This window comes from Neochlamydia sp. AcF65 (genome assembly GCF_018342435.1).
In the GTDB taxonomy this organism is placed as follows: Bacteria; Chlamydiota; Chlamydiia; order Chlamydiales; family Parachlamydiaceae; genus Neochlamydia.
Genome location: NZ_JAEMUE010000041.1, coordinates 1 through 57,671, shown reverse-complemented (window position 1 = coordinate 57,671; position 57,671 = coordinate 1). Strand labels below are relative to the sequence as shown.

Here is a 57,671-nt window from a genome sequence, read left to right as displayed (position 1 = left end):
GGTAAATCCATCCTAGATTGTTATAATTTGTTGCTACCTCGGCATGATTTTCACCGAAAAGATTAAGGTTAATAGCAAGTGCTTTCTCAACATACTCAGCCGCTTTGTCTAAGTTGCCTTCATCTTTGTAGATTGCTCCTAGGTTGTTATAATCTGTTGCTACCACGGAATGGTTTTCCCCAAAAAGCTTAAGGTCCATAGCAAGAGCTTTTTTGCTATATTTTACTGCTTTGTCTAAGTTGCCTTGCTTTTTGTAGATTTGTCCTAGGTTGTTATAATCTGTTGCTACCACGGAATGGTTTTCACCAAAAAGCTTAAGATCAATCGCAAGTGCTTTGTGGCTATATTTTAGCGCTTTACCTAACTTACCTTCATCTTTGTAGATTGCTCCTAGGTTATTATAATCTGTTGCTACCTCGGAATGGCTTTCACCAAAAAACTTAAGGTCAATACCAAGGGCTTTCTCAGTATACTCAATTGCTTTGCTTAAATTGCCTTGCTTTTTGTAGATTATTCCTAGATTGCCGTAACAAGCTGCCACGGTGGGATGGTTTTCACCAAAAAGCTTATGATTAATGGCGAGCGCTTTGCTACTATGCTCTTCCGCTTGCCCTAAATTGCCTTGTTCTTGATAGATTTGTCCTAAATTGTTGTAATCTGTTGCCACGGTGGGATGATTATCATCAAATAGCTTAAAGTCAATAGTAAGTGCCTTTTGGCTATATTCTAACGCTTTGTCTAAATTGCCTTGTTCTTTGTAGATTAGTCCTAGATTGCTGTAATTTGCTGCCACGGTGGAATGGTTTTCACCGAAAAGATTAAGGTTAATAGCAAGGGCTTTGCGACTATATTCTATCGCTTTGTCTAAGTTGCCTTGTTTTTTGTAGATCATTCCTAAATTGTTGTAACAAGTTGCCACGGCGGGATGATTTTCCTCAAAAAGCTTAAGGTTAATAGCAAGAGCTTTTTGACTGTATTCTGCTGCTTTGCCTAAGTGGCCTTGCTCTTGGTAGATTGCTCCTAGATTGCTGTAATTTGCTGCCACGGTGGAATGGTTTTCACCGAAAAGATTAAGGTTAATAGCAAGTGCTTTGTGACTATATTCTATCGCTTTGTCTAAGTTGCCTTGTTTTTGGTAGATTTGTCCTAGATTGTTGTAACGAATTGCCACGGAGAGATGATTTTCCCCGAAAAGCTTAAGGTTAATAGCAAGGGCTTTTTGACTGTATTCTGCTGCTTTGCCTAAGTGGCCTTGCTCTTGGTAGATTGCTCCTAGATTGCTGTAATTTGCTGCCACGGTGGAATGGTTTTCCCCAAAAAGCTTAAAGTCCATAGCAAGAGCTTTTTTGCTATATTTTACTGCTTTGTCTAAGTTGCCTTGCTTTTGGTAGATTTGTCCTAGATTGTTATAATCGATTGCCACGGTGGGATGGTTTTCACCACAAGCCCTAATATCGATAAGTAGGGCTTTTTTGCTATATTCTAGCGCTTTGGCTAAATTACCCTGATCTTGGTAGATTGCTCCTAGATTGCTGTAAATTCTTGCCACGGTGGGATGATTTTCACCAAAAAGCTTAAGGTCAATAGCAAGGGCTTTTTGACTGTATTCTGCTGCTTTGTCTAATTTGCCTTGGCCTTGGTAAATTTGTCCTAGGTTGTTGTAATTTCTTGCCACGGTGGGATGATTTTCCCCAAAAAGTGTAAGGTCAATAGCAAGGGCTTTTTGACTGTATTCTGCTGCTTTGTCTAAATTGCCTTCATCTTTGTAGATTGCTCCTAGGTTATTGTAATCTGTTGCCACGGTGGAATGATTTTCACCAAAAAGCTTAAGGTTAATAGCAAGGGCCTTCTCAGCATACTCAGCCGCTTTGCCTAAGTGGCCTTGTTCTTGGTAGATTGCTCCTAAATTGCTGTAACGAATTGCCACGGTGGGATGATTTTCACCAAAAAGCTTAAGGTCAATAGCAAGGGCTTTTTGACTGTATTCTGCTGCTTTGTCTAATTTGCCTCGGCCTTGATAAATTTGTCCCAGATTGCTGTAGCGAATTGCTCTGGTGTAGTGGTTTTCCCCAAAAAGCTTAAAGTCAATATCAAGGGCTTTCTCAGCATACTCAATCGCTTTGTCTAAGTTGCCTTGATCTTTGTAGATTATTCCTAGATTGCCGTAACAAGCTGCCACGGTGGAATGATTTTCCCCAAAAAGCTTAAAGTCAATATCAAAGGCTTTCTCAGCATACTTAACCGCTTTGCCTAAGTGGCCTTGTTCTTGGTAGATTAATGCTAGGTTGCTATAATTTGCTGCCATGCTAGGATGATTTTCACCAAAAAGCTTAAGGTCAATAGCAATCGTTTTAGTGCTATAATCTAATGCCTTACTTAAATCGCCTTGCTTATGATAAATGTTTCCGAGGGCCCTTAAAGCTGCTGGGTTTTGTGGGTTTGCTTTTATTGCTAAAAGATAACATTTTTCTGCTTTTTTTTGTTGAAAAAGCCTTTGCAGTATATTTCCCCGCATCTCTAGTGAGTTATCCTCCAAATCAGACGATTTAAGTTCATCTTCATTGCCTGCTAAAAATTCTTCAATGGCTTGGTAAAAAGGAATAAAGATCCGGTAGATCTTTTTTATCTTTTTTAAACTTTTATGATCTAAAGCAAACTGCTGCTTAATAAGATTTGGATCTTCAAATCCAAAAGGCTTAAGGAGAGGATTCATCATTTCTTTTTGCGCTCGATAATGAGAATAAGTTTTAAGACGCATAAATAAGGCTAAGCTCATCCAATCCTTTAACTTTTCAGGGGCTCCTTGTGTTATAATCCCTAGCTCACTTAACTTGTCAATCCTAGTAAAAGTGTCGGAAACTGTTAATTTTTTAAGAAGTGCTAGCCGGTCAATAGCTAAATGAGGAAACCGATAAAAATCATTTTTAACTTGAAAAAGCATACCATGCTTGTCTAAATCACCCATTCTCGGATTAAAAGTTTCCATATCAGCTAACACAAGGTGCTCTCTAGCTAAATAGTGACGCAAATCAAAGTTTTCTTGATAGGTCATATCAAGCACCTCTCGAATTTTCTCATCATAAGCTTTAGTTAATTCCCCATTGCCTAGTAGATGAGTATGGTTTAGCAATTCCATAGGAAGATGAGGTTCTTCCTCATGCCACCACTGGCCTTTTTCATCTTTACCCACATATTGGGCCATCTGTTCAGGAGTTTGGATAAGCTCAAATGTTTTGCCATTACCTAAAGGAGTTTTACAGCCTTTTCCTTCTACTCCTGCTCCATCAAAGGCAAAGCCCCGTGGCGTCACGCTATCAAAAAAGCCGATGGCTTTTAAGCAAGGAATATTCAAAGCTGGAAGAATAGTTTCTCCTAAGTTGATGACTTGTAAGTGAAGTAGATTGGTTAGATTCCTAAAATATTTCTTATTTATAGGATTGGCTTCTTGTATAAGGATACCAAATTCTAAGTCAGAATAAGGGGTCATTTCTTCTCTAGCTAAAGAGCCAAAGCCTATCATGGCATATTCACAAGGCGCAGGATCTAATTGATGCAAAGCGTGTATTGTAAGCTGCTCAAAGAAAATTTTTATTTGGTGGGCTATCTCACCATACAGCTCTCTTACCTCTTGAGAAGAAGGGCTCTCTGGCAGAGCTTGAACTTCCTTCTCTATTTCTTCTCTAAATTTTTTTAATGTATGGCGATTGCTTTCAAACTGTTTCTTCATTACCCCAGAATCAAGCGATTTTCCTTTACATTCTCTAGCAAGTAAGTTTTGAACTTGGCCGAGTCTATCTCTAATAATTTCTTTTCTTTCTTCAGGAGCTAAGTGTAAGGCATAATTGTAAAGACCTGCCGCTTGTAAAAGGGTCTCTGATGTTTCTTTCCTTAAATAAATGTCGCCTAGTTTTTCTATGCAAAAGCTTTCTTGAAGGAGATTTTTTTCTCGAACAGCAATTTTTAAAGCTTGCGTATAGGCTTCTTCAGCATTCTCTAGCCTAGCATTTGCTAATACATTCCTACCCTGATTAATTGGAGAGATCGTCTCTTGTAACCAATTTGCAAGTTTGTACAGATAAAGTGGCATTTTCTGAGGTTGATACTTTGTTAAAAGTTTGATGTTACTTGGCATGTATTTTCTAAACACTTTTGCGCAGCTTCTAGCATCAAGTATGCTTCTTAATTCATTATCGCTCAAGCTGCTGAAAGAAAGAAAAATTTGTTTGAAAATTTTTAAGGGCAGGGTAGTTAAAGAAGAAGATGCTATTCTTCTTTTCTTACGGGATTTATTAGCAGGCGTAGTTTGTGGTAAAGCTCTTTTAATTCCGCTTGTTTTCACTGTTATTTTAGCCTTTTTATGAGGATAAAAAGAATTACCTTCGTGTGAAAAAAAGCTATGAGGAACTTTTGACTTTAAAAGAAGAGATTGAGTTTGCTTTAAGGGTCGTGCATAAACAAAGTGGCCTCCTAGATCTACAATAAAAATGTATTCTTTAAGTCTTTCTTTTAGAGAGATAGTTTTCCATTCCTGCGATCTGTCCTCTTCTGCTAAGCCTGCTTCTGAAAAAATTAACCTATCATGAATCCCGCAAATCAGCTGTTCTTCATTCACCGTTATCAGTCTGATAGGAATAGATAAAGCTGAAGCTAACAAATCTCCTTCACCAATGCCGCTTACCCACGCTCCTTTCTCTCTTATTTCTTCAGATCTTTGGCTGTCTGTATGCTTTACAAGGCTTGAAAGTACTTGTTTTAAATAAGAAATTTTGTCTGCCTGCTCTTCTAGCAAAGGGATTTTTCTAGAAAGATAGGTATAACTTTCTAGAAAAGCGCTAAAAAAGCAGTCACCGTCGCTTGAAACACCTTTTAATGTAAATCCTTCCTCTTTTAGGTAAGCAGCCGCAGCATTTACTTTTGCTACTAACGAATCGCTAATAATAGTGGTGGGATCTTGCCACAAGAATATAGCTATTTGCTTTGGTGTCCACTGGTCTGCATATGGATCAAGTAGATCTGCTTGATCCATTTCAAGCGAATTTTCTTTCAGAGCAGTAATTCTAGAGCCTACCGAATCAAATTTATTCCATAGATTGCTGCTTTGAATGAGCTGTTTCCAAGCTCTACATACAAGCTTTGCTTGGTTTAAATCTGACAGGTTTAACTCTGCAAATATTTTTAGGCTAATTTCTGCATAAACAGAAGTATTTCTTCTAAGGCTAATAGATTCTTCCTCTGTATTTTTAAATGCAGGGAAGATAAGAGGATGAACATGCGAATTTTCTGATAGCATACGCCTAAGGCCTTTCTACCGGGTTGTGGTTAAATTTAGACATTTGACACTAGTATCTGTAAATTTTTTTATTGCTTTATAAGCTAAGTTACTTAAAGTTTAAATAGAAAACATTTCCTTTTTTAGCTTGTATAAAATATTTTCAATAAACAGATTGAAAAATTTTGGCTTTAGTACCTTGCTTTGTTGCATAATAAGAGCTTACATAAGCCATCGTAAGTGGGGGATAGGGGTAGTGGTGATAGTTATAATTCTTTTTCAATGGCAATGGATAAACCTTACTTAAGCCTCTTTCTTTTGCATGCTAGGCAAAAGTGCAATCGAGCTTTTATCTTTTTACCATTAGTTTATAAAAAGAAGGAAGCTTTATCATTATAAGCCTGCTTGGTCGCTATTGTTTTTGCTTGCTTATGTTTTTTTCTAAAGCTATTGTAAGTCCATAAAGCTTACTTGCTAGGTGGGTATCTTTACAGCGGCCTACGGATTAAGCCTAAGATTTGTTTAAATGGCAATGAGCGGCCCTTTAAGCGATGCTTTATCTATAAAGCTTAAGCTGCTTTCAAGCAAATGATTTTCTCAATATATTATCTTAACCTTATCCTTTAAGAGTTACTATTTGAGGCTTTAGCTTTATGCTTGACTAGGCAAACTTCAAAAGTCTATTTTTGCTTCCTCATCTGATGATGATGTATTTAAAGCTTAGCTATAGAAGCTGTTAGAAAAATAAAGCGGCCCTTTATTGGTATAATCTTAGCTTGCACGCTTTTTTTTGCTTGCTACGCAAAAAGTGCATTTCAGGCCTTATCCTTTCCTTGTTAACACTAGAAAAATGAAGCAAGCTCTATCCCTATTAAATCGCCTTGATTTTTATCGCCTTTGCTTGCTTATCCTTCCTTTTGTAAAGAGGTTTCATGCCCTACTTAAAGCCTACTCGCTAGATAGTGTCCTTGGCGGAAACTCCTGCAGTTTAAGGAAGGTTTGTTTAATGGCTTTGAAGAGTAATAGGCGGCCCTTTACTGGTATAATCTTTGCTTGAATGTCTTTTTTTTGCTTGCTAGGCAAAAAGTGCAATTCAGTCCTTATCCTTTCCTTGTTAACATTAAAAAAATGAAGCAAGCTTTATCCCTATTAAATCATCTTGATCTTTATTGTCTTTGCTTGCTTATCCTTCCTTTTTGTAAAGGGTTTTTATGCCCTACTTAGAGCCTGCTTGCTAGGTGGTGTCCTTGCCAGGAACTCCTTAAGTTTAAGGAAGGTTTATCTAATGGCTTTGAAGAGTAATGAGCAGCCTTTTAAATAATGCTTTATCTATAAAAGCTGCCTTTAAGCAAATGATTTTCTCAATAGATTATCCTAAGCTTATCCCTTAAGAGTTACTATTCGAGACTTTAGCTTTATGATTGCCTAAGCAAACTTCAAAAGTCTAATTTTTGCTTCTTCATCTGATGATGACGTGCTCAAAGCTTAGCTATAGAAGCTGTTAGGAAAGCGAGCTTGGAGGCAAGGGAGCTTTATCAATAAGGTAGCCCTCAAGATATAAAAAAAGTTATACTTCTACATCAAAAGGTTTTCTTAAACTTTTTCTTTTTAATTGTTTTGGGAGATGAAAAAACATACGCTAAATCTTTACCCACTAGATAGGCCTTTGATTTCCTTTAACTTAATTGTTATCTTATCTCTTGTTTTCTATTCAAAATTCTGTATTCTATTTCTTACTCTTCATCCATTTATTTATAAAGAATTTAGATACTATGAAAATTTCATTGAACTGGTTATGCGAATATATCTCAATCGATCTGCCTCCTTTAGAAATTGCTAAGGCTTTGACCTCTGCAGGCCTCGAAGTGGAAAAAATAGAAACGCTAGGGGAGGGCTTTGAAGGGGTAGTCGTTGCTGAGGTCCTTACCGTCGAAAAGCATCCTGAAGCAGATAAGCTGTGTGTAGCCCAAGTAACAGATGGCCAAGAGACCTATCAGGTGGTGTGTGGGGCCTCAAATTGCCGTCCTGGCATTAAAACAGCTTTAGCTCGCGTAGGTGCTAGTTTAACAGATGCTAATGGCAAAAGATTTAAGATTAAAAAGTCAAAGTTAAGAGGTATCGAATCTTCTGGCATGTTATGTGCTGCTGATGAGCTGGGTTTAGGCGATCAGGAACACGAGGGAATTATCGAGCTAGAGAGCCACACGCAAGTGGGTACTGATCTAGCGATATTAATGGCGGATACCTTATTTGAGATTGGCCTTACCCCTAATCTAGGACATTGCAGTAGTGTGATAGGGGTAGCAAGGGAATTAGCAGCCGTCTTAGAATTGCCTCTTATTTTACCTGAAATCTCCTTTTCTGAAGAGCCATCTTTACATACAGCAGAGTTAATAAAAGTTGCTGTGCAAGATAATGAAAAATGCATGCGCTATGCTTGTCGGGTGATAATGGATGTTAAAGTAGGCCCGTCGCCCGATTGGTTGAAAAAGCGTTTGAAAGCTAGTGGCATTCGTTCCATTAACAATATCGTTGATATTACCAATTACGTATTTTTAGAATGCGGACAGCCTTTACATGCTTTTGACTATGACAGAATCAGCGAACATACCATTATCGTTCGCACGGCTAAAGAGGGGGAATTTTTTACTACTCTTGATGAAAAAAATCGCCTGTTAAGCGCAGAAGATTTACTGATCGCTGATAAAGAAAAAGGGATTGCACTTGCTGGTATCATGGGGGGGAGAAATTCTGAAGTCACTCTTTCTACCCAGCATATCTTGCTGGAAGCAGCTTATTTTGAAAGAAAATCCATTCGTAAAACAAGCAAACGTCTTGGCCTTCAAACAGATTCCTCCAAACGTTTTGAAAGAGGTGCCGACCCTCATGCTGTATTATGGGCTTTAAATCGTGCAGCCATGCTGATTCAACAGTTAACTTTAGGAAAAGTTGCTCAAGAGCCTCTCGATATTAAAGAGCAGGTGTTTGCTGAAAAGTTAGTTAGCTGCCGTTTAAGCAAAATAAATGGCCTTTTAGGCACGCATCTAACTGTAAGTGAGGTGGAAGCTATATTTAAACGCCTAAGCTTTATTTATACTTGGGACGGACAGGACAACTTTTGCGTGACAGTTCCTATTTATCGCGTGGATGTGCTAAGCGAAGTGGATCTTATCGAAGAAGTTGCCCGTATTTACGGGTATGATAATATTGGCCGCTCTCAGCCTATGTATAAGAATGCCACTATTCCTCATGCTCCTTTATTTCTTTTTGAAAGAGCCATTAAAGAGCGTTTGATAGGGGAAGGATTGCAAGAGTTTATCACTTGTGATCTGATTGGTGCTTCAATTTTAGATACTCTTAACTTACAAACAAATGCTTTAGAAACAATTAAAGTTTTAAATCCTATCTCCGTGGAACAGTCGACCTTAAGAACTTCATTGCTACCAGGCCTTTTACAACTGGTCAAATACAATGTTGCCCATCAAAATCATGATATAGCCGGATTTGAAATCGGTCGCATTCATTATAAAGAAGGAGAACAATATAAAGATCAATCGGTCATAGGCATCGTTTTAGCTGGAAAAGCTTCTTCTCAAACTTGGACGACTAAGGAAAGAGAATTTGATTTTTATGATTTGAAAGGGATGATCGAAAACATGCTTAAGGAATTACGTGTGTTTAATGTTTCTTTTAAGCCAAATGATTTAAAAACTTTTCATTCAGGCCGCCAGGTAGCTATTTTTGTTGATTCTTTAGAAATCGGCTCAATGGGAGAAATTCATCCTTCCATCTGCAGACATCTAGATGTCCAGCAAAGGATTTACTTTGCTGAGTTAAATGTATATGATCTATTTAGTGTGCGCCAAGAAGAGTATGTGATGAAGGATATTCCTATCTATCCAGGTTCGCAAAGAGACTGGACAGTGACCGTAAAGGAGGAAATTTCCTTTCAGCACATTTTAGATCTTGTTCCTATATCGTCAAAGCTTCTTAAAAGTGTAAAGTTGCTAGATATTTATCGTAGTGAAAAATTAGGAGCCGGCTTAAAAAATATGACTTTTCGCTTTCTCTATCGAGATGACCAAAAGACTTTATCCCAGGAAGAAGTTGACAATGAGCATGCTTGTGTCTTGCAAGAAACAATTATAAAATTATAAAAATTAATGTGTAGAGGTGAATTTATGCGTAGTAAATATGTTTCTCTCCTAGGCCTTTCATGGGTGGCTATAGCTTTAGCGGGATGCCATCAAGTAGAAAAATCTTCTTTTTCACCTGACGTAGTTAATGAAACTTATGTGCATCGCTATGGCGTACCCGTGAGCCCTAAAGATTGGAGTGATAGCGGCCATCATGGGCAAATTCTCTCTTCTTTAGCCAATGGGGTAGTCGTTACCAAAACTTATAATTCCGGTGTTCTGGATGGAGATACAACCTATTCTTATCCTCATAGCTCTGCTATCGAAAAAGTAGAAACTTATGCCAATGGCGTTTTGCAAAAAACCTCCATTTTTTATCTTTCTGGTGCCCCTCAGGAAGAAATATTTTATCACACACCGCAAAACCGCACTGTCCTTACCTGGTACGAGGGGGGAGGCCCTAAATCTAAGGAAGAGTTTCAAGGTAATCTTCTTTTCCAAGGTTCTTACTATGGGCCCGATAATCAACTTGAATCTCAAGTGGTGAACTATCATGGTAAACGTATACGTCGTGATAATTATGGCCTTCTTATTTCTGTAGATACCATCGAGAAAGGACAGCAAACTTTGCGTACGACATATCATCAAAACGGCACTCCTAAAGAAGTTATTCCCTACGCGAATGGTAGGATACATGGTCAGCTTAGAACCTATATGCCAGCTGGCGAACCTTGCACCAAGGAAGATTGGAACAATGGAGTACAGTCTGGCACCACAATAGAATATGCCAATGGTGAAAAAATAGCCGAGGTCCCTTATGTGGAGGGGCGTAAACATGGCGTTGAGCGTCGTTATCGCGATGGTAAAACTGTGGTTCAAGAAACTAGCTGGGTTAAAGGGCAAAAACATGGTCCCTGCACAAGCTATATTGGCAATACTACTAAGACAGATTGGTATTGGCAGGATAAGCAGGTTACTAAAAGTCACTATGAACTCCTAAATGGACAAGGCTCCAAAAAAGCTATATGGAGAAATGTTCATTAATTTTTTAAGGTGACGGGGGCAAGGACTCAATCCTTCTTTTTAGCATCAAGGATAGAGTCCTTTGCCTCTCTCAATAAAACCTTAAGGATTTGATATCTACCTTACATTTGCTCGACTAGTTGCCACCTGATTTTTTCTACAGTTACTTCCGAAATTGCCTAGCTAGCATCGATCACTTGCTCATTACTTATTACTTTTCTTATCTTAGCTTTAGTACTTTCTAACCTCAAAGCTTTGCTTAGATTTTTTTCAGCTTACAATAATCTTTTTTACACATAGCTCTACGACTCTTTGCCTAGGTAGAGAAAGCGCAATAGATGAGAAAATGCTCTTCTGGCTATTAAGTGAATGCCCATAAATTAATCTGTAGGAAATAGGCTCAACGTATTACAAAGAAGTTAAATGCCAGCTGGATTTTGAAAAGAAAGGCAAACGTTTTTAAAATTTTAAGCTTTTTAAAAAAGCAGCCTATGCTTAAGTTTTAAGTTAAGCCTAGCTGTTTTATATAAGCATTTATTTCCTTTATAGTGCTGTGCATTTCTTTTGGAAGGTTGAGCTCTCGCGCTATGTTCCCAAGGTTTTTTAAATGTGCGGCCCAAAGCTTTTGAAGAGATTCAAGATCTGCTTCATCAAAACTTAAAAGCTCAAGCCTTCTCTTCCGATTTTTAAATGTGTTAGTTATGGCGTCTTTTAGAATTTTGAAATTGATGAGTTTTGCGTCGCGTATTAGCAAGAGTAGGTCATGATAATCCTTCATGCGGCTATTAGCCGTTCCTTTGGAGATCACCGTCTCGAGCTTTTCAGCAAAAATTGTTTCCGGAGGATAAACCATTAAGGATACTTCTTCTTCAAATAAAGGATGACCTTTATACTGAAAAAGATAAATATCTTGGCTAAAGGGCTTTACTATATCTCCTATGCCGACATCGATATGAATTTTATCTTGCATACGGCCAAATGTTGCTTTTAAATGCACTCGATAGCCCGAATAATCCATATGCGGCTGCTCTAAAATATCTATACCAGCATACTTGAAAGAGAATCCATCTTTTAGCTCTATGGCAGCAATCTGCTCAATGGCTTGTTTTGCTTCTTCTTGGCCGGCCTTCATGTTGGTAAGTAAAAAATCAAGATCGGTGGTTTCCCTTCCTATATGCAAGAAATAGGCAAGAAGAGATCCTCCTTTAAAAATAAAATTTGGGGCATATGTTGAATGTGATAGCCGCACTAAAAAGCGCTCAAGGAGAAGCTTCTTCCAGCATTCATTAAAATGTATGCCTTTTTCTATGGAAATAACCTGGAGGCGGTCTTTTAATGCTTGTTCGTTCATGTGGTAGCTGTAATAAGGTAAGGATCAATATTAAATCTAAGCTTTTTTGCATAGGTCTGAAGTCTTTTTAAATCTATTCTATTTCCTTTTTTAAAGAGTGCCATTTTGAGTGCTTTAATAGCAGTTTCTCGGCTTAAAAGTCTAAAAGCATCTATAATGGTGCGTTCGCGATCAAATATAGGAAGTCGAATACCTCCTAGCTCTAGTTCTGTTTTTCCAAGTTCCATATTCCTAAATCTTACGATTTTTATAGACCCTTCCCTGGTAATCGATGTGCTATGGGAGATGGCAATCCAGTGTTTTCGCGGGATTTCCTCTGCCATCTCATAGATAGCTAAAGCAGAGATTAGACAAATTACTCCCCCTGGTACAGAATTTACAGTCTCGATAAGATCTTCCCACTGAAAAATTTCTGGTGAACCTTGATAGTTGCTGCTTTGATAAATACCACGGCTGAGGCGTTTAATCTGTTTTTTTTTTATATAGTAAGCAAGACGAGCAGGGGATATTCCTAGCTTTTTGATTTGATCTACGGTGAAGAAGGGGCTAGTAAGAAGTGAATGAATGCTGTGAAGGGTAGTCAATTTTTTCATTGTTAATCTCTTTATAAGAAATTTAACAGAAAAACCCAATAATATCAATTGGGTTTTTCTGTTAAATAATGTAAAAGAAAATCTGCAGTAAAGATCGAAGGGTTAGTAAGAGAAGTGTTAATAGTTGATAAATATTTTTTTGATTTTTGTTTAGCAAATATTTTATCCATTTTCTTTTGTTTGCTTTTCTTGTTAAAAATAACTCTGTTCTTCTCACCCAGATCTGTAATTACGAAAGATAGGTGAGAACTTCTTTAGGTCATTAAATTAATTCACTTAACTTAAAGACTCACCTTACGCCTAGATGAGTTGGATAAATTATTCTAAAGATATATTTTTTCTTTAAAAAGAGGAGAAAAAAATGAAACTTGATATTCTTGATATTCATACAGGTTATCTTATCAGCCTTATTCTTTTTGCCGGCCTCCCCCTTACAACCTTAAGCTCTTTTGATGATTAAAGCTTTGACTTTGATTCATCAATAATAGCAGCTCGGAAAAACTTCTTTCATTATAATCGGGATGGGCGCGCAAAGCGGCAGCCTCTAGCTTAACTTCCCGTCTTATTGATTCGCTCCGGTTATAAAAAAGATAACTATTCCTAAAAGATCGAGGTTTTTTTGGACAAAAGCTAATATGTAAGGGTTCGTCTTTGAAATGCTGTTGATGATGTCTTTTCCACAATGTCTCTTCATCTCCTATTCTTTTCCAGCGTTTACATACTTGCTGAGCATTCACAAGCTCTTTGGGGGAGAGAAAAGAAAAAATATGCACAATCAATTCTTCTGGTATCGTTTTTATTGAGGGAGGGGCCTCAGTAATAAGACGCCAAGGGCGCAGATCTATACAATTAAAAGGATTAAAGCTAAAAAAAAAGCATCCCATTATAATGAATCCTTGATTAATAGAGTTAAAAACATTTTCCACGCAAATAGTCTTTTTAAGTTACTCACCTTACGCCTAGATGAGTTGGATAAATTATTCTAAAGATGTATTTTTTCTTTAAAAAGAGGAGAAAAAAATGAAACTTGATATTCTTGATATTTATAAGATTATCTTATCAGCCTTATTCTCTTTGCCCGTCTCCTCTCAAAGCCTTAAGCTCTTTTAATGATTAAAGCTTTGACTTTGATTCATCCATAACAGCCTCTCAGAAAAAATTGGATTATATGAGGGAGAGGCGCGCAAAGCGGCAATCTCTAGCTTAACTTTCCGGTCTATTAATTCGAACCGGCTGTAAACAAGATAACTATTTCTAAAAGACCGGAGTACTTTTGGATAAAAGCTAATATGTAAGGGTTTGTCTTTGAACTGCTGTTGATGATGTCTTTTCCACAATGCCTCTTCATTTCCTATTCTTTTCCAGTGTTTACATACTTGCTGAGCATTCACAAGCTCTTTGGGGGAAAGAAAAGAAAAAATATGCACAATCAATTCTTCTGGGATCGTTTTTATTGAGGGAGGGGCCTCAGTAATAAGACACCAAGGGCGCAGATCTATGCAATTAAAAGGATTAAAGTTAAAAAAAAAGCATCCCATTATAATGAATCCTTATTAATAGAGTTAAAAACATTCTCAACGCAAATAGCCTTTTTAAGTTACTCACCTTACGCCTAGATGAGTTGGATAAATTATTCTAAGGATATATTTCTTTCTTTAAAAGGAGGAGAAAAAAAATGAAACTTGAAATTCATACAGATTATCTTATCAGCCTTATTCTTTTTGCCGGCCTCCCCTTAAAACCTTAAGCTCTTTTAATGATTCAAGCTTTGACTTTGATTCATCCATAACAGCCTCTCGGAAAAAATTGGATTATATGAGGGAGAGGCGCGCAAAGCGGCAATCTCTAGCTTAACTTCCCGTCTTATTGATTCGCTCCGACTATAAACAAGATAACTATTCCTAAAAGACCGAACTACTCTTGGATAAAAGCTAATATATAAAGGTTTGCCTTTGAAATGCTGTTGATGATGTCTTTTCCACAGGGTCTCTTCATCTCCTATTTTTTTCCAGTGTTTACATACTTGCTGAGCATTCACAAGCTCTTTGGGGGAAAGAAAAGAAAAAATATGCACAATCAATTCTTCTGGGATCGTTTTTATTGAGGGAGGGGCCTCAGTAATAAGACGCCAAGAGTGCAGATTTATACAATTAAAAGGATTAAAATTAAAAAAAAAGCATCCCATTATAATGAATCCTTAATTAATAGGGTTAAAAACTTTCTCAATTTAAATAGTCTTTTTTTAAGTTACAAACTTTAGCAAATAACAACATTATCTATCTACTATAATTATTGATGTCTACATGATAAGCGATCAAGGGATATATAAGGCTTTAGAGGGGATTTTATGGAGCATCTACACCGCCAAAAACACTCCCAAATACCTATCTTTTCTATTTGCTAAGCTTTTTGATTTATATTTACTTCTTAATATCAACGGCTTAATTAGCCCACACGGGTAGCCGCTTACGAAATCTTATTATCTCTTTCATTAGAACCTTCTCCATTTAGGCCTAGCAGCCTGCCAATGAATTTAATATAAAGTTATATAAAAACACCAATCTAAACTTATAAAAATTATATAATTAATAATTAAAGTTAATTATTTATATTAATATTTAATTATTAATAAAATCATTTGGTATAATAAATGTTTATAAGGCATTTGAAAAATATGTTTAATAATCAAAAGGAAGAAAGCTTATGCAGTTCGATCCTTATTCAGATTCTCAAGGATTTACAGACTCGCTATTAAGACATTTTTCTGAAGTCGGAAGTAATATGGGTAAAGGAAATCTGGCGCAGAAAGTTAATCAAGCGCAAGTGATCTTAATTGGCGAAACTCATAATCAAGCTACTGAAAAGATTCATCAGCTTGTAACTACCCTTCTTGTTACACATATAACAGACAAAGCAACCATCCTAGTAGAAGGGCAAGCTTTTAATCGAAGCGCAAAAGTATTAAGCTCCCATTTAGAAGAACATGTGGATAAAGTTGACTTTTCATCCTGGGATTCTCCGGAAACATGGAAATTTCTAGATATATTCTTGGGGGAAGTAACAGACCACGGTAATAAAGAAATTGCTAAAGCAATTAAAATATATTTAGACAATCCTGATAATGTAGGCGCTATGTGCGAGCGTATGCACACCACCATGCAGGATTTAACCCAGGTAACCGATAAATTAGCCAATTACATAGAAGAATGGCCTTCAACAAGGCTAGACAAAGAAGATTTTAAAACTATATTGAAAGAGAGTGCTAGTAATTTAAAAACCATTCTTCAACCTTTAGAGGTTTTACAAGAAAAAGATGAGCAAGCCACGATTACTGCATCAGAGATTGCTATCCTTCCCCTTAAATTGCTCAGTCAAACTCTTATATTTATGCAAGCACTGGGGCAGACAGCAAATGACTTAATTGCAATGAGTCATCCATCACGAAATCAGGCTATGGTAGAAAATATTAGCATTGCATTAAAATCTTATGAAAAAGTCATAGTCATCGCAGGTAGAGCGCACTTAAGCTCTTCCTCTTCACCAGGCTCGTTAGGAGAAAATATACACATTGCACAAGGGATTCAAATTCTGGGTAATAAACTGCTTTCCGAAGCTTCTAAGAACAGAGATTTTAATTACCTAATCCTTGAAACTCGCGAAGCAGCAGACGATCTTCCAGAAATTCAGGCTCTTCCTGAAGAAATGAAGGAGCCATTAGGAAGCATAATAAAGGGCAAAGAAAAAAAAACAGAAAGAGCCCGCACGGCCTTAGATGCTCAACAAAAAAATCAAGAGAGAAGTGGAAAACAAATAAGGAGAGGAGTTAAAAATGAGCTAGGCTTCCAAGCGATTGAGAGTAATATTTACCAAATTGGCAAAATAACCGACCTTTCTGAGCTTAGAGAAAAATTTAATGATATTTACGCATTAATTTTAGAAAATGCTTCCACGAATTCCCAACAAGCCACTACACAACTTAACAACTTAATAATTGAAATTTTAAATGCATTAATTGGATTGAATTATAAAGAATTGCAAGCAAGCCAGCAACATCCTCTGCAACGCATAGCAAAAAGTTTTAAAAATATTTTTAATTAGTAAACTGAATAATATAAAAAAAGCTAGTCATGCATGTGGCTTGTACGTTCCATAGCTTGACAAATCCGAATTACCTACTCACCTTACCCACAAAGGAGTTGAAAAAATTATTCTAAGGGTATATTTTTTATTTGAAAAGGAAATAAAAAAAATGAAACTAGATCTTCTTGATAATTATACCGATCATCTTATTAGCCAAAACCACAAGCAACAGCCATATAGGGTTATCCAATCTTTCAGATGGCCAGCTTAGCCATGATAAAATCACCCGTTTTCTTAACAATAATCTAGGGGGCTTAAAAAAACTATGGCAGTATGTTAAAAAGCAAGTGCGCCATCTAGAACAAGGTAAAGGAGGTGTGTTGATTATTGACGATACAGTAGAAGAAAACCCCTATACGGATGAAAACGAAATCGTCTGCTAGCATTTTTCTTACACCCCAGTAAGATCATCTAAAAGGTATTAATCCATTTTCTAGCTTTAGTAGTTATGGAGATTATACCTTTCCCATCGGCTTTGAAGTGATTAAGAGAGATATGCACTTTTACAACGTGAAAACAAAGAAAGAATAAAGGCAATCATGCATTACTAAAAACCCACATTATAGAGCTCTTATTCAGCAAGCAGTTACGACTCCAAGTTGAAGCTGAGTACGTGCTAGCGGATAATTGGTTTGGCGCCAAAGATAATATGGAATTTATCCATTATGAACTTAAAAAAAATATTTACATTTGGCATAAAGTCTAATCGATTAATTGCTTTATCTGAGGAAGAAAGGAGAAAAGGCCAGTATTACAAATACGTTTAATTCCAAAGATGGAGATAAAAGGATAGTCTGGCACGAAGAACCTATCCCGATAATATTGAGAAATTTAAATCTGTAGTGTATACTCTTCTTTTTTAAGAAGGAGAAGATGTATGCCAGGAAGATTTGAAGGACTTACAGATACTCAATGGAAAATCTTACAACCGCTTTTGCCGCAGAATCCTCCAAAAAATTTAAAGGGAAAGCCGCATACTCCCTGGAGAAAGATTTGTAATAGCTTATTTTGGATTTTGATTACCGGCTCACGTTGGTGTGATCTCCCTAAAGGACCGAATTGGGGATCAAGATCTGCTACTCATCGGTGGCTAGGTAAATGGCAAGAAGATGGAACTTTAGATAGCTTGCTATCGGCATTAAAGGAATGCGCAGATGTAGCGGGAATGATTAATTGGGAAAGACTAGCCATCGATGGTTTTTTTTTCAGGGGGGAAAGGGAGGCGGTGAGTTAATAGACTATGGTTACAAGGGTAAAGGCATGACTACCCATCTTCTGGTAGACGGCAATGGCAGTCCATTAAGCTTTGAAGTAACCAGCGCTAAAGGAGATGAAAGGAAACAGGTGGAAAAGCTGATTGATCCGCATATGGATAAGCTGCAAAGGCTTTATGAATTCTGCCAAGTCATACCTATTTTAGAAGCTGATAAAGGATACGACTCAGAGGAACTTAGAGAGAAGTTGCTAAAAAGGAAAATATATCCCTTTATACCTAGGCGAAGAATAGGGGCTATCAAGAAAGCTGAGGTAATTGTCTGCCAGCTCAAGAAATGGAGGTGGCAAGTTGAAAGAGCCATATCTTGGCTACAACGAAAGTTTAGAAGAATCGTTGTGCGCTGGGAAAGACAAGTGAAATATTGGAAAGGGTTGTTAAATTTTAGTCTTATAATGTTTTGGATAGGCAGATTATCGGGATAGGCTCAAAAAGCTAGCTTTTCCTATAGTTTTAATCACAAAGATTTTCAAGAACGAAGACGGCTCTACAGGCATTCTCCCTATTGTGGCTAACGACTTAAAATCATGATTATGACCCTATCTATGACGTCTACCACAAACGGTGACGCATAGAAAGATTATCACAAATCGATAAAGCAGAATGCTAGCCTTGAGAAGTCACCCATCAAAATTGTTTGCTCCCAAAAGAAGTCACTCATCAAAATTGTTTGCTCCCAAAGAAATCATATTTTTGTCTCTCTTATTGCTTACTGCAAGCTTGAATTTCTAAAAATTAAAACCCTTCTCGATCACTTTGCTTTAAAATATAAACTAATCTTTAAAGCCAATCAGATGGCCTATCAAAAACTACAAAATTTACAAGGAAATTCTATGTCTGTGTAAGGTGAGTTAGAGAGCGCAAATTCATAAAGCTTTTTTTTTACAGGCTTTGTCTTCTCTATCAAAGGCTTAGAAAAGCTTTTTCTAAAACCATGAGCATTTGCCTTGTTAGAGGCCGTTCATGCACCCAAACCAAATATTTTTAAATAGTACCTGTCTTTGGCATCTATTTTGCTTATCATCTTACAACACTCAACAAGGAGAGGGGGTTACTATGAAGAAGAATGATACAAAAGATCAATTGGCTAAAAAAATTGCTTATTTGGAATTTGTAGAAGATCAATTAAGTACAGAGTTGGCTTATATCGATAAACTTCTTAAATCTGTTGGTTTTCCTCGAGGATTATCATCAGTTAAAGAAGTTGCCAGAGATATCTTACAAGATCATTCTCAGGAATGATAAAGAATTTTTTAAATTCTTAGGGAAAAAACTGAGAAATGTGCTAAGAAAATGCTATGAAGCGTTTACCTGATTTTGATCGATTCTTTAAATAAATTTAACATACAAATGTTTTAGTAGAGGATGTCTTTTTTTGCTATACCTTAAAGGATTAAAATGAAAAACGCTGAGTTACATAAAAAGCTAGCCCATCTGGAATCAATGAATGATGTTTTAATAACTGAAATTGAAAACATTCATGAACTTATGAAAATGATTGGGTTTGCAAATGGTATTACTACACTTAAGACCACAGCAGAGGGTATGATTTATAGCGGATATAGGAATGTTTCCGATTATTACAATTAACGATTCATAAAAAATATATCAGGTATGAAAGCAAGAAGGAAAAAAATGAACAAAAAACAATTAGAGCAAAAAATTGCTCTTCTTGAGTCTATTAATGATCAGCTAAGTACAGAAGTCACTTATATTGATCAATTAATGAAGCTTATTGGTTTTGCAGGGGGAGTAGATACAGTTAAAGCTACCGCTACTGAAATTATAAAAAAAGGCTATACTATTACTAATTTCCCTGAAGATAAAGCTTAGCTAGGAGAAAATTTTTCTAAAAAGGTCTTTCTTTGTAATAGAGCGTCCTTAACTGTAACAGAAATAAAGAAAATATTCTTTAAAAGCCCTAAAGCTTGATGTTATGTCATACAGTGATAGGGTTAAAGTTACGGTAAGGACTTAAGACCCAAACCAAAATATCAGGTTTAGCAACTCATCAAAAAGTTATCAAAAATTAAGCTTAAATGTTCTTAAAACGAGCTGAAACATTAAAACATGTATTTCGGACTCTGTTAGGATGAGGGGATATTTGAAAGAGCTTTTATATTCAAAAATTTTTATGAGAAAGGTGGAGAAGCAATTTCTCAAGATAGGACCACAAAAGCCTTAGCATAAGAAACAGATTGGGCGAGCTTATCAAAAAAATTGGTGTAGATTTTGCCTTTCAGAAGCCTGCATATAGACAATTAAGAGTATGTAATGAGCTTGAAGAAACAAGAAGCTTTCATTTTGCTGAGACAGATATGTTTTGCGTGGCGCAAGAGGCAATCTTTAAAATTTTTTCAAAAAAAGCCTTAAAAACGTGAGAAGCTTAAGATGGCTTTAAGAAGGAATGGTATTAATAAAAGACCAGCTACAAGCTCTTACAAAGCCAGGGAAGAAAAAGAAGCGCATGGCGAAATTGAAACTGAACATCTAGGCATTTAATATCTCATAGTTAGTTGCTTAAGTAGGAACTATTAAAAACGTGGAAGGCGTTTATCAATAGTAAACAATCGATACTTATCTTAAGGTAGTTTCTATCAAGCCCTACAATAGAAAAAATGCGTGAGCAACAAGGGATATGTTTAAATGATCAGTCATCGCTTGGCTTGAAGAACAAGATATTTGTGTTCTAAGATGACCGATCGTGGTGCAGAGTACTGAGGAGTAAGAAAGCATCATGGGTATAAACTTTATCTGCCCATGGAAGATATTAGTTATTTTCGCCTTAAGGTCAGACATCCTCAAACCAAGAAAAACGGAATCTAAATAAGTGTACTTGCGAGAATCTAGGCGTCTAGCGATATCCTCTATAAGCAATGTCGCTTTTATAAGTTATTATCTGTGAGATAGATATAAGATTTTTTTTCTTTTAGATAGATGGCATGCCTTTTGCATTAAGGAAAGTATATCACATCTTTAATGAGGGAGGTAGTTATGACTAAAGCAGAATTAATTAAAAAGATTGCCGTGTTAGAATCAGTGAATGATCAAATGTATTCTGAACTCTGTGAAGTAGATCGTCTGATGCGTCTTGTAGGTTTTGAAGGGGGACTGGAAACCGTTAAGCTAACTGCCCAAGAACTCTATCAAAGCGAGCATGTTGGTGAAGAAGGGGAAGAAAACCTATAAACCAGGGGAATGAAATTAAAAATATTTATCCCATAGGAAGGTAGTAGATGAAAGTTCAAGATAGTTTATATGTCTGGATTGAGGGGAATGAAGATAAAAAAGAGAGAAGAGCTCTTAAGTCATTACAAAAACGCCATATAAAAAGAATGGGCCCTTCTCTTCACATTAATCTTTTTACCTGCCTGCTCCTTAAAGAGCCTGCTAATTCACCAAAATGAGAAAGGATGACTACTTCAGCTTTTAAAAAAAGAGAAATAAAAACAATGGCTGGTGCTTTTTCATGTCATATAGAGAGAAGGGCTTTGCTCCAAGTTAAAAAGAGAAAAGAGCCTTACAAAGCACATGCCTCTAACTTAATTTGGTAGCTTGAATATAGGGACTATCTTAGCGGCTAAATTGCCTAGTTCATACGGCTGGCTAAGAGTAGCGCTTAAGGCCAAGATAAGTTTTTAATTTTCCCAAAAGCTTTTGTGTATAGATATGACGGGTTGGCTTCAGGCCCTCACCCACAAACATTTGCTAGCACTAGTTGTAGGAAATGTGATTGCTTATGGATGAAGAGCTTATCAAAATGGCGTTACTCTAAAAGTGCTAGTTGGTCAGAAGATTCATTGCTTAGCGAGTGATCAAGGATCAACTATTCCTCAAATTAAGGGAAAGATCAAACAGTATTGCTTAAGCTCATTGGCTCCGTAATAGCCAAGGGCCAGCAAAACAGCACCATACATCTTTGAGGGGTGCACGGTGTCTTGGAACCCTATATGCTAACTTGCAAGCTGCTTTTAAAGATAAACACCCTCTAGAAAAAGGCCAAATTAGCCAGTGTGCTTAGACGGGGGGGGTACCCTAAGGGGTGTTGTCTACAAGAAGGATGACAAGCGCTGCCGTGCTGGATTAGCACTCATAAGTTGCGGAAGTTTTTCCACAAACTTTTAAAGCAGATCAAACATTTTCGTGTCTACTTGAGAGATCTTGCTATTTCTATAGCCCATGATGCCGCCGAAGAATCTTTAAGAAATCCTGTCATTGTATGTAAGGTATATCTAGATAGCCAGTCAACCTAGGCAAAAGATGGAAGAAAGTTCTACCTAGTTCTAACGCAAATCTTTATCGGCAAAGTAAATTTATGTTAGATCTTCTGGCAAACGTGATCCCTGCAGTACGTACCAAGCAACCCATATTTTCTAAAAAGCCTTTTATATTCCATGAACGCTTAAAAGAACTGCTCTTTAGTTTTCGTGTGGATAAATTTAGCTATAAATATTAGCCCTTAAAGATTAGGGAAGTAAAACAATCTTAAGAAAATAACCCCCTAAAAAGGGGAAATTGGCTAAAAAGACGAATGCTTTTTTTAAATAAGGGACTTTAAATTGGCTGGCTATTTTTATAATGCTTTAAAAGTGAAAGAGATAAATAAAATTTTTCTCTTTTTAAACGAATGGCATGCCTTTTGCATTAAGGAAAGTATATCACATCTTTAATGAGGGAGGTAGTTATGACTAAAGCAGAATTAATTAAAAAGATTGCCGTATTAGAATCCGTAAATGATCAAATGTATTCAGAACTTTATGAAGTCGATCGTCTGATGCGTCTAGTAGGTTTTGAAGGAGGATTGGAGACGGTTAAGCTAACCGCTCAAGAGATCTATCAAAGCGGGCATGTTGGAGAAGAAGGGGAAGAAAGCCTATAAACCGGTGCCATGCCATTAAAGGTATTCATTCACTGGGGAAGAGCAAATAAGGGCTTAAAATGATTTACATCCAGGGGTCAATCCATAGGAAAAGAAAAAGGAGATAAGGCTCCTTTAAGCCCCTAATTGAATCCTAAGTTAAAGGTATGCATAGACTTCCCTACTTTTTTTGCCTGCTTAGCTCCTTAAAGAGCCTATTAATTCACCCAAAGGAGAGAGGGTGGCTACTTTAGCTTTTAAAAAAAGGAAATAAAAAAAAGGCTGGTGTTTTCTCTTGTCGTATGGAGTAAAGAAGGGCTTTGCTAGCGTCAGCACAGGGAAAACGTTACAAAGTAAGTACCTTACTTAATTTAATAGATAAGTTAAATCCTGTAAGGTTAATTGAGCAAAGGATCCTTCTTCTTCAAAAAGAGTCTCTATCATTGACTTTTTTTGCTCTTTTAAGCGCATGATTTTTTCCTCGATAGTTTCTATAGTCACATACCGCTTAGCAAATACAGGCGTGTTTCTTCCAATGCGATGAGCTCGGTTAATGGCCTGCTTTTCAGCAGCTTCGTTCCACCACGGATCAAAAATCATGACATGATCGGCTCGGGTTAGATTTAAACCCGTTCCCCCTGCTTTTAAACTAATAAGAAATAAAGGAATATCGGCATTCTCTTGAAACTGGTTAACAACCTTTTCACGATCTTTAGTAAGGCCATCTAAATAAACAAAGCTCCACTGCCTTGCTTTAAATTCACGAGCCATAAGATGCAGCATGGAAGTAAATTGGCTGTAAATCAATACTTTATCTTTTTCTGCCAGCGCGTTGCTCACATCCTGCAAAAAAGCCTCCATTTTTCCGCTCGTGCATTCTAGCTGTTCATCTTCATTTAATTGAGAGGAAATTAAAAGAGGATGACAGCAGATTTGCCTTAATCTTAAAATAGCTTCAAATACCTCCAAGCGATGCTTTGACAATCCCTCCATATTTATTTTGGTAAACAAATGGCTTTTAATTCCTGCTAAATAGCTATCATAAATTTTTCTTTGAGAGGGAGTCATCTCTACCCATACGGTTTGTTCAATACAGGCGGGAAGATCTTTGGCTACTTCTGCTTTCTTTCGGCGTAATACAAAAGGATGAATTTTTTTCTTGATGTTTTGTAAGTAGCGGCTATCTGATTGGCTTGCTTTTAAACCAGCACAAAAGTCTTTCTCCTCGCCTAAAAGTTCGGGCATGAGGAAATGAAAGTGGGACCATATTTCTCCTAAATGATTTTCGATAGGCGTGCCGGTTAAGAGTAGGCGAAAGTCTCCTTGTAATTGATAAGCTGCCTTTGCTACTTGAGTAAGGGAGTTTTTAATCGCTTGAGCTTCATCTAAGATAAGGGCAGCAAATTCAATAGGAGCTAATAATGCTAGGTCAAGGCGCATCGTAGCATAGGATGTTAAAATAATAGTATCACTAGCTAAATCCTCTTCTGTCAGTGCTCTTAATGGGCCATGATGTAAGATAATCTTTTTGTGGGGGAGAAAACGCTCGATCTCTCGTTGCCAATTAAATATCAAGGAGGTAGGCATGACAATCAATACAGGCTTAAAATGCTCTAACTGAGACAAAAAAGCTAAAACCTGCACGGTTTTGCCTAGGCCCATATCGTCGGATAAAATTCCATTAAAGCCATAATGCTTTAAAAAGTTTAACCAGTTGAGGCCTTGTTGCTGATAAGGACGTAAGGAACCTTGAAATAAAGGGCTAGGATCTATAGAAGGAAGTTCAGCCAAGGTTTGCAGCTCAGTTTTTAATTTGCTTGTCGCTGCATCTAAAGAAAGATGAGAGGAAGCTTGAAAGAAGTTCTCTAAAACTCCTACTTGATGTTTTTTTAGCTTTATACCTTCCGTAACAATTTCCCCTTCTTTAAAAAGAGTAGGAACTCCTTCAAGTTCCCATTTTTCGGGAAGTAAGCCTATAGCTTCTTCGCCAATTTGAACAAAACGCTCACTTTTATTAAAAGCTCCTGCTACTTCTTGAAGAGGAGCTTGGTAAGTATCAAAATGAAAGGTTCCGCGCGTGATGATCTCTTTTCCCTTCATAGAAATATCTAAATGGCTGTGAGTCAAAAGATAAACTTTTTTTCTCTGGTAATCTTTAATATGCCATCCAATCTCTAATAAAAATGTTAATGACTTAGCTATTTGATCAAGAGGGCAATAGTAGTGAGAGTGGCCGACTAATTTTTGGATAAACCCTGTCTCTAAAAGATCTTTCTCCCAATTCTTTTCAGCCCCAACGTCGCGCTTGTGAGCGTTAATATTTTTATCATGAAAGGGCCATTGCTTATCCTCACCATAATCCATCCACAGGTCTGCAAAAGCCCCAGAGCGATCTTTAAGGATCAGCAGAGGCAACGGTTGCTGAGCCTGCTGATCCTGTTCCTGTTTACTGTCTGTATAGACAATCCGCGCAAGAGATTCTACATCTGCATCTGCTGCTCTTCTGCTTTCAAGTAAGTAGCTTAAAGAAAACTCAAGAGGTTCGTAATAAATCTGCTTAAGTTCTTTCCAGGTAACCTCCGTATGGATAAGCTTAAGAATATTTCCTTTGATGAACCAATGGTTGGACCCTCGGCAAATAAAATCGCAAGCTGATAGATTAAACTCTTGGTCTAGATACTTTAGCATTCCATGCGCCCTCTGATCATGAATGCGATAATAAAATTCTACGGGCGTAAAGAAATCGCAGATAAGTTTCTTTCCATTATAAAAAAGCTTTCCTGAAGCTGCCAATAGCTTGAGAGCTTGAATGGATTGGGTATAGGGAATTTTAAGATACCCATCCACTAGCTTAGCATCTCTTAAGCTAAGAATGCGCTGAGGATCTTTATCTTTGAGAGTTGCCCATTGGCTCCAGCGGGTGGTCGTTACAGGGGAGTTAAAAGAGTGAAGAACTGTGTTAGATCCTTCATGGCGTACTTCTACAATCGCTACGGCTAACAATCCTTCTTTCTCTGATGCTGCTTTATCAATGCTATAAGCTATTTCTGGCATAAATATTTTACTAATTGTTTATATCATAAAGAAAAGATATACTAAATTTTTTTACAGATAAATCATAACAGGTTTTATGAATAAACTTAAAATGTGGAATGAGCATTCAAGCTGGAGCGAGGCTGAACAGGCTTGGGATGAACGTGCTAGCAAAGCAGCAAAAGAACATCCTATTAAGAGGTTAAAGCAATTGCCTGCTATGCCTGGAATAACCAAAGAGACCTCTAAAAACCTTAAATGGAAAAGCTTAAAGTGGATGATCACCCAAGATCATCAAGGTGCTATACGTAAAGGCTTTTTTAAACATCCTTTAAAATATGGATGGGCCTTTTTAAAATCTATTTTAAAGCCTAAGCCCTATAAAAAAGAAGGCGATTTTTTTTATTATGGCCTTCAGGATGAAGAACAGTTTAAAATGCTGTTAAAACAGCCTAACACTTTACTAGTTTTAGGGTTTTCTTATTGCCATAAACCTTTTGAATGCCCATCTGGTCGTTTCACCGATCAATGTATACATGATCCTGCCCATGCTGTCTGCCAACAATGTTTTATTGGGAAAGCGGTCCATGCCTCTAAAAAAGAGACGATTATTCCTTTATTTATTCCTACTATTCATTATATAGGAGGAAAAATCTTTGAAATCGTCCATCATTATCCTGAGAAACAAGTTATTTTTATGATTACGGCTTGCGAAATGACGTTAGAGATGTTTGGAGATTGGGGCAATATGGTAGGCCTTAAGGGCATTGGTATACGCCTAGATGGCCGCATCTGCAATACCATGAAAGCTTTTGAACTGTCAGAAAAAGGTATTAAACCTGGCTTGACAGTCGTACTAGAAGAAACGCAAAAGCGTATGCTAAGCCTTATTAGATATTGCCTGGAAAATAAAGGGAAAATCTAGACATTTCCCTTCATTCCTAGCTTATGAATAAAATATATATAAACAAGTTCAAGCCTTCAAGCGTTTATACTTATTTAAAGCCTATTTGGGAGTGTTAGAAGCTATATTTATATATTTATGCTTTTTCCTAAAAGGCTTATGCGGTCTATCTTCTTGAAAAGGACGTACTCGTTCCGCCTGTTGACACTGCTCTTGGCAACACCCTAAATACTTTTTTGAACATTCATTACAACATATAAATAAATCGTTACAATCCATATTGGCACAATTTAAATAGGTATCACAAGGTTGGTTACAATGATGGCAGGTGGCGATAGTCTTTGTCTCTTCCTTGCTGATAGGTACAGTCAAGCGATCATCAAAGACGAAAAGTTTGCCTAACCAATAATCGCTACCTTCTTGTAAACCATAATTGATGATGCCTCCTTCTAATTGATAAACTTTATCAAAACCTTGTTTAATAAGGATGGAAGAATAAAGTTCGCAGCGAATTCCTCCGGTGCAGTACATCATCACGGGAGTTTTTTGAGGATCTATTTTTGCTTTAAGATCTTCGACGTAATGTTTGAAATCTTTAAAGGTTTCACAAGGAGGAAGTTCTGCTCCTTCAAAGTGGCCAACTTTCCACTCATAATCATTCCTTACATCAATGAGAATATGGTCGTCTTTTTTTTCCAGCATCTCTTTCCATCGTTGAGGGGAGACATGTTCACCGCGCTTACTCAAATCTATTCTTTCATCCACAGCTACCAGTTGCTTGCGATATTTGACAGTACAGCGCGGAAAAGCGTGTTCATGGTACTCATGAAGCTTAAAATGCATGTCCTTAAATTCTGGCCTAGCATGCATCCAATCCATATAAGCTTGGCCATCTTCCCGAGAGGCTGACATTTGGCCGTTAATTCCATTTTCTGAAATATATATACGGCAAGTGACATCGCGTCCCTCAAAGAACTGTTTATGGGCGGTTACTTCTGCGTGTGGATCAGGTAAATGGGGAAAATGGTAATAGGCTAAGACAAGATAAGGTAGGGAGTGTGACATATTAAAATTAAGGAAAAGGGGGTTAATATTTTAGTTTACTAATCCAAGAGGACCACTTTTGCTCGAGGTTAGGATTGTCTAGGCAATATTTATAAAAATTTTTCATAAACTCCAGCCTTTCAAAATGGTAAGGGTATCTCCAGTCGTTTACTTCAAAAGGCACTGTTAAATCTTTGCCTCCAATCAGGGCATGGCGTTGAAGAATATCTTTGAAAGAAACCTTTGAAGCATTGCGGATCATGTCGTACATAGCAATCAAGGCTGTGCTTCGCCCTCTACCCGCAGCACAATGAAAGTGGAGCCAGTAACCAGGATTTTCGTGGGTCAAATGATAAGCCTTTATAAGTTCGATGAAACGATCGACTTGCTCATCGCCAGGTTTAACATGATCGGTCAACGGAAGGCGTACATGGTGAATTCCCATTTTGCAGATTAAATCATTCTCTGTATAAACTTCTTTAACATGCACAGTAGAGGAAGGATTAAAAGTATATTTGTCATGAAGATGCACCTGCTTATTTCTTAACAGCTTTTGCAATCTTTCATTTTCATCCCACTGAATTTCTTCAAAAGTTTTTTCTTTATTATGCCAGTTTCTCTCGCCATACCAGCTCACTGCCATGCCATTGATAAAACCATGGGATTCTTCACGTAAATCAATAACCATAATGCGGTTATAAGGAATAGTCTTTAAAATTTGAAGAAGGCCATTTGCCGAAAACTGTCCGCTTGCCGAAGCATTTAAATTGAGAAGACCCTCGACTGAGGGAAGAGAAGGATTGCTGTGCTTAGCTAGATAACAGGGCGTAGTCATCCGAAAATTTTTGGGAAGATCTTCTAAATTCTCCATATTAAGGATTAAAGGGATTTCTTTTATGGGCATTAACCTATCCTCATTAGCACTTAAGGTGAAGGAAAGTAGGAAACAAGTAAGATGAATAAGCGTAAATATACGTTCTGATATCATTAAAATGGCCACCAAACGGTTGAAAAGATAATAATGAAAGCTTTTGTAAAACTCAACATATATCTTTTGAATTTAAAGATTGGATTAAAGGAATTTAAAAATCATAAAAAGCCTTTCGCTGCTTTGTCTATATAGCTAAGCTAGCCATAAGAAGCCTGTTTTTTCAGCTTTATAAGATGGCGGGATGATTAGGTGCCTTTACTTAAGCAAAATTTAAGGATACACTCCTTCATTGCCATTTAAGCTGTGAAGTCCTAAGGCATTAAAAAAGTTAATGCTTAAATTTTATGAAGTTTTTAATCAAAAATTAAAAAAAATGCATAACAAAGGTGATAAGTAATCTCTCCACCCTGATAAGAGGCTTTTTTGTGTTTTTAAGAGAAGGGAAAACTTTTTACGAAGAAAGCTTTTAAAGATTAAATAAAATCTTAAAATTTTTAATGATATTTACTTCTCATTTTGAAAAAAAACACTCCCGCTTACTGTGAATTTTTTGGCAAAAAAGCCCGTAAGTTGTCCTCAGCAAAAGAAAATGTAGAAGAGAAGCCCTTAAGATAAGCAGCCCTCATTCTCTTAAAGTAGACAAGTCCAAAGCTCTAAGCGAACAATACCTTCTAATTATGAAGGCTACCTATACTTTTAAGAGCTAAAGCTTTTATCCATTAAAGAAATTTAAGTTTTTTAATGCTCTTGCTTTATAAAAAAATTCTCTTGTAATCTTTTTTTTGAACCTCGCTCAAAAATAACAGCATAGGATAAGATACATTTGAAGATGCCATACATTTTAAGGAGAATTGCATGTCAGAACATTTAAAGCATTTAGATGATGATAACTTTGGAACCACTATAGCAACAGGCGTGACTTTGGTAGATTTCTTTGCTGATTGGTGTGGTCCTTGTAAGATGATAGCCCCTATAATTGAAGAATTAGCAGGAGAGCTGGCCGAACAAGCTACTATCGCTAAGGTAGATATTGAAAAAGCTCAAAAAGTTACAGCTCAATATGGTGTAACTTCTATCCCTACACTTATCGTTTTTAAAGAAGGCAAGGAAATTAAACGCTTTGTAGGAGTAAAATCTAAACAAGATCTTAAAGAGGCTATTACGGTGAGCCTTTAAATTTTAAAAGAGGGTAGGTGTAGCTCATCTATTCGTTTAGGTAGAAAAGAGTAAAGCAGACCACTTTAGTGGGGGCCCTTTTGCCCTGTAAGGCAAAAAGGCTCGCGCTCTAGCCTAATTAATTTTTTTTGTCTTTTGCTTGCTTAAAATGATTTTGCCTCCAAGCTTCATAGACAGCTATTCCTACGGAAGTGGCTAGATTTAAGCAACGCACTCCCTCAATCATAGGAATGCGTACAAAGCGCTCTGGCCATTTTTGGAAAAAGATAGGCGGTAATCCTGCTGTTTCAGAACCGAAAATAAGATAATCATTAGCTTGATAGTTCACTTCCGTATGTAAACGGGTGGCCTTACTAGAGAAAAAAGTAAAAGAGTGGCAAGAACTTTCTAGCAGCTCCTCTAGGTTTTCAACAAGTTGAACATTGACGCCTTCCCAATAATCTAAACCCGATCTTTTGAGCCATCGATCACTTATACTAAACCCCAAGGGGGGAATTAAAACAAGGTCGTTGCCAGTTACTGCGCATGTGCGTACAATATTGCCAGTATTTTGAGGGATGCAGGGTTGATAAAGAACTACTTTCACAGGATATAAATATAGAGGGTAGAAGATGTAAAAAGGCTGCATATTTACTGCTATGCAGCCTTTTTATTTTATAAATTTATTTTTTTGAGTCGGTTGCTTCGCTTTCTTCAAGTAAAAGCATTTCTTCCTCAGTGGCCTCAGGGATATCTTTCAAATTTTTTGTATCTCCTTTAGCTTTTACTACCTCAACTTCAAAAATAATAGCTGAATTGGGGGGTAGCTGGCCTGTTTTACCAAATCCTAGATCTGGATGGACAAATAAACGTCGTTTTTCGCCTTCCTTCATTCCATTGATTCCTTTGCTAAAACCTGCGGTTGTCTGGTCTAAGGGAATGGTGACCGGTCCTCCTGTGGCTTCAGAACTATCGAAAACAGTTCCATCAATATATTTGGCCGTATAGTTAATACTAGGAGTTCCATGCTCATCTACAGCCGTGCCAGTGCCTTCTTGTAGGATTATGTATTGCAGTTTTCCTGGCACAATTGTTTGTACATTAGTTTCTTGAGCATTTTTTGCCATAAAAGCTTCCGCAGCTTTCAAATTATCCTCTGATAACTTGGCAAAAGCCTGCTCTTGCACTTTAAACATAAGAGCTTCATATTCTTGATCGCTCATGGGTCCAGCCTTACCTTCTGCTCCATCACGCATGCCTTTGATAATGCTATCTAAATCAAAGGCTACCCCAGGGCTTTTTAAGTTTTTGCCGATGAAGTGACCAAAAGCTTCAGATAGCTTTTTCATGTCGACTTCAGTAGTAGAACTGGCGTGGCTATTGGCATTAGGAAGAGAGTTTTTCGCTGAATGAGACGTTGTATCTTCATGAGCAACTAAAGTTCCTAGTATAAGAGCGGTACTAATACCAGCCAAAGTTAAAAGTTTTGTTTTATTTAGCATAGCGCGATCAAACCTCCATTCTTTTTGAATATACAACACGTTAGGTTAATTACCTAAATTATGTCCACGAAAATCCAGGTTCTTCGATGGTTAATTTAAGATCTTTTAATTGCTCAGAGGAAACGTTTGCAGGACATTCAAGCATTAAATCGCTAGCTTTTTGAGTTTTAGGGAAAGCGATCACATCACGAATGTTTTCTGTTTGGCTTAGGATCATAACAATGCGGTCTAATCCTAGAGCGATTCCTAAATGAGGAGGAGTTCCATAGCTAAGAGCCTCAAGAAAAAATCCAAATTTAATTTTTAGCTCTTCGGCGGATAATTTGAGAAGCTCAAATATTTTCTTTTGCAAGTCACTATTATGAATGCGCTGAGAGCCTCCTCCAATTTCATAGCCGTTAAGCACAATATCATAGCCTGATGAACGTACCGCTAATGGATCTGTATCTAATAGAGGCAAATCATCTGGATGAGGGGAGGTAAAAGGATGATGTTCACTGACTAACCGTTGGTTGTCTTCATCCCAAGCAAATAGGGGAAAATCTGTCACCCATAAAAATTCTAGCTGATGGGGTTTAATTAAATTTCTGTCTCGACTCAATCGTCGCCTTAGATGGTCTAATGCTTGGTTAGTACGAGATTTAGAATCGGCGATCATGAAAAGAAGATCGCCATTTTCCATGCCCATTCTTTGAATAAGTTCTTTCTGCAGCTCCTTAGAGAAAAACTTGGCAATGCTGGAGGATAATGTTCCTTCTTGCATTTTCATCCAAGCGAGCCCTTTTACTCCTAGACGTCCCACAAAATCAGTATATTCATCGATGTTTTTACGCGAAATATCCTGGCCGCCTTTAACGCATAAACCTTTTACCGTGCCTCCACTGTTGATTTGCTCTTGAAAAACAGCAAAGGTCGATTGGGCAGCCAGGTCTTGCAGCTCAACTAGTTCCATGCCAAAACGCATATCTGGACGATCGGTGCCGAAACGTTTCAGGCATTCTTGATGGGAAAGACGGCGAAAACCCACAGGAATATCCATTTCATTACAAGCTTTAAAAATTTTATTTAATAAGCCTTCAATGAGAGGGATGAGATCTTCTGCTGTTCCGAAGCTCATTTCTAGGTCTATTTGGGTAAACTCTGGCTGGCGATCTGCACGTAGATCTTCATCGCGAAAACAAGGGGCTATCTGAAAATAACGATCCATGCCAGCTACCATTAATAGCTGCTTAAATATCTGCGGAGACTGAGGAAGAGCAAAGAAGGACCCAGGGTAAATGCGAGAAGGGACTAAATAATCGCGGGCTCCTTCAGGGGTGGATTTTCCTAAAAGTGGGGTAGAAATTTCAAGGAATCCATTTTCATCCAGATAATGCCTTGTCGCTAACATCGCTTGATGCCTTTTAACAAGCCTGTTGGCGATCTCACCACGTCGAATATCAAGGTAGCGATATTTAAGACGTAATTCCTCATTCACTTCAATCTGTTCATCGCAGATAGAAAAAGGAGTTGTCTTGGCTTTAGAAAGCAATTCAATTGTAAGAACTTGCACTTCAATTTCCCCTGTGGAAAGCTTTAAATTTGCCATGCCTTCTTGCCGGGGGATAACTGTTCCTTGAATGGCGATAACATACTCTGAGCGTAGCTTTTCGCTATCCCTATGAGCTTGAGGATTTTTTTCAGGATCAAAAACCAGCTGGGTAAGGCCAAATCGATCACGCAAATCAATAAATATTAAGCCTCCATGATCCCGGCGACGATGAACCCATCCGGCCAAGGTAACCGCCTGCCCAATATTTTCTTTTCGTAAGCTGCCACAATTAAATGTGCGGCGATAAGTAACCATATAACTCCTCTAACAATCAGTAATTTTTTTCATTTTTAACATTGTCTCTTTAAGGCCCTCTACCATTTCTTGAGTGCTTTCTACTTTATGCTCTAGTTTCTGGATAAAAAATTCCACAGCGTGAGAATTTTTTAAAGATTGACTAATATCCATTATTAATTTCAAAAAATCCTCATTTTTAAAATCAAGCCTTAAGATTTTTGCTAGGTTGTTTAAAGGAATTTTTACGCTTTCTCCTGAATGCATATTTTTAAGGTTAACTTCTTGGTTTTTAAGCTCTTCTTCCCCTATAATGACCACATGTTTTGCCTGTAGCTGATTCGCATAGTGCATGACCTTGGCTAATTTTTTACCGCTCAAATCCATGTCACTAGGAATGCCATGGAGACGCAAGTCCTGCAAAAGAGAAAAACACACTTCTTTAGCTTGTTCTCCCAGAGGGATAAGAAAAACCTCTAAAGCCGGAGCAGGTGGGATCCAAGTTTGTTGCTTTAACATGGTTTGTAAAATTCTTTCCAGGCCCGTTCCAAATCCTATAGTAGGCAGATCGGGTCCACCCAAAGTTTTCATTAAACCATCATAGCGACCTCCTCCTCCTACACTATTTTGAGCGCCTAACTCGCCAGAAGTAATTTCAAATACAGTTTTATTATAGTAATCAAGGCCACGTACAAGCCTTGGGTTAATAGAATAAGGAATGTGGATTTTATTGAGGAGGCGTTTAACTGCTGCAAAGTGTTTGGCACTCTCTTCGTCTAAAAAGTCTAATATATGAGGAGCATCTTTTATAATGGCTTGGTCTTGAGGCTCTTTAGAGTCAAAAATTCTTAACGGATTGAGGGTAAAACGCCGCTGACTATCCTTAGATAACTGCTCATAACGGCCCTTTAGATAAGCTTGCAAAGAAGCTTTAAATAATTTGCGGCTTTCTGGATTGCCTAAAGAATTAATATGAACCTGTAGATTCTTTAATCCCAATTTTTGATAGACATTATAAACTAAATCGATAAGTTCGGCATCTTGCTCTGCCGCTGAAATTCCTATTGCCTCAGCACCAAATTGATGATGCTGACGATAACGCCCAGCTTGAGAGCGCTCATAACGAAACATAGGCCCTATATAAAACATCTTATGGATAGGGGCTTGAGTATGAAGTTGATGCTCAATAAAAGCTCGAATGACAGGAGCTGTTCCTTCAGGGCGTAAGGTAAGAGATCTATCTCCTTTATCTTGAAAGGTATACATTTCTTTGGAGACGATATCACTTGATTCACCTACTCCTCGTATAAACAGTTCAGTTCTTTCAAAAATAGGAGTACGTATCTCTTTATAACCATACGAGGTAGCAGTCTCCCGTATAATATTTTCAATATAATTCCATAGGTAGGAATTACGCCAAGGCTCTTCTATACTTATAGGCAAAATATCAAACACGCCGGGTGCTGAGGGAATGGTCATTGTAAAAGATCTCCTGATTAAGTGGGCGAAGTATAGTAGATAGGAAATAAAGCGTAAAGAGAGAATGAATGATTCTTTTTTTCTTGATTACTTCAATTGTTTAATCTTCATTTGTTATCTAAAATTAATAAATTTTAATTAAAATATATGAATTATGTTATAATAAATTTAGATGGTTTAATTTTTATAAAATAATTTAATTAAGCTTTTATAAATGGTAATGTTTGGAGAGATTTATGAATGATTTTCGTATTCCTAGCTTTGATCCAAAAGCTGCGCTTTTAACTCAAGAAAAAGCTTCTTTTAAGGAAAAAAAAGATCCAGCTGTACATATTCCTTCTCACCGACAAGCAGCCATGAAAGGAAAAGAGAGTGATTTTATTAAGCGGATGAATAACCATGTGATTAAAATCATAAATCTTGTTAAATCCATCTTCACAAGAGCGGAAAACAAAGGAGAGATAAAAAATAGTTCCGTAATAAATGGAGGTTCAAGAAGCATAGAAAAGCTTGTTAGGCCTTGGATTTCTGGTCAAGTAGAGGTAAAGGAAGGCTCTATCTCTTTTTTAATAGGTCTTCGGGCACCACCGGTGGCCTCGCCACTTCTAGCAAAAGAAATCACAGCTTCGCCCCCAGACGATGAAAAAACCAGGGGTATGCAAAAACAAGAAGAGCAAGCAAATATCTCTTTACCTCCTGAAACCCATTCAGTAAAGGAGCCTACTGCCCAAGAATTAGCCTTCACTCCCTCACCATCTTCCCTGCGCGAAGAAAGTTTAGCTAGCAACGTTCCTTTAGCGCCACCTCCTCCTCCCTCTTTACAAACAAAAGATAGCCTGCAGACTAGCATAGCTATTCCTACTGCTCCTCCCCCTCCATCTTTTTTGAAAACCACGGAGATTACTCAATCGGTGGCTCACCAGAAGCTTTCTTCCTCAGGATTAAGTAAGGAAACAGTAAAGAAGCAAGATTACGACATCGTAGAGCACCTCATGAAACGTCGATTAGCCATGCATGATTCTGACGAAGAGGAAGAAGAGGTAGAAGAAGACATGGGAAGCCCAAAAGATAGCAGCCAGCCAATAAACTTAGAGGATAGCCAGCCGACCTTTGCGGTTAAAAAAGAAAAAAATTATCCTCACGAGGCTACACAAGTTAAAAAAGGGAATAGCTCCCAAGGGCAACCCATCGATAGGGCAGCCCTTATGCAACAAATTATAGAAGGCAAAAAGCTTACCTCTATTAAACCCACTGAAAAGCCTAGCAAACCCCAGTCTAGTTCTCCTCTAATGGAAGCTCTTTTTAAAAAAACAGAACAGGTAAAAAGCTCTTCTTCCCATTCATCTTCTTCAGAAAATATGACTGAGGCGGAAGAGGAAGAGTGGAAGGTTTAAAAAGGAGGCTTAAATTCACTACCTTTTTAAAAAATTAGGCCTATAAATTAAAGGCAAAATTTAATTCTTTCTTAAGCAGGCTCGCTAAAGTAAAAACTTGCCTTTAAAGAAAAAGATCCGCTTTTAAAGAGCTGATCTATTTTTAGAGGATAGAGACAGCGCTTCTGTAGAGGCTACTATAGGCCTATGGAAAAAGTTTTAAGATTTTTTTAACTTTTCAAGCTCATCCATATAATATTTTTCATCATCAGAGGTGTCTAAAGTACAAAATTTTAAAACCTTAAATAGTGCCGCTGCCTGTTCTTCATTATTTAGCAAAGATAAAGGCCGAGGATGGGAGGAAAAAAGCAGGAAATTCAGTTGAGAGATTAGGGTGTTTTTGATGATTTTTTGATCCATTTCTAACTCGTCAAGATCGCTAAAGTTTTTTATAACGAGCCAAGAGGTAACAGCATCGACTAAGGTAGCAAGTTCGTTCATGTTTTCCGCTTGTTTTATTTTTTCTCTATATTTTTGCAAAAGGGCTTGATGATCATGATGAATGGCATTAAGCTTTAAATGGCTTAAGCCCGCCTTTTCTAGATAGCTTTTGAATTCTTTAACGGGCATTAAGGGATATTCTTCTGTCAATTGAAGGATGGATTGAATCAGATGATGTCTTTGTTCTAGCTCTAAGGTGTAATATTTTTGAAATAAATCTTTAGCTTTTTTTTCAAATTCTTCCGTGGGATGCTCACTATTTTCTTTTATAAGATTGATCATTTGATTTTTAAGAGGGGTAAGCACTTCCTCGCGTGATTGGCGCAAATATTTTAATTTTGCTAACAAAGGATGAATGTTTAAGGAAAGAGCATGGGGGTTGTTAGAGTCCAGCTCTACCAAAAATTCATGATCAGCAGGCAAGGTAGAGCTAGCAACTTTTGACGAATCGTTAAAAGTTTTAGGTGAGCTTTCATCATCAATGATAAGATGGCTACTTAGGATCATGCCCTCAGGATTAAATTTTAAGTAGGCCGTCAAAAAGCTCCCAGGAGAAGTAAAAGCTGCAATGGCTTTTTGAGCTTCCAAGGTAAGTTGAATCCCGTCCGAAAAATAAAGCACCATATTTGACATCCTTGATAGAAGGCTTATTTCTTGCTTTAAGCGGGATAATTCATGCACATTACCTGGTGTTTGCATCAATTGGATAGCACGCTTGATGATCGTTTCGCCTAATTGGTAATAGCGAGGTGCATTGTAAATATAATTTTCTGCCCCAGGGCGAAGCAGGATGAGAGCTTTAGGGGGAGAGAAGTCTGGGGCTTTACGTTTTTGAGCCAGTGTGCTTAAAAGAATTAGCTTACCCTGTTTCACAAGATTTGTTACTTCCACCGCATTAGAATTATCTAAATTATTGGAATTCACCAATAAACGATTAAGAGTTTTCATGTCAGCAACTTTCCGCAATTGCATGAGCTTAGAATCGATGACAATAGCAGTTTTAGGAATTAATGATTGAAGGACACTAGGTGCTGGTTGCGCGATAACGAGAAATTGCGAAAAATCGGTACTCGTATAAATCCTTAAAGAGTAAGAGGTTTCATTCAAATGCCCATGCTGATCGATGTTTGTTAAGGAGGGGTAGTCATGAGGAATGACTTGAGCAAGGCTCTTCTTGATAAATTCGGGATCGGACCAATTCTTTTTTTGAGGCTTAATATAATGTATTTGAGCATATTTAAGCGCCATAGCTATATCAGCCACACCTTCTGCAGCTTTCATTTCTTCTATTTCATTTTTGGCACTGATATTAAAATAAAGAGCGCCAGCGACAAGTCCAAGGATAAATAAAAGAGTCATGACAAGAGTCGTAAGAAATTTCCAATCAATAAGATTTTTTGTCTCTTCAATTTTTACCCCTGTAACCGCTGCTTCTTCTTTTTCTGTATTCCAAGTTTCGCCCTCATCGTCAAATTCACCTACTTGATATTCAGGGCGGCTTTTTGGCGCAAGCATGGTGGGGAGAGTAGGAAAGTGATCGACTGGATCTTCTTGCAAAAAAGAGGACTCTTGCGTTTGGTTACCTAAGCTCCCTACCTCAATTTTTTCTTGCAAAAAGAGGGAAGAGCTATCTTTTTCACTAGCTAAATAGGTAGACAAGCTCTCTTCTTTAAAGTGTTTGATTCCAAATTGCTCAATTTCATGCATTAAATCTTCTAATTCCCTTTCCTCAAGCTGGCTCTTTGCCCATTTTTTCTGCTCCAACAAGCTAACCTCTTCTTGAAGAGGAAATTTGCTACTCTCCTGAGGGGACATAAGGGAAGGATTAGAGATAAAGTTTGAGCTTTTTAAAGAGTTTTCAGAGATAGAAGAAGGGGGAAGGGGGAGCTTTCTTTCCAAAGCTTGCCATTCAAGTAGCCCTTCTAGCGTAACATTTAAAGGCTCATTTATAGAAGAAAGTGTTTTATCATCCTCTTTTACAGATTCTACATACTTGAGTTCTATCTGAATAAGATGGCTCCCAACCTGTAAGATGCCACTCTCTTTTATACTTTTTTTACCAAAAGGCACATCATTTAAAGTTGCAAAAGGGTCATTTGCATAATTGATCACTTGGCACTGCTGCCCTTTGTGTACAATTTTTATATGAATAGGTTGTATAGCCGCATCAGGTAGAATTAGATCAGCTTTCATAGATCCTGTACCTGAACCAATAATTATGGTTTCTTGGTCAAAAATGCTAACGATTGGGCTCTCATGCGGATTTACGGTAATTTTTATCATTATTATTTATTTTTAAAAATCCTAGATGGTAGAATTTAATTTTATGAGCTGCATTTCTAGCATATCTGGCAGCTAAGGTCAATCTAATTTATTGTTAACTAAATTTTTAATTGGATTAATAGCGTAGCTGCTGATAAAATGTTGCGCTTGTGTAAAATTGATCCCCCCGTTATAAGAATCCTTATCTATCAAAACAGTGAAAATTTCAAAAAATCATTTAAATTTTTAGGAGCATTGCGTGAATTGGTTGCTTAGATTATTAAGGCCTGCACCCTATCTACCGGAAATTCAAGATCAAGAAAAAGTTAAGCATCTTTATAATTATTGGCGTATACGAATTTTATATTCCATGTTTATAGGCTATGCTTTTTATTATTTTACCCGTAAAAGCTTCACTTTTGCGATGCCTGGCATTATTGCTGAATTAGGATTCGATAAAAGCCAGCTAGGAATTTTAGCAAGTATTTTCTCCATCACCTATGGCTTTAGCAAATTTGCCAGTGGCATTATTTCCGATCGCTCAAATGCTCGTTACTTTATGGCTTTTGGCCTTATTATTACAGGCATAATTAATATTTTATTTGGCTTATCTTCTAACCTCTTCTTGTTTGCCATTTTTTGGGGGCTAAACGGATGGTTTCAAGGTTTTGGTTGGCCGCCATGTGCACGTTTTTTAACTCATTGGTATTCTCAATCAGAAAGAGGCTCATGGTGGTCGACATGGAACGTTTCTCACAATGTAGGCGCTTTTTTAATCCCTTGGATTGTAGGATTTTGCGCATATTATTTTGGTGGCTGGCGAGCCGCTATGTATGTGCCTGGAATGATTTGTATTCTAGGAGGTTTTTATTTAATTAATCGCTTAAGGGATACTCCTCAATCTTTAGGGCTACCTCCTATAGAAAAATTTCGCAACGATTATTCCGGGAATGGTAGCCAAGCAGAGGATGAACAGCTCTCAGCGCGTGAAGTTTTAGTGGAGTATGTTTTAAAAAATAAATACATTTGGATGCTAGCTATTTCTTATTTTTTTGTCTATTTTGTTCGTACAGGGATTAATGATTGGACTGCCCTTTATTTGATAGAAACCAAAGGATATAATCAGCTGAGTGCCAATGGCTGTGTCTCCTTATTCGAAGTGGGTGGTTTTTTTGGCAGCTTAGCAGCAGGGTGGGCCTCTGACTATTTTTTCGCTGCTAAAAGAGGACCCGTTAATGTACTTTTTGCTGTACTTATGTTTATTGCCATTGCTTTCTTCTGGTTTGTCCCCGCAGGTTATCCTTTAGTAGATTCAGCAGCCATGTTTACAATAGGTTTTGCTATCTTTGGCCCGCAGATGTTGATTGGGGTAGCATGCGCTGAGCTTTCTCATAAGAAGGCTGCAGCTTCTTCTACCGGGTTTGCAGGCACATTTGCCTATATGGGAGCTGCTGTTGCAGGCTATCCTCTTGGCAAGGTTACCCAGGAAATGGGATGGGATGGCTTTTTTTGGTGCTTAGGAATTTCTTGTATAATAGCTGTTCTTTTACTTCTCCCTTTGTGGGCGATTAGTGAAAACAAAAAACTGGTGACAGCAAAAAGCCGTTCCTAACAGAAATTCTTCCCCTTTAAATTTCTTAAATGGAATTGTTTTTTTTTGGTTTATTAAAAACGTGAAAATTTTATCCATGCGTGTTTGTGGAAGATCCTTTTCTTGGATAAGCTTCGTGTTAAGAGCAAGAAATTGAGCGAATAAAAAAAAACAATGTGAGGGCCAGAACATGGAAGTAGGATGCAAGAAGATCTGGCTGTTCATTTACTCGCATGGATTTTTGCTAAGATAAAAAAGCTTTTTTATCATTAACCTTCCTACTTTAGAAGTAACCGTAAAAATTTGGGCTCTTTTAAGTAGGTTTTTATAAATTCATTAGCAAGCGCTTTGAAAAAGAACTCAGTCCCTTTTTAGAGAATAAATTTTAGCTTTCAAAGGATTTTATCTATCATTCTTCCTGCTTTTCTTCTTACAAGGAGTTTAAGCCATCATCCTATTTACAAGGCCAAGCAGCCAAAAAGGAATCGCTCCTTGCTAAATTTCTGATAGCCTTTTATTTGCTTGTTTACTCGATCTCATAAGATACGGTATACTTGAACCTAAATTCTTAAATAATTGCTATAGATTATATTTATGTGGGTTCCCTTACATGTCCATTCTCAATTTTCCATCTTAGATGCTGCTGCTGATGTGCATGCTATTGCCAAAAAAGCAGCTGTTTTTCATATGCCTGCAGTGGCTTTAACAGATCATGGTAACATGTTTGGGGCCATTGATTTTTATAAGGCTTGTAAAGATGTGGGTGTTAAACCCATCTTAGGCTGTGAGTTTTATGTTGCACCCGAGTCGCGATTCGACAAAAAAAAAGAATATGGAGCACGTACTAATTTTCATTTAATTATTTTAGCTAAAAATAAAGCTGGTTATCACAACTTATGTAAGTTAACTTCCATCGGTTATCTAGAGGGATTTTACTACCATCCACGCATCGATCACGAAGTTCTTAAGCTTCATAGTGAAGGATTGATTTGCCTATCAGGTTGCCAAAGTAGCTTAATCGCTTATGAAGCTTTGAATGGCACAAAAGATAGCTTAATGAGCAAAATCCGTTGGTATCAAGAGCTCTTTGGAGACGATTATTATCTTGAATTACAGCGCCATCGGATGACAGATCAAGATATTCGCCAAGATGGCCTGCATCAAGAAACTTGGCTTCAGCAATATTACCAAGACTATATACAAAAACAAGAAAAAATTAACGCTACTCTTATAGAAATATCAAAAGAGCTTAATATAAAGGTCGTGGCTACAAATGATAGCCATTACATTGAACGCGCTGATTGGCGCGCGCATGAGATTTTACTTAATATTCAGTCTGGGGAGCCTACTGAAATGTGGGAAAAAGACTCGTACGGCAATCTAAAATTTCGCGTGCCTAATCCTAAACGTCGTACTTATCCCTCTCATGAATGCTATTTTAAATCTCCTCAGCAAATGGCTGAGCTTTTTAGCGATTTTCCAGAAGCTCTATCTAATAGCTTGGAAATTGCTGAAAAATGTAATGTATCGATTGATTTCAAAACCAAGCATTATCCCATCTACTTACCCCCTGCTATTGAGGGAAAAAATTACACTAAAGAGGAACAAGCCGAGGCCGTTAAAAATTACCTATGGCAATTATGTGAGGAAGGTATCACTAAGCGGTATACACCTGAACGTTTAAATAAAATCAAAGAAATCTTTCCTGATAAAGATCCCCTTGACATTGTACAAGAGCGCTTGAAATATGAGATGGACATTATTGTTCCCAAAGGGATGAGCGATTACTTGCTGATTGTATGGGATTTTATCAATTGGGCCAAACGTCAAGGGATTCCTGTAGGACCAGGTAGAGGATCGGGGGCTGGTTCTATTGTGCTTTACCTGATTGGAGTGACCGATATTGAACCTCTGCGTTTTCATCTATTCTTTGAGCGTTTCATTAATCCTGAACGGCTTTCTTATCCTGATATTGACGTAGATATTTGTATGGATGGGCGCAGTGAGGTTATTAACTATACCCTTCAAAAATATGGCAAAGATAACATTGCGCAGATCATTACTTTTGGCACCATGAAAGCTAAAATGACCATTAAGGATGTAGGACGGGTATTAAGTGTTCCTTTGGCTAAGGTGAATGCGATTGCTAAACTTGTACCTGATGACCTTAATATTACCCTCCAGAAAGCTTTAGAAAAAGATCCAGATTTACGGGCTATGTATGAGCAGGACGAAGATGCTCAACGCATCATCGATATAGGTAAGACTTTAGAGGGATCTATTCGTAATACGGGTATTCATGCTGCGGGCATCATTATCAGCGGAGAGCCGCTGACTAACTTTATACCCGTTTGCCTTTCTAAAGATTCTGATATGCCAGTGACGCAACTTTCCATGAAACCTGTTGAATTAGTGGGAATGCTAAAGGTGGACTTTCTGGGTCTTAAAACACTGACCGCTATCCATATATGTGTAAAGGCCATTTATCAAAGGGTTGGTAAAGCCATTGATTGGATTAATCTTCCTTTAGATGATCAGCCTACCTTTAATCTTTTAAACCAAGGAAAAACTTTAGGCATTTTTCAGCTGGAATCTGCAGGCATGCAAGATTTGGCACGCCAGCTCCATTTGGATAAGTTTGAAGAAATTATTGCCGTAGGAGCTCTCTACCGCCCCGGTCCTATGGACATGATTCCTTCTTTCATTAATAGAAAGCATGGCCGTGAGCCTATTGAATATGATCATCCATGGATGAATGATATTCTTGCAGAAACCTATGGCATTATGGTTTATCAAGAGCAGGTGATGCAGATAGCTAGCAAGCTTGCTAAATTTTCGCTAGGTGAAGGAGATGTCTTGCGGCGTGCTATGGGTAAAAAAGATAGGGATCAAATGCTTCAGCAACGAGAAAAATTTCGTTTAGGTTCATTGGAAAACGGGATTGATGAAGAAACCTCGATGCAAATTTTTGATAAAATGGAAAAATTTGCTGCCTATGGATTTAATAAATCCCATGCAGCTGCCTATGGCTACCTCTCCTATGTGACTGCCTATCTGAAAGCTAACTACCCTAATGAGTGGATGGCTGCTCTCATGACGTGTGACAGCGATGATTTAACAAAGGTAACTAAATTTATTGGAGAATGCCAAGAAATGGGTATTGCCATTTTGCAGCCCGACGTTAATGAAGCGCATGCTACGTTTTTTGCCACTCCTCAAGGAATTCGCTTTGCCATGGCAGGCATTAAAGGAGTGGGAGAAGGAGTCGTGGAAGCTATTATTAAAGAAAGAAATAAAGGCGGCCCTTATACAAGCTTATATCAATTTATTAAAAGAATTGATAACACTAAAGTGGGCAAAAAGGTCATTGAAAACTTGGTGGATGCAGGATGTTTTGATTTTACTAGCTGGTCGAGAGATAGCTTAAGGCAAAGTATTGATCCTATCTATGAGACTGTGCTAAAAGAAAAGCAAGAAGCTTCAGCTGGCGTCTTATCCCTTTTTGCTTTGATGGGAGAGTCCTCCGAATCTCGTTTTATGCATCCTCCCGAAGTAAAAAAGAAGACCTCCCGCTTGGATATTCTTTTGCGGGAAAAAGAACTTTTGGGCTTTTTTTTAACGGGTCATCCCATGGATGCTTATCGTGAGATTATCACGCGCCTTTCTTGCATACCTTTAAGCCATGTTCAAAATTTAGAGCACAATGCTGTCTTCCGAGCAGCTTTGATTGTAGAGACAGCTGAAATACGAGTCTCTTCTAAAACGCAAAAAAAGTTTGCCATCCTGATGGTTAGCGATGGCATGGATCGGTATGAGATGCCTATATGGTCTGATTTGTTTGAGCAGAAAAACTTATTGTTAAAAGAAAATCAACTATTATATGCAGTCATCCAAGTAGATAAAAAGGAAGAATCCCTTCGACTTTCTTGTAAATGGATCGATGATTTAACTAAAGCTAATGAAGCGATGGTAGAAGAATGCGATCGGGCTTTTGATAAGGCTAAATTACAAGCCGCTCGTTTTGCAAAAGCTATAGGAGAGGGGAGGGATAAAAAAGTGGAAAAATCAAAAGTTGTGCTAGAAAAAAAGAGAGAGGTAATGAGAGAGTCTAAAACTTTATCTTTAAAAATAGATTTGGACAATGTGCGTTTAACACAAATTATGCAACTTAAAGGGTTATTCATAGAACATCGTGGAACCACGCCTATTCAATTAGAGTTCCATTGCCAGGAAGATGTGCATGCCATTTTACATATTGAAAGCCGTTGGGGAGTAACTTTAACGCCTGAATTGGAATCTAAGCTTAAAACACTTTCCTTTATTATGAAGCATTCTTTAAATTAAATCATGGCGCTATTCTTTTTGACATATAACTTATCATAGCTAATAAAAGAAAGACTGGACTAGCGTTTGGCAGGGCTCCATAAGTTTTGCTTGTTTTACGGTATAGTCCCAACCAGGCTAGACAAGTATTCTTGGTATAATCCATCTTTTTGCTTACAGATCGATCTTTTTGGCTCTAGCTTTTTAGCCCATAATCAATCTTTTTTCGCCCTATGCTTTATAGAACGGTGATTTTTTTCCATACTTCAGAATAAAAGAATTTTTGGTAAGGAGGCCTTTAAGCTTCTTAAGAATAACTCTATAGTGTTCTTTCAAATAATTAAACCAATCAAGAGCAATAAAGCCGATGATTGAATAGCGAGCCAGATGATTCTTTAAGCTGCTAAAGAGTAGGAAAAAACCGTCCATGGAGATAGCACTTAGGATAGCCAGGCTTCTTGCCAATCATCTTATGGAGGGTATAGATCCTGTAGCATTTCCATGAAGAAGAGGAAGGCTAAGCCAAGAGAGGGGTACTCCTTGGATGAAAAAAGAAAGGATGCTTTAAAAGTCATTCAAGGCTTAGAAAGAGACGATAAAGCTAGGTAGCTTTATAAGAATTCTGGCAGCGATCATGAAAGATCGCTTGCCGAAATGGCGAGGTATCGCTTTAAAAGAAGCTTTGAAAAATTTTTGCTCTTAGAAAGTAGCCAACTAGCAAGCAAAGCTTTTCATCAAAATTTTGGTTATGAAGAAGCCTAAGATGTCCAAAGGACTATAAGCATTAACAGGTGATAAGCCTAGTATAAGGCTGTGCTTTAGACCAGCTATTAGCTCACTTATGCAATCAAGCTTAAAAAAATTATAAAATTTAAGGAAAAGCTCCTTACCCCATTCAATCACTCATCCTATATTGCTAAATTTTTTGTGCTTTATTATTTTTCTAGTCTTCTCTTTGAGTCTACGGTAAATCGCCTTTACCTTTTATTTAACATGGTTTAAACTTTCTGTTTTGTTTAAGGAGAGTATAATGAAACATTTAAGCATCTACGTGCGTTTGGTATTTTTTGCATTCTGCTACTTAAGTAGCCCTTATGTAGAAGCAGCTTATACAATTAAAAATGGACGAATTGTTAATGTAGATAAGCTAGCCACTTTGCAGCCAGACCAACATTTTTCTTTGGGACAAACGGCTATGGATAATGGAGATTGGCAGGAAGCTTCTCGTCAGTTTGCTATTGTTTCTAATAACTTCCCTAACAATCCATATGGACAGCAGTCTCTATATTATTTAGGAATAGCGGAATTTAATCTAAAAGAATATGATTTTGCTAATAAAGCTTTTTCTGCCTATCTTAAATGCCAAAACAATCCTCAACATTTCCTAGAGGCAATTAAGTATAAATATGCTATTGCAGAACAGTTACGCGGCGGCGCTAAACGACGTCTATTAGGTACAAAACAGCTTCCAAAATGGTCGACAGGCAAAAGCCTTGCTTTGTCTATTTATGATGAAGTGATTACCGCCATGCCGAGCCATGAAATGGCAGCTCAGGCTTTATATGCTAAGGGATGCCTTCTTTGGGAAAAGCGTGAATATCGCTGCAGTATCGAATCTTTTCAGCTTTTATGCTCACGTTTTCCTAAAAATGAATTAACGCCTACCAGCTATGTCAATATAAGTTATATTTACTACGATTTATGCCAAAATGAGCCGCAAAATCCTGATGTTTTAGCTTTTGCAGAGCTTAATGCTAAGAAATTCATCCACGAATTTCCCAAAGATGAGCGGATAGATGAAGCCAGACATAATGTTCAACGTATAAAAGAGTGTTATGCCACAGCCCTTTATGAAACAGCTAAATATTATGAGAAGATTAAGCAGCCACGCGCTTCACTTATTTATTATAGTAATGCGATTAAGAACTTTCCAGATACTCTAGTGGCTCAGCGTTGTAAAGATAGATTAAAGCAGATGGGCTTTACTCATGATTCCGGAGCTTTAGCTCCTCTTGTTCTATAGGCGCCTTCAGATAAAAAGATAAAAATAGCTAATCATTCATGACACGTTGCTATCTATGGATTTTTTTTTCTCCTTTTTTTCTTATAACTGCTTGTGGTTATCATGTCGGCCCGGAGGAGGTTTTATCTTCATACCAAACAATCTGTATTCCCTATGTTAAAAATGATGCCAAAGGTCATTTGACTGCTAATTTAATAAAATTAGTTTCCACGCAAACAGGTTTGCAATATCAAGAATGGGGAGGCGATCTTACCCTACTAGTGGAGTTATTACCTATCGAAAATGAAAATGTGGGCTACCATTATGAACGTAAAAATAGTGGGAAATTAAGACATTCTATTATTCCTACTGAAACGCGGCTAACAGCAATAGCTCAAGTAACCTTGGTAGATAATATAAAGGGAAAATCGCTAGCGGGACCCGCTAAGGTGATGGCTACGATTGAGTTTGACCATGAATATGAAAAAACGCGTGATGGGATCAATGTCTTTTCTTTAGGCCAACTAACGAATTACGATGAAGCTTACGAGGCAGCTCATTCCCCTTTATATGATCACTTATCTCAAAAAATTATCGACTTTATCGTGAACAGTGAATAAAAAAATCAAGAGGGTTCTTTTACAAATTTCCGCTAGGCTGCAAGTGATCATATAAATTAATTTTGTAAGTCTTTCCTATCATGAGGCTAATAGTCTGAAAAATTTTAGAAAAGGCTAATTAAAGGTTTAGCTAATCTTAGATAAATGATTGAAAAAGGCTTTTTTATCTTTTAGCCAACCTTCCAACTTTGCTACAAAAATAGAGAGCTACCGGCTTTTAATTTATTTAATTTTTTTTAAATATTCCTCGTTTTCTTGAATCTCATATAAAAACTTTTCCAATACTCGTAAAACAGTATGGGAAGTATTATATACACCTGCTGCGCTAAATATCAGTTCAAGTTTAGGGCCTGCAGGATAATTTAAAGCAATCATAGTGTAAGTTAAAGGGATCTTATGAGCATTTTCAGGGGCTATCCACACGACAAAATCCTCGTTAATAAGAGTAAGTTTTCCGCTGGATTCTATCAATTGAAAATAACGTGTAAGCGATTGATCTTTATTCCATGGAGAATGGAAGTAAAGCAGCTCCATATGATGTAAAAGCGATAGGTTAACAGGGATAAGCAATTCAGAAGAGCCCAAGCCAATATTTTTATAAAATTCTTTAAATTTTTCTTCCATTAAAGCTAAATTATGCATGGCCATACTACTCCACATTAAAGATAGAGGCTAAATTTTATTTTAATTAGCACTTCTATGCAGGTGAATGGGTCTATTTAATAAGATGAGAGGCTGCTATCTTAAGCAAGTGGCAGGCCAACCTAATAGAAAGGATCAAAAAAGTTAAAAAATGGCTTTGAATTTAGAATTAGAAGAGTGTAAATTTGTAAAGCCGAAAGCTTTCATTGGTGGTAGGCTAAAGGTATAAGCAGGTCATCTGCTTTTTGGGGACTAACTTGCAACAAGTTAAGTAAAAAACGGGAAGAAGTATGTTTTTGCAAAAATGGCGCTTAGGACTTTTACTTTTTTTAGGAATAGGGTCTCTTAACGCAGAAAAGCTGGATGTGAGCGTGGAATCAGAAGCGGCAATTTTAATTAATGCAGCCAGTGGAGCTATCTTATATGAAAAAAATGCCCATACTCTTAACTATCCTGCTAGCATTACTAAAATAGCTACTACTCTTTATACTCTTGATCAAAAAGGCCATCAGCTTTCAGAGATTGTAAGCGCTGATGCTGAATCTATTGCTTCGATTTCTGAGCAAGCTAAGAAAAAATCCAATTATACGACTCCTTCTCACTGGATTGAATATGCAAGCACCCATATAGGTATTAAAAAAGACGAGAATTTTACCTTGAAAGAACTCTTATACGGCATAATGGTGGCTTCAGCCAATGATGCCGCGAATGTAGTGGCTCAACATGTGGCAGGAAGTGTTCCTGGGTTTATGAAAGGTTTAAACGGATTTATCAAAAGTTTAGGTTGTGAAAATACGTATTTTACTAATCCACATGGATTACATCATCCTAAGCATCAAACTACTCCTTATGATATGGCTCTTCTCACACGTGAGGCCATGAAAAATCCTATCTTTCGTGAACTAGCTGCTGCGCCAAAATTTATTCGCCCCAAAACTAATAAACAAGAATCGGTTGTTATCTTGCAAAAGAATCGTTTATTACGCAGAGGAGAATACTATTATCCTCAGGCAATTGGGGTTAAAACAGGTTATACTTCCATTGCCCGCCATACTTTAGTGGCTGCAGCAAAGAGGGATGGACGTGAATTGCTAGCGGTCTTGATGAAGTGTAAGGAGGGAGGGCAGATTTATCGAGATGCTATCCATCTTTTTGAAGCAGCGTTTAATGAAAAACAAGAGGAAATGATCATCCTTGAGAAGGGACCTCAAAAATACCTCCACTCTTTAAAAGATGCTGACAAGCCTTTGAAAACTTTTATAAAATCCAGCTTAAGTCTTAAGTACTATCCTGCTGAAAAACCTGTAGTAAAATGTTACCTGCAATGGCATTCATTAAAATTGCCCATTGTTAAAGGCCAACAAGTCGGCGAAGTTTACTTGCAAGATAGGAATGGTCAGCAGCTCCAAAAAGTAGCCCTTTATGCTGAACAGGGGGTCCAACAAACCTGGATAGGATGGTTGAAAAGTCTCTTTAAAATTACAAAGGAATAAATTTTTAGTTTTTAATAAAATTTATTAAAGATGTAAATAAAATAGCTTAAAAAAAGTAAAAACTTCTTTTCTTGCTAATAATGAGAGAATAAATGATAATATATTCTTTTAATTTGTAAGGTTAAGGAATATCTAGAAAATTTTGAACAAAAGTTTCCCTCTACCTAACGCCTATCATAGCTTAAATCTTTGAAAACTGATCTTGGAAGTTGGGTAGCTAGTATTTACAAAAAGATCAACTGGAAAAGAAGGCTTTATTGTTGGTTTAATGCTTGTTTTCCATGAAGGGCACCACTTAAAATAGATGAGAGAGCTAGTATAATAATTGGGATAGCTGCCATGCTTATGAACGTGACTGCAACAAATGCAGGAGGGATCTTTAGAAAAAGCGTATGCTTAAAGATTAAAATAAAGGCCTAGATACGATGCTCACCCTTCCAGGCTATCTTCTTGCTCTGGTTCTTTGTCCAATAAATAATAGGGTAGATTCTCGGAATATGCTAATTTGTAGGAATCATTAACCCCGCTAAAGCTTTTCCTACCAAATAAGTTAGAAATAATAATAATAATAATAAATAACTTGTTCGATCAAAACTTAAAGGATTTTTTATGAATTTACCAGACACATTTCCAGTAACTAATAAGAGCTTAAAGCCTTTTAGAAACGATTTTGGAAAAAAGATACCTAGTACTTATAAACAGGCCAACTGGAAAGGAAGACTTTACTGTTGTATTCAATAAGCCTGTTCGCCCTTGACGGTCCCCCTTAAAATAGTTAGAAGAGTTAACCAGATAGCGGGGGTAGCTACCGTGTTAATGCGCGTAATCATAAAACGCGCAGAACTGATTTTTAAGAAAAAGCCTGTGCCTAAAAGTTGGAGTGAAGAGCGAAAGGTGGTGCTAGTACTTACAGACTGCCTTCTTGCTTTAGCTCTTTGCCCAATAACTATTGGAGCCTCTAGACTGCGTTACTTTGTAGGAATCATTAACCCCGCTAAAGCTTTTCCTACCCAACAAGTTAGAAATAATAATAATGTAATTTGTTCTATCAAAAACTTAAAGGAATTTTTATGAATTTACCAGACACATTTCCAGTAACTAATAAGAGCTTAAAGCCTTTTAGAAACGATTTTGAAAAAAACATACCTAGTACTTATAAACAGGCCAACTGGAAAGGAAGACTTTACTGTTGTATTCAATTAGCCTGTTCGCCATTGACGGTACCTCTTAAAATAGTTAACAGAGTTATCCGGGTAGCGGGGGTGGCTACCGCGTTAATGCTCGCGATTATAAAACGTATAGAACAGGCCATTAAGAAAAAACCTATGGCTAAAGATTGGAATGAAGAACGCGACATGTTGTTAGCACTTAGAGACAGCCTTCTTGCTTTAGCCCTTTGCCCAATAACTATTGGAGCTTCTAGAATGCGCTACTTTGTAGGAATCATTAACCCCGCTAAAGCTTTTCCTACCAAATAAGTTAAGAATAATAATAAAATAATAATGTAATTTGTTCAGTTAAAACTTAAAGGATTTTTTATGAGTTTCTCATCCACATTTCCAGTAACTAATAAGAGCTTAAAACCTTTTAGAAACGATTTTGGAGAAAGAGTACCTAGTACTTATAAACAGGCCAACTGGAAAGGAAGACTTTACTGTTGTATTCAATTAGCCTGTTCGCCCTTGACGGTCCCACTTAAAATAGTTAAGAGAGCTGGCAACGTAGCCGGGGCAGCTATGTTGTTGATGAAAATGCTTATAAAAGACGGAGAAGAGTTTTTCAAGGTAAAGCCTGTGCTTAAATGGAAGGCTGAGCTAGCAATAATGCCAGTATTTAGAGACTACCTTCTTGCTTTAGCCCTTTGCCCAATAACTATTGGAGCTTCTAGAATACGCTACTTAGTAGGAATCATTGACCCCGCTAAAGCTTTTCCTACCAAATAAGTTAGGAATAATAATAAAATAATAATGTAATTTGTTTAATCACACCTTAAAGGATTTTTTATGAGTTTCCCATCCACATTTCCAGTAACTAATAAGAGCTTAAAGCCTTTTAGAAACGATTTTGGAAGAAAGGTACCTAGTACTTATAAACAGGCCAACTGGAAAGGAAGACTTTACTGTTGTCTTCAATTAGCGTATTCTCCATTGATGGTACCTCTTAAAATAGCTAAGAGAGCTGCCAACGTAGCGGTGGCGGCTATGTTGTTGATAAAAATGCTTATAACACGCGGAGAAGAGTTTCTCAAGGAAAAGCCTATGCCTAAAGATTGGAAAAATGAGCGAGAAATGGTGTTAGTACTTACAGACCGCCTTCTTGCTTTAGCCTTTTGTCCAATAACTATTGGAGCTTCTAGAATACGCTACTTAGTAGGAATCATTGACCCAACCCGAGCTTTTCCTAAACTTACTATTAAGTTTTCGATATAAATGCATAAAATCTTCCAAAGAAAGCTCTTCAGGACGTGATTTTTCATCACGTCCAATTTGCAGCAGGGCTTGCGAGACAGCCTGGCTGCAATAAAGCTCTTTTAATGAAGCGCGCATCATTTTACGTCTTTGCCCAAAAGCTGTGCGGGTCATTTTAAAGAAATCATCTTCGTTGGCCACAAAGGGCGGCTGATGTAGATCTAAAGTGACTACCGCCGAATCTACATTAGGGATAGGATAAAAACAAGCTCTACGTACCATGAAGGCATAGCGGGGGGTAGAATAATAATTTAAGAAAACGGTAAAAGAACTATATTCGCTTGTGCCTGGCTGAGCTGTAAATCGGCGTGCCACTTCTTCTTGAACCATAACTACAACCTTAGAAACGTAGGGGTAAAGCCTAACGAGCTGGATTAAGATAGGGGTTGTCAAATGGTAAGGGAGATTACCCACAATGATAGCTTTTTGTCCCGGTTGTAAAATTTCCAGTAATTTTTCCTTCAAAGGGAACTCCAATACATCTTCACAAAATATTTCCAATCTAGTAGGCTCTGTTTGTAAGCGCTGCAATGCTTGGGCCATTACAGGATCTTTTTCTATCATTAATAATTGGGGGCCCTGCTTTATTATTTCCTCTGAGAGGCAACCTGGCCCTGGCCCAATTTCTACGACTAGGTCATGAGAAGAGATAGCAGCATAAGCCACAATTTTGCGAGTAATGTTTCCATCGATAAGAAAATTTTGAGAAAGACCCTTTTTAGGACTTACGCCTAAATTGTTTAGGAAATGATGAAGCTCACTAGGGCGGTATATAGGCATAATTTTAAGTTTTCCTTATCCTTGAAACATAATAAATTTTCAAAATAGGTGGGTCTATCTACTTTTTAAACCGCAATCATTCCGAAGTAATTATGCTCAAGCTAGATTTTAGAGCTCAGTATAAAAGGTTCAAAAGCAGCCTGATCAGTTTTAGAGGTGTAAAAATCTTGCACAGAGAAACGTTTGCGAATTTTCTTGAGGTAAGCTTCAGTCTCTTGAGCAATAGCTTCTTCTATAAGTTTATCTTTAATTTTAAGTTCTACCTCTTTAAAGGCAGGCGTTCCACCTTTTATCCAATTTTTAAGCACAAAAATACGAAAAAAAGAGCTGTTCTTATCTGCTCGATTTTTTTGAGCGATTGGCTGACTATGTGAATGGGGTGTCATTTTTGTTAAAATGGCTTTATAGGCTTCCGAAATGTCTTTTTCTGGTAAAGTGTATTCTTCAGAGACATTAATTTGCGTGCTGGCAAAATGAGAGTTTGCCTTAACGTAAGCCGATAATTTTTCTAATGCTATATGATCATTCAATGCCTGGTAAGTTAAATGGGCAGCTTCAGCGCTTCTAGCTGGATCAGGATCACGAATAGAAATAACATTATATTGCCAAGTATTCGGCTTGATGTTGGTAGGATTTCTGGCAAACTCCTCGTACGCTAAACGAACAGCTTGAGGTGTTACTTTTTTTAATGCTTTGGCATTTACTCTTAAGTAAATCATTCTGCGAATAGTAATGTCTCCTTGCACAATTTTTTGTGCTTCTTCATATGACAGGCCAATTTTATCCAAATTGCTGATAATATGAGGTCCAAATAGGCTCTCCATCTCTTGGCGAATATCACCGTTGCTTACAAGAAGTTTATTTTCGCTAGCATCAGCCAATACTAATTCTTTATTAATTAATTCATCTAGCACATGCTTCCAGTTAACTTTGTAAAATTGATAACGTGCTTGAGTAGAGGAGGTGTAATCAGGAAATTCACGATAGAAAAGAACATCCATTTTTTTCATTACGTCTAAAACAGAAATCGCTGTGCCATTCACCTTGGCTAAAATGCGGTTATTTACTACTAAAGCCGAGTTATCTTCTTTACCTAAAAAAGTAGCCTTTCCTTCAGCTTGTAAAGGTGTAATAAAACAACAATAGATTAGAGCAGAAAAAAATAAAATTTTTTGTTTCTTCATGATTAAAAGTGGGTTGGTGATTAGTGAGGATTAATTCTATCATCTATGCCATCTAAAAGATCTTAGCTGCAGAAAAAAAAGCTTGCTAGAGGGCCAACGGCTATTACTATAAACGATTTAAAACTTCAAAACAACCCCAAAAAAGCCATCCATTCCTCCAAGCGATGGAAAAGATTGAAATATTTGATTTTCTACCTTTAAATGATAGCTCTTAATAAAGTGGTTAAGTTGATGTTCGTTTTCTTGGGGTAAGAGGCTACACGTTCCATAAATGATACGGCCGTCTGGTTTCATAAAACTGAGAGCTTTTTCAAAAATTGTTCTTTGCTGGCCTATCAGCATCTTCAGCCCTTCTACTTCAAATCTCCATTTCATATCAGGATTGCGACGTAGTGTACCCGTTCCCGAGCAAGGCGCATCCACCAGCACCCAATCCATTTTTTTCTTTAATTTTTTAAGCTTGGGATCGTGGGCTTGTATAATTTGTCCATTATGGATGCCTGCGCGCTTCAAACGTTTTTTTGCTTGTTGCAAGGCATAAGAACGTATATCATGTAAGAAAATTTGTCCTTTATTTTGCATGGAAGGAGCCAAAGCTAAGCTTTTACCTCCCGAGCCTGCGCAAAAATCCATCACTAGCTGGCCTGGCTGGCATTGCACGAGATTGGCAAGGAGTTGGCTTCCTTCATCCTGCACTTCAAATAGGCCGGCTTGAAACTCTGGAATCGTAAAGAAATTAATTTTTTGAAGAAAATTAATCGCATGGGAAGAAGCCAAACAGGCGCTAACCTCATATTTATCTTGTAAGAGCTCTAAAAGTTTATCACGGGTAGCCTTAAGAGTGTTTGCTCTTATAGTCGTCGGGGCGGGAGTATTGCTTACAAGACATAATTCTGAAGCTCGTAAAGTCCCGTAGCTTTCTACTAAAATATTATAGAGTGAATCTGGAAAGCTGGCTTTTATGGCGGCAGGAATACTGGGATCATTTTGATGGCTTTGCCAGTCAAAGTAAGGCAATAGAGCTATACGTTTATTCCAGTCAGGAGCCTCTGGAATTAAATAATCGATAAGGCGTATCCATCGAATTAAAAAATAGGCATTTTCAGCAATAGAGGCGCGGTCTTTAGAGCCCAGAGCTTTATGAGAGCGGAAATAGTTGCTTATAAAGGCATCTAAGGGAAGTCCTTGCTCGTCATATGCACTAAGGAGCTGGAAAAGATGATAAGCACGAAAAGATTGTTTCATAAAACGAGGCTATATAAAAAAAGAGGAAAAAAGATTAAAACTTTAAAGTAAATTTTATTTGTATCTAATAATTTTGAAAATTATAAACGAAGTCTTTATAAAGCGGCAAGGAAGAAAAAATGCATATATTGTTCCTTCCTATGCGGAATGGTGTTTGAAAAGCTATGTCCCTTCCCTAGCTTCTTTATCGTTGCTGCCTGGAAAGATAATAAAATTTATAGATGGGACTTGAAGTGCATGCCTTTGCCAGCATCCCTTAAGATTAGCTAGTTTTTTGCCCGATAGGTTACTAAAAAGTTTTATTTTTTACCTACGTAAGCGGCTTGCCAATAAAGAATGCGGTTGTCTATAAAAGAAGAGGGATTTACTTCTTTTGTGGAGTTATGTTAACTACAAGCTAGTTTTTAAGGGTCTTCCTATTGTTGCATATAAGCAAGCTTTTTCTGTTCGTGCCATAGGGAAAGCTTAAAATTTTTATGTTTCTCTAAGTGCATAGGGGCTACAAATAATTTTGCCGAAAATTTATCTTTAAGCTTCGAAAGAGGGGTTTGATGAAAGATAAGGATGAAAATTTAATTGCTTTAATATTTATCTAAGCCGCAAGATTTAATCATCTAACGTTTTTTGAATTTATTTATTTAATTTCTAAAGGGTTCGATCTCTTGTCCTTGGTGAGGGTATTCATAGAAAAAAGCCTCTCTAGTTGTTTTTCTGCAGAAGGGTGGCAAAAAGAAAGAAAAATCACCCAGAGCATTAAATAAAGCCAGCAATAAAAAATCTTTTTGGCTTAACCTTAACCTAGTTTAAAATTTATGCCACTCAGCCGTTTACAAACATTTACTTGTATTGTACTTTCTTTAATAATCGTAGCCTTCGGCCAGCCTTATTGGAGTCTTACAGCTTCTTTTCTGGCTTCAGTTATGGGTTTTGCCTTGTTTTTCCGTGCTTTAGCTTCTTTTCCTAGTAGCAGGCAACGGTTTTTTGTGGCGACCGCTTGGTTTGCTATGGTTCAACTTATCCAGTTTTCCTGGTTCCTCTCTCATCCATATCTCTACATTATCGCTGTATATATTTTGCTGGCTTTAATCTTTGGGTTGCAATTTGGTTTTATTGGATGGCTAGCATGCTCGCAGCGTATAACCAGTTATAATCGAATAGTCCTGCTGTGTAGTTGCTGGACGCTTCTTGAATGGTCACGCTTATTTATTTTATCCGGAATTGCTTTCAATCCTATTGGACTTAGTTTAAGCGCAAATTTATATACCCTTCAAAGTGCCTCTTTAGGAGGAGCTTTTGGCATGTCTTTTTGGGTTCTAGGGGTAAACTTACTAGCATTAAAAGCTTGGCTTGCCTGGCCACTTTACAGGCATATATTCTGCTGGCTTGCCTTTGCCGCATTTCCTTTTATATTTGGATTTATTCAGTTAAAGTTGCACGATTCGAAAGTTATAAAAGATACTTTTAATGCTATTCTTGTTCAGCCTGTATTCCCGACGGAAGAGAACATGCTCTTTCATAATACAGCTTCCTATGTGAAATATGTGGAAGCTGAATGGCAGCAAATTTTGATGCTTTGCAAAGAGCATTTAGGAAAGAATGTCCATTTAATTGCTTTGCCCGAGTTTATTGTACCTTTCACTACCTATACACCTGTATATCCTTACCAAAACGTTAAGAAAGCTTTTCTCGAAGTTTTTGGAGAAAAGGCCTACTCTGCTCTTCCTTTATTGCAAGAGCCCTTAGCTTCACAATGTATGACTGAAAAAGGATCTATTTGGATGGTTACCAATGGTTATTGGCTACAAGGATTGGCTAATATCTTTAATGCGCCTGTCTTATCTGGAATGGAAGACGTTGAGGACTTTTTTGACGGACATAGAGAATACTATAGTTCCGCACAATTTGTTGAACCTTCTTCCTATCAACAGCGTACGCTTCCTTTTAAACGTTATGATAAGCGCGTCTTAGTTCCTATGGGTGAGTATATACCTTTTTCCTTTTGCCGTTCCCTGGCTGCCGCTTATGGTATTACTGGCTCTTTTACACCCGGTAAAGAAGCTAAGATTTTTCCTGCTTATGTTCCTTTTGGAGCATCCATTTGCTATGAAGAAACATTTGGACATTTAATGCGTGAAAATCGCCTGAAGGGAGCTGAATTAATCGTTAACTTAACCAGTGATGTATGGTATCCAACGGTAGCACAGCAGCATTGTGATCATGCTCGCTTGAGAACAACAGAAAATGGCATTCCTCTTATTCGTGCTTGTAATACAGGAATTACCGGCGGTTTCGATGCGTTTGGGCGCGAGATAAAAATTCTTGGCAATACTTACTATGAAAAAATTTGGAAGCCGGGGGCCCTCTATCTGCAGGTCCCGCTTTTTTCCTATAAAACCCTTTATTCTATAACGGGTGATTATCTTATTGTCTTCCTATCTGTTTTAGGTATAGGTGGGGCTTTCTTTTTTCGTCGCTAACTTTACTTAAAATTATAGCTCCAATTAATTGTATACTTGATGATGTACTTTTTTTCTTGTTGACTAATTTTTAATAAAATATTGTTGTAACTTAGTACTACAGTGGTAATAAAAAATATAGTATGCTATTTTATTTGTTAAGTAGGGAGGTGAGGGATGGAATTGAAAGCAATAAACCAAACTATAAAACAAAA

44 protein-coding genes and 1 pseudogene (1 of these 45 running past the window's edge) are annotated in these 57,671 nt (G+C 37.4%); 27 read left to right on the top strand and 18 right to left on the bottom strand.

Annotated features, from left to right (window positions below):
- On the bottom strand, window positions 1-5,290 hold the 5' portion of the coding sequence (locus NEOC65_RS04765) for a tetratricopeptide repeat protein (RefSeq protein ID WP_213155933.1). 155 nt of this gene lie to the left of the window's left edge; the window shows 5,290 of its 5,445 coding nt (coding positions 1-5,290); it begins with the start codon at window positions 5,288-5,290; its stop codon lies beyond the left edge, outside the window.
- A 1,751-nt stretch (window positions 5,291-7,041) separates the two neighbouring features.
- On the opposite strand from NEOC65_RS04765, the gene pheT reads away from it, so the two are divergent.
- On the top strand, window positions 7,042-9,426 hold the full coding sequence (gene pheT, locus NEOC65_RS04760; RefSeq protein WP_213155932.1) for a phenylalanine--tRNA ligase subunit beta: 2,385 nt from the start codon (window positions 7,042-7,044) through the stop codon (window positions 9,424-9,426).
- A gap of 24 nt (window positions 9,427-9,450) precedes the next feature.
- Window positions 9,451-10,449 (top strand): toxin-antitoxin system YwqK family antitoxin, encoded by a 999-nt coding sequence (locus NEOC65_RS04755; RefSeq protein WP_213155931.1) that lies wholly within the window; start codon window positions 9,451-9,453, stop codon window positions 10,447-10,449.
- A gap of 481 nt (window positions 10,450-10,930) precedes the next feature.
- Here the strand turns inward: NEOC65_RS04755 and NEOC65_RS04750 are convergent, their stop codons facing one another.
- The 5 genes from NEOC65_RS04750 to NEOC65_RS04730 all read right to left on the bottom strand — a co-directional run bounded on the left by NEOC65_RS04750 (window position 10,931) and on the right by NEOC65_RS04730 (window position 14,557).
- A complete protein-coding gene (locus NEOC65_RS04750; RefSeq protein WP_213155930.1) occupies window positions 10,931-11,779 on the bottom strand; it encodes a nucleotidyl transferase AbiEii/AbiGii toxin family protein in 849 nt (282 codons plus the stop codon).
- On the bottom strand, window positions 11,776-12,372 hold the full coding sequence (locus tag NEOC65_RS04745; RefSeq protein ID WP_166156974.1) for a type IV toxin-antitoxin system AbiEi family antitoxin domain-containing protein: 597 nt from the start codon (window positions 12,370-12,372) through the stop codon (window positions 11,776-11,778). Before NEOC65_RS04745 ends, NEOC65_RS04750 begins: the two co-directional genes overlap by 4 nt.
- Before the next feature lie 431 nt (window positions 12,373-12,803).
- Window positions 12,804-13,256: an F-box-like domain-containing protein gene (locus NEOC65_RS04740; RefSeq protein WP_213155929.1), complete on the bottom strand. Its 453-nt coding sequence runs from the start codon at window positions 13,254-13,256 to the stop codon at window positions 12,804-12,806.
- A gap of 222 nt (window positions 13,257-13,478) precedes the next feature.
- Entirely contained in the window at window positions 13,479-13,910 is a 432-nt protein-coding gene (locus tag NEOC65_RS04735) for an F-box protein (RefSeq protein WP_166156980.1), read from the bottom strand.
- 215 nt (window positions 13,911-14,125) lie between these two features.
- The gene (locus NEOC65_RS04730) at window positions 14,126-14,557 is read right to left on the bottom strand and encodes an F-box protein (protein WP_166156983.1); all 432 of its coding nucleotides are present in this window, start codon (window positions 14,555-14,557) and stop codon (window positions 14,126-14,128) included.
- 518 nt (window positions 14,558-15,075) lie between these two features.
- Here NEOC65_RS04730 and NEOC65_RS04725 point away from each other — a divergent pair.
- The 11 genes and pseudogenes from NEOC65_RS04725 to NEOC65_RS04680 all read left to right on the top strand — a co-directional run bounded on the left by NEOC65_RS04725 (window position 15,076) and on the right by NEOC65_RS04680 (window position 22,664).
- The gene (locus NEOC65_RS04725; protein ID WP_166156986.1) at window positions 15,076-16,470 is read left to right on the top strand and encodes a hypothetical protein; all 1,395 of its coding nucleotides are present in this window, start codon (window positions 15,076-15,078) and stop codon (window positions 16,468-16,470) included.
- A gap of 167 nt (window positions 16,471-16,637) precedes the next feature.
- Window positions 16,638-16,895 carry a hypothetical protein gene (locus tag NEOC65_RS04720; protein WP_166156989.1) on the top strand — a complete coding sequence of 86 codons (258 nt, stop codon included), beginning with the start codon at window positions 16,638-16,640 and terminating at the stop codon, window positions 16,893-16,895.
- A 494-nt stretch (window positions 16,896-17,389) separates the two neighbouring features.
- Window positions 17,390-17,746 carry a transposase gene (locus NEOC65_RS04715; RefSeq protein ID WP_166156991.1) on the top strand — a complete coding sequence of 119 codons (357 nt, stop codon included), beginning with the start codon at window positions 17,390-17,392 and terminating at the stop codon, window positions 17,744-17,746.
- A 26-nt stretch (window positions 17,747-17,772) separates the two neighbouring features.
- Entirely contained in the window at window positions 17,773-18,210 is a 438-nt protein-coding gene (locus NEOC65_RS04710) for a transposase (RefSeq protein WP_166156994.1), read from the top strand.
- Window position 18,211: 1 nt separating this feature from the next.
- A pseudogene (locus NEOC65_RS09960) lies at window positions 18,212-18,630 on the top strand (hypothetical protein); the annotation flags it as partial.
- Between the two features lie 118 nt (window positions 18,631-18,748).
- Window positions 18,749-19,027 carry a hypothetical protein gene (locus NEOC65_RS04705; RefSeq protein WP_249299065.1) on the top strand — a complete coding sequence of 93 codons (279 nt, stop codon included), beginning with the start codon at window positions 18,749-18,751 and terminating at the stop codon, window positions 19,025-19,027.
- Between the two features lie 156 nt (window positions 19,028-19,183).
- Complete coding sequence (locus NEOC65_RS04700) at window positions 19,184-19,375, top strand: hypothetical protein (RefSeq protein WP_166157000.1); 192 nt, start codon at window positions 19,184-19,186, stop codon at window positions 19,373-19,375.
- 45 nt (window positions 19,376-19,420) lie between these two features.
- Entirely contained in the window at window positions 19,421-19,618 is a 198-nt protein-coding gene (locus tag NEOC65_RS04695) for a hypothetical protein (RefSeq protein WP_242678223.1), read from the top strand.
- A gap of 1,161 nt (window positions 19,619-20,779) precedes the next feature.
- Window positions 20,780-20,974 (top strand): hypothetical protein, encoded by a 195-nt coding sequence (locus tag NEOC65_RS04690; protein WP_242678184.1) that lies wholly within the window; start codon window positions 20,780-20,782, stop codon window positions 20,972-20,974.
- Window positions 20,975-21,021: 47 nt separating this feature from the next.
- Entirely contained in the window at window positions 21,022-21,192 is a 171-nt protein-coding gene (locus NEOC65_RS04685) for a hypothetical protein (RefSeq protein ID WP_166155541.1), read from the top strand.
- 1,277 nt (window positions 21,193-22,469) lie between these two features.
- On the top strand, window positions 22,470-22,664 hold the full coding sequence (locus tag NEOC65_RS04680) for a hypothetical protein (RefSeq protein WP_166155538.1): 195 nt from the start codon (window positions 22,470-22,472) through the stop codon (window positions 22,662-22,664).
- A gap of 345 nt (window positions 22,665-23,009) precedes the next feature.
- On the opposite strand, the gene NEOC65_RS04675 is transcribed toward NEOC65_RS04680, so the two are convergent.
- Window positions 23,010-25,697, bottom strand: coding sequence for a DEAD/DEAH box helicase (locus NEOC65_RS04675; RefSeq protein ID WP_213155928.1), 2,688 nt, complete (start codon window positions 25,695-25,697; stop codon window positions 23,010-23,012).
- Window positions 25,698-25,773: 76 nt separating this feature from the next.
- Between NEOC65_RS04675 and NEOC65_RS04670 the strand changes: the two genes are divergently transcribed.
- The gene (locus tag NEOC65_RS04670) at window positions 25,774-26,601 is read left to right on the top strand and encodes a hypothetical protein (protein ID WP_213151645.1); all 828 of its coding nucleotides are present in this window, start codon (window positions 25,774-25,776) and stop codon (window positions 26,599-26,601) included.
- 81 nt (window positions 26,602-26,682) lie between these two features.
- On the opposite strand, the gene trhO is transcribed toward NEOC65_RS04670, so the two are convergent.
- Both trhO and NEOC65_RS04660 read right to left on the bottom strand, forming a co-directional pair.
- Window positions 26,683-27,645 carry an oxygen-dependent tRNA uridine(34) hydroxylase TrhO gene (gene trhO, locus NEOC65_RS04665; protein WP_213155927.1) on the bottom strand — a complete coding sequence of 321 codons (963 nt, stop codon included), beginning with the start codon at window positions 27,643-27,645 and terminating at the stop codon, window positions 26,683-26,685.
- A gap of 22 nt (window positions 27,646-27,667) precedes the next feature.
- Complete coding sequence (locus NEOC65_RS04660; RefSeq protein ID WP_213155926.1) at window positions 27,668-28,528, bottom strand: phosphatase domain-containing putative toxin; 861 nt, start codon at window positions 28,526-28,528, stop codon at window positions 27,668-27,670.
- Window positions 28,529-29,410: 882 nt separating this feature from the next.
- Between NEOC65_RS04660 and trxA the strand changes: the two genes are divergently transcribed.
- A complete protein-coding gene (gene trxA / locus NEOC65_RS04655) occupies window positions 29,411-29,731 on the top strand; it encodes a thioredoxin (RefSeq protein WP_166155523.1) in 321 nt (106 codons plus the stop codon).
- A 118-nt stretch (window positions 29,732-29,849) separates the two neighbouring features.
- Here the strand turns inward: trxA and NEOC65_RS04650 are convergent, their stop codons facing one another.
- The 4 genes from NEOC65_RS04650 to hisS form a co-directional block, all read right to left on the bottom strand.
- Window positions 29,850-30,317: a tRNA (cytidine(34)-2'-O)-methyltransferase gene (locus NEOC65_RS04650; RefSeq protein WP_213155944.1), complete on the bottom strand. Its 468-nt coding sequence runs from the start codon at window positions 30,315-30,317 to the stop codon at window positions 29,850-29,852.
- Window positions 30,318-30,393: 76 nt separating this feature from the next.
- A complete protein-coding gene (locus tag NEOC65_RS04645) occupies window positions 30,394-31,212 on the bottom strand; it encodes an FKBP-type peptidyl-prolyl cis-trans isomerase (RefSeq protein ID WP_213151643.1) in 819 nt (272 codons plus the stop codon).
- Window positions 31,213-31,270: 58 nt separating this feature from the next.
- Window positions 31,271-33,058: an aspartate--tRNA ligase gene (gene aspS, locus NEOC65_RS04640; RefSeq protein WP_213155925.1), complete on the bottom strand. Its 1,788-nt coding sequence runs from the start codon at window positions 33,056-33,058 to the stop codon at window positions 31,271-31,273.
- 9 nt (window positions 33,059-33,067) lie between these two features.
- On the bottom strand, window positions 33,068-34,516 hold the full coding sequence (gene hisS / locus NEOC65_RS04635) for a histidine--tRNA ligase (protein ID WP_213155924.1): 1,449 nt from the start codon (window positions 34,514-34,516) through the stop codon (window positions 33,068-33,070).
- Window positions 34,517-34,752: 236 nt separating this feature from the next.
- On the opposite strand from hisS, the gene NEOC65_RS04630 reads away from it, so the two are divergent.
- The gene (locus NEOC65_RS04630) at window positions 34,753-35,910 is read left to right on the top strand and encodes a hypothetical protein (RefSeq protein ID WP_213155923.1); all 1,158 of its coding nucleotides are present in this window, start codon (window positions 34,753-34,755) and stop codon (window positions 35,908-35,910) included.
- A 198-nt stretch (window positions 35,911-36,108) separates the two neighbouring features.
- Here NEOC65_RS04630 and NEOC65_RS04625 read toward each other — a convergent pair whose 3' ends face one another.
- Window positions 36,109-38,673 carry an FHA domain-containing protein gene (locus NEOC65_RS04625; protein WP_213155922.1) on the bottom strand — a complete coding sequence of 855 codons (2,565 nt, stop codon included), beginning with the start codon at window positions 38,671-38,673 and terminating at the stop codon, window positions 36,109-36,111.
- Window positions 38,674-38,911: 238 nt separating this feature from the next.
- On the opposite strand from NEOC65_RS04625, the gene uhpC reads away from it, so the two are divergent.
- The 4 genes from uhpC to lptE all read left to right on the top strand — a co-directional run bounded on the left by uhpC (window position 38,912) and on the right by lptE (window position 47,188).
- Window positions 38,912-40,264 carry an MFS transporter family glucose-6-phosphate receptor UhpC gene (gene uhpC, locus NEOC65_RS04620; RefSeq protein WP_213151635.1) on the top strand — a complete coding sequence of 451 codons (1,353 nt, stop codon included), beginning with the start codon at window positions 38,912-38,914 and terminating at the stop codon, window positions 40,262-40,264.
- 573 nt (window positions 40,265-40,837) lie between these two features.
- Complete coding sequence (gene dnaE, locus NEOC65_RS04615; RefSeq protein WP_213155921.1) at window positions 40,838-44,587, top strand: DNA polymerase III subunit alpha; 3,750 nt, start codon at window positions 40,838-40,840, stop codon at window positions 44,585-44,587.
- A 1,009-nt stretch (window positions 44,588-45,596) separates the two neighbouring features.
- The gene (gene bamD / locus NEOC65_RS04610) at window positions 45,597-46,589 is read left to right on the top strand and encodes an outer membrane protein assembly factor BamD (RefSeq protein WP_213155920.1); all 993 of its coding nucleotides are present in this window, start codon (window positions 45,597-45,599) and stop codon (window positions 46,587-46,589) included.
- Window positions 46,590-46,627: 38 nt separating this feature from the next.
- Entirely contained in the window at window positions 46,628-47,188 is a 561-nt protein-coding gene (lptE, locus tag NEOC65_RS04605) for an LPS assembly lipoprotein LptE (RefSeq protein WP_213155919.1), read from the top strand.
- Window positions 47,189-47,410: 222 nt separating this feature from the next.
- Here lptE and NEOC65_RS04600 read toward each other — a convergent pair whose 3' ends face one another.
- Window positions 47,411-47,836 carry a hypothetical protein gene (locus NEOC65_RS04600; RefSeq protein ID WP_249299057.1) on the bottom strand — a complete coding sequence of 142 codons (426 nt, stop codon included), beginning with the start codon at window positions 47,834-47,836 and terminating at the stop codon, window positions 47,411-47,413.
- A gap of 284 nt (window positions 47,837-48,120) precedes the next feature.
- Between NEOC65_RS04600 and NEOC65_RS04595 the strand changes: the two genes are divergently transcribed.
- The 6 genes from NEOC65_RS04595 to NEOC65_RS04575 all read left to right on the top strand — a co-directional run bounded on the left by NEOC65_RS04595 (window position 48,121) and on the right by NEOC65_RS04575 (window position 51,752).
- Complete coding sequence (locus tag NEOC65_RS04595) at window positions 48,121-49,323, top strand: D-alanyl-D-alanine carboxypeptidase family protein (protein WP_213155918.1); 1,203 nt, start codon at window positions 48,121-48,123, stop codon at window positions 49,321-49,323.
- 609 nt (window positions 49,324-49,932) lie between these two features.
- Window positions 49,933-50,064, top strand: a complete 132-nt coding sequence (locus tag NEOC65_RS09715; RefSeq protein WP_283248275.1) for a hypothetical protein — start codon at window positions 49,933-49,935, stop codon at window positions 50,062-50,064.
- A 12-nt stretch (window positions 50,065-50,076) separates the two neighbouring features.
- Entirely contained in the window at window positions 50,077-50,397 is a 321-nt protein-coding gene (locus NEOC65_RS04590; RefSeq protein WP_213155917.1) for a hypothetical protein, read from the top strand.
- Window positions 50,394-50,801: a hypothetical protein gene (locus NEOC65_RS04585; RefSeq protein WP_213155916.1), complete on the top strand. Its 408-nt coding sequence runs from the start codon at window positions 50,394-50,396 to the stop codon at window positions 50,799-50,801. The genes NEOC65_RS04590 and NEOC65_RS04585 overlap by 4 nt, the downstream gene beginning before the upstream one ends.
- Before the next feature lie 60 nt (window positions 50,802-50,861).
- On the top strand, window positions 50,862-51,266 hold the full coding sequence (locus NEOC65_RS04580; RefSeq protein WP_213155915.1) for a hypothetical protein: 405 nt from the start codon (window positions 50,862-50,864) through the stop codon (window positions 51,264-51,266).
- 60 nt (window positions 51,267-51,326) lie between these two features.
- Window positions 51,327-51,752 carry a hypothetical protein gene (locus NEOC65_RS04575; RefSeq protein ID WP_213155914.1) on the top strand — a complete coding sequence of 142 codons (426 nt, stop codon included), beginning with the start codon at window positions 51,327-51,329 and terminating at the stop codon, window positions 51,750-51,752.
- Here NEOC65_RS04575 and rsmA read toward each other — a convergent pair.
- From rsmA to NEOC65_RS04560, 3 genes are all read right to left on the bottom strand, one after another.
- Window positions 51,690-52,571, bottom strand: coding sequence for a 16S rRNA (adenine(1518)-N(6)/adenine(1519)-N(6))-dimethyltransferase RsmA (gene rsmA, locus NEOC65_RS04570; RefSeq protein WP_213155911.1), 882 nt, complete (start codon window positions 52,569-52,571; stop codon window positions 51,690-51,692). The genes NEOC65_RS04575 and rsmA overlap by 63 nt on opposite strands.
- A gap of 101 nt (window positions 52,572-52,672) precedes the next feature.
- Window positions 52,673-53,755, bottom strand: a complete 1,083-nt coding sequence (locus NEOC65_RS04565) for a SurA N-terminal domain-containing protein (protein WP_213155909.1) — start codon at window positions 53,753-53,755, stop codon at window positions 52,673-52,675.
- Window positions 53,756-53,872: 117 nt separating this feature from the next.
- Complete coding sequence (locus NEOC65_RS04560; RefSeq protein WP_213155907.1) at window positions 53,873-55,000, bottom strand: RsmB/NOP family class I SAM-dependent RNA methyltransferase; 1,128 nt, start codon at window positions 54,998-55,000, stop codon at window positions 53,873-53,875.
- 812 nt (window positions 55,001-55,812) lie between these two features.
- On the opposite strand from NEOC65_RS04560, the gene lnt reads away from it, so the two are divergent.
- A complete protein-coding gene (lnt, locus tag NEOC65_RS04555) occupies window positions 55,813-57,477 on the top strand; it encodes an apolipoprotein N-acyltransferase (RefSeq protein ID WP_213155905.1) in 1,665 nt (554 codons plus the stop codon).
- Window positions 57,478-57,671: the final 194 nt, after the last annotated feature.

Excerpts from the sequence above, each read along its gene's own strand:
- pheT (WP_213155932.1), top strand. The coding sequence starts at position 7,042 with ATGAAAATTTCATTGAACTGGTTATGCGAATATATCTCAATCGATCTG.
- NEOC65_RS04755 (WP_213155931.1), top strand. The coding sequence starts at position 9,451 with ATGCGTAGTAAATATGTTTCTCTCCTAGGCCTTTCATGGGTGGCTATA.
- NEOC65_RS04750 (WP_213155930.1), bottom strand. The coding sequence starts at position 11,779 with ATGAACGAACAAGCATTAAAAGACCGCCTCCAGGTTATTTCCATAGAA.
- NEOC65_RS04745 (WP_166156974.1), bottom strand. The coding sequence starts at position 12,372 with ATGAAAAAATTGACTACCCTTCACAGCATTCATTCACTTCTTACTAGC.
- NEOC65_RS04740 (WP_213155929.1), bottom strand. The coding sequence starts at position 13,256 with ATGGGATGCTTTTTTTTTAGCTTTAATCCTTTTAATTGTATAGATCTG.
- NEOC65_RS04735 (WP_166156980.1), bottom strand. The coding sequence starts at position 13,910 with ATGGGATGCTTTTTTTTTAACTTTAATCCTTTTAATTGCATAGATCTG.
- NEOC65_RS04730 (WP_166156983.1), bottom strand. The coding sequence starts at position 14,557 with ATGGGATGCTTTTTTTTTAATTTTAATCCTTTTAATTGTATAAATCTG.
- NEOC65_RS04725 (WP_166156986.1), top strand. The coding sequence starts at position 15,076 with ATGCAGTTCGATCCTTATTCAGATTCTCAAGGATTTACAGACTCGCTA.
- NEOC65_RS04715 (WP_166156991.1), top strand. The coding sequence starts at position 17,390 with ATGCCAGGAAGATTTGAAGGACTTACAGATACTCAATGGAAAATCTTA.
- NEOC65_RS04710 (WP_166156994.1), top strand. The coding sequence starts at position 17,773 with ATGACTACCCATCTTCTGGTAGACGGCAATGGCAGTCCATTAAGCTTT.
- NEOC65_RS04705 (WP_249299065.1), top strand. The coding sequence starts at position 18,749 with ATGCACCCAAACCAAATATTTTTAAATAGTACCTGTCTTTGGCATCTA.
- NEOC65_RS04700 (WP_166157000.1), top strand. The coding sequence starts at position 19,184 with ATGAAAAACGCTGAGTTACATAAAAAGCTAGCCCATCTGGAATCAATG.
- NEOC65_RS04695 (WP_242678223.1), top strand. The coding sequence starts at position 19,421 with ATGAACAAAAAACAATTAGAGCAAAAAATTGCTCTTCTTGAGTCTATT.
- NEOC65_RS04690 (WP_242678184.1), top strand. The coding sequence starts at position 20,780 with ATGACTAAAGCAGAATTAATTAAAAAGATTGCCGTGTTAGAATCAGTG.
- NEOC65_RS04685 (WP_166155541.1), top strand. The coding sequence starts at position 21,022 with ATGAAAGTTCAAGATAGTTTATATGTCTGGATTGAGGGGAATGAAGAT.
- NEOC65_RS04680 (WP_166155538.1), top strand. The coding sequence starts at position 22,470 with ATGACTAAAGCAGAATTAATTAAAAAGATTGCCGTATTAGAATCCGTA.
- NEOC65_RS04675 (WP_213155928.1), bottom strand. The coding sequence starts at position 25,697 with ATGCCAGAAATAGCTTATAGCATTGATAAAGCAGCATCAGAGAAAGAA.
- NEOC65_RS04670 (WP_213151645.1), top strand. The coding sequence starts at position 25,774 with ATGAATAAACTTAAAATGTGGAATGAGCATTCAAGCTGGAGCGAGGCT.
- trhO (WP_213155927.1), bottom strand. The coding sequence starts at position 27,645 with ATGTCACACTCCCTACCTTATCTTGTCTTAGCCTATTACCATTTTCCC.
- NEOC65_RS04660 (WP_213155926.1), bottom strand. The coding sequence starts at position 28,528 with ATGCCCATAAAAGAAATCCCTTTAATCCTTAATATGGAGAATTTAGAA.
- trxA (WP_166155523.1), top strand. The coding sequence starts at position 29,411 with ATGTCAGAACATTTAAAGCATTTAGATGATGATAACTTTGGAACCACT.
- NEOC65_RS04645 (WP_213151643.1), bottom strand. The coding sequence starts at position 31,212 with ATGCTAAATAAAACAAAACTTTTAACTTTGGCTGGTATTAGTACCGCT.
- aspS (WP_213155925.1), bottom strand. The coding sequence starts at position 33,058 with ATGGTTACTTATCGCCGCACATTTAATTGTGGCAGCTTACGAAAAGAA.
- hisS (WP_213155924.1), bottom strand. The coding sequence starts at position 34,516 with ATGACCATTCCCTCAGCACCCGGCGTGTTTGATATTTTGCCTATAAGT.
- NEOC65_RS04630 (WP_213155923.1), top strand. The coding sequence starts at position 34,753 with ATGAATGATTTTCGTATTCCTAGCTTTGATCCAAAAGCTGCGCTTTTA.
- NEOC65_RS04625 (WP_213155922.1), bottom strand. The coding sequence starts at position 38,673 with ATGATAAAAATTACCGTAAATCCGCATGAGAGCCCAATCGTTAGCATT.
- dnaE (WP_213155921.1), top strand. The coding sequence starts at position 40,838 with ATGTGGGTTCCCTTACATGTCCATTCTCAATTTTCCATCTTAGATGCT.
- bamD (WP_213155920.1), top strand. The coding sequence starts at position 45,597 with ATGAAACATTTAAGCATCTACGTGCGTTTGGTATTTTTTGCATTCTGC.
- lptE (WP_213155919.1), top strand. The coding sequence starts at position 46,628 with ATGACACGTTGCTATCTATGGATTTTTTTTTCTCCTTTTTTTCTTATA.
- NEOC65_RS04600 (WP_249299057.1), bottom strand. The coding sequence starts at position 47,836 with ATGGCCATGCATAATTTAGCTTTAATGGAAGAAAAATTTAAAGAATTT.
- NEOC65_RS04595 (WP_213155918.1), top strand. The coding sequence starts at position 48,121 with ATGTTTTTGCAAAAATGGCGCTTAGGACTTTTACTTTTTTTAGGAATA.
- NEOC65_RS09715 (WP_283248275.1), top strand. The coding sequence starts at position 49,933 with ATGAATTTACCAGACACATTTCCAGTAACTAATAAGAGCTTAAAGCCT.
- NEOC65_RS04585 (WP_213155916.1), top strand. The coding sequence starts at position 50,394 with ATGAATTTACCAGACACATTTCCAGTAACTAATAAGAGCTTAAAGCCT.
- NEOC65_RS04580 (WP_213155915.1), top strand. The coding sequence starts at position 50,862 with ATGAGTTTCTCATCCACATTTCCAGTAACTAATAAGAGCTTAAAACCT.
- NEOC65_RS04575 (WP_213155914.1), top strand. The coding sequence starts at position 51,327 with ATGAGTTTCCCATCCACATTTCCAGTAACTAATAAGAGCTTAAAGCCT.
- rsmA (WP_213155911.1), bottom strand. The coding sequence starts at position 52,571 with ATGCCTATATACCGCCCTAGTGAGCTTCATCATTTCCTAAACAATTTA.
- NEOC65_RS04565 (WP_213155909.1), bottom strand. The coding sequence starts at position 53,755 with ATGAAGAAACAAAAAATTTTATTTTTTTCTGCTCTAATCTATTGTTGT.
- NEOC65_RS04560 (WP_213155907.1), bottom strand. The coding sequence starts at position 55,000 with ATGAAACAATCTTTTCGTGCTTATCATCTTTTCCAGCTCCTTAGTGCA.
- lnt (WP_213155905.1), top strand. The coding sequence starts at position 55,813 with ATGCCACTCAGCCGTTTACAAACATTTACTTGTATTGTACTTTCTTTA.